Here is a 56263-nt window from a genome sequence, read left to right as displayed (position 1 = left end):
TATGGGCCAGCTCCTTCTCCCCGGACTTGGGGTTGAGCGGCACGGCGGCGGCACCGGCGAGCAGTACGCCGACGACGGCGACCACGGTCGCCATCTCGGGCGTCGCCCACACGGCCACGCGGTCGCCCCGCCGGACCCGCCGCGCCACCGCCCCGGCGGCGTCCGCGAGATCGCCGTACGTCAACGACCGCCCGCCGAACTCCACCGCGGCCCGCTCCCGCGACCCACCGACAAGCCCAGGAAAAAGTGACGACACCCCACGCACCCCTTCACGCTCGCGACCATTCAGCCCCTTCCTACACCAGGATCGACCGGCGGACGACCGTGCCGCCCCCGCGGGCAGCTCCTCAGCGACTGCTTCTGGCGGGCGGGCGGAAGGGGGGGGCTGGCGGGGATGTGGTGGTGGGTGCTGCGGTCCCTGGGGCGCGCCTCCCAGCGGATTGTTTCGGGCGGCGGGGCGGCAAAGAGGGGTGGGCGCCGGGGCCGATGAGGGGGTGTGCAGTCCCTCGTGTCCGGCTTCTCAGCCGACCGAGTCGGGCGGCGGGGTGGCAAAAAGGGGGGGCGGGCGCCGGGTGCCGATGCGGGGGTGCGCGGTTCCCGTGTCCGGCTTCTCAGCCGACCGAGTCGGGCGGCGGGGTGGCAAAAAAGGGGGGCGGGCGCCGGGTGCCGATGCGGGGGGTGCGCGGTTCCCGTGTCCGGCCTCTCAGCCGACCGAGTCGGGCGGGTGGGTGGGCGAAGGGGGCCAGGGGCAGCGCCGAGCGCCGAGCGCCGAGCGCCGAGCGCCGAGCGCCGAGCGCCGAGCGCCGAGCGTCGACGCCGTGACGGCGCCGGCCCCGCGGCCCCTACCCCCTCACCCCGCCGCGACAGACACGTCGGCGACGACGCACGTCACATTGTCCGGCGCGCCCGCCGCCAACGCCGCCGCCACCAGTTCCTCCGGCCCCGACGCCGACGCCAGCAGCTCCCTGATCCGCGCGTCGGACACCGCCTCCGTGAGGCCGTCGGAGCACAACAGGTACCGGTCCCCCGCCAGCGGCTCCTGAAGGCGCAGGTCCGGCACCGGATCCGCGCCACCGGCCAGCGCCTTGGACAGCAGCAGATCCTGGGGCGAGACCCGGTGGTCCTGCGTGATCCGGCACAGCTCCCCGCCCCGCAGCAGATACGCCCGCGAGTCCCCGATGTGCGCGAGCGCCAGCCGGGACCCGGTCCACAGCAGCGCCGTGAGCGTGCTGCCGACCTCGTCCGTACCGCCCCCGAGCTCCGCCACCGCCAGCCCCGCGGCCCGTACCGCGTCCTCCAGCGCCCCGAGCACGCCCAGTTCCCCCAGTTCCCCGTCCACGGGCAGCGTCTCCGCCTCGTCCAGGTACCGCAGCGCCTCCACCGCCGCCGCGCTCGCCGCGAGACCCGCGGGCCCGAACCCGTCGGCGACGGCGAGCAGCCTGCGGCCCGCGTAGAGGGTGTCCTGGTTGGCGGGGCGGACGAGTCCGCGGTCGGTGCGCGCGGAGTGCCTCAGTTCCAGCATCATCATGGGTTCCCTTCCCGATGTGTCGAGCGTGCCGGTCAGCTGGTCGACGAGAAACGCCGCGAGGTCCCGCCGCATCGCGGTCTCCGCCTCGACCCGCGCCCAGTACGCGCCGATCTCCCGCGCGGCCTCGCCCGGTGACAGCGCGCACACGGCGCGTATCTCGGCGAGCGGCATCCCGAGCCGCCGCAGCCAGGCCACGAGCCGTGCCCGCCCCAACTGCCCGACGGCGTAGTACCGGTAGCCGGTCCCGGGGTCGACCCGGGCGGGCCGCAGCAGGTCCAGCTCGTCGTACAGCCGGAGCGCCTTCGGTGACAGCCGGCTCACCCTGGCGAACGCCCCGATCGTCAGCAGTTCCATCGCGTCCCCGTCTCTCGTCGTCCACCACCGATGCTGGGGCTTCACCGAAGGTGAAGGTCAAACCCCCTGTCCCGGTTCCGCGCCGCTTGTTAGCCTCGCGGGTGTTCGAACGCCGTACGACAGGGAGGCACACCGTGCCCCGCATAGCCCTCGCCACCTACGACCCCGGCACCGCCCCGAGCAAGGACGCGGACCTGCCGGTGCTGGTGCGGGCGCTGAACGACGCCGGCGCTCAGGCCGACGCCCCCTACTGGGACGACCCCGGGATCGACTGGGCGGCGTACGACCTCGTCGTCGTCCGCTCCACCTGGGACTACAGCTGGCGCGCCGCGCAGTTCACGGCCTGGCTGGAGCGGGTGGCCCGGGTGACCCGGATCGCCAACCCCGTCGAGGTCATCCGCTGGAACCTCGACAAGCGCTACCTGGGCGAGCTGGCCGCCGCCGGTGTCCCCACCGTCCAGACGAGCTATGTCGCCCCGGGCGAGGACGGCGCCCCGGCCCTGCCCGCGGACCACGACTACGTCATCAAGCCGACCTCCGGCGCGGGCGCCCGCTTCGCCGCCCGCTACACGCCCGCCGAGCACGAGACGGCCGTACGACACCTCGCGCGGATGCACGCCGAGGGCTTCACCGCGATGGTGCAGCCCTACCTGAAGGGCATCGACGTCACCGGCGAACGCGCCCTCCAGTTCTTCGACGGCCGTCTGCTGCACGCGAGCCGCAAGGGCGCCGTCCTTTCCCCCGGCACCCCCTACGACGCCGACAAGGTCGCCCACCCCGATCTGACTGCCTGGCAGCCGACCGACGCCGAACTCGCCGTCGCGGAAAAGGCGTTGGCGGCCGTGCCCGGCTCCGCCGCGCCCCTCCTCTACGCCCGCGTGGACCTCGCCGACGGCCCGGACGGCGCGCCCCGCCTGATGGAACTCGAACTGGTCGAACCGAACCTCTTCCTCTTCCTGCACCCGGACTCCCTGCCCCGGACGGCAGCCGCGATCCTCGCCGAGGCGACGGTCTAGCGCACCGACAGAACGCCGGTACTCAAACACCTCACAACGTGGCCGATCTCCGGGCCCGGCGCCTCATCCGACCCGTGCGGTGCGCTGGAGCAGGCCCCAGGTGAACTCGGCGACCATGTCGCGGGGTACGCCGTCCCGGTCGGGCGCGGTGAAGGCGAGGCCCCAGCGGGTGGGGGCGGTGCCCTCCAGGGGGCGGGCAGGGGGGAAGGCGCGGGCGACCTCGTCCACGGTGCAGGACCAGGGGGTGAGGTCGTCCAGGGTGCGCGGGGTGGCGGGCGCGGCGCCGGGTGCCCGTACGAGCCATTCGTTCCATACGGCGCCGTCGGGCCCGACCAGTACCTCGAAGAGCAGGTCGGGCCAGAGCGGGAGCGCCCAGCGGCGGGCCTCGCACTCCACGTCGCCGAGCCTTCGGGGCACGACGCTCTCCGGTTCCCCGAGGACCGACCGGTACCGCGCCGCCGCGCCCCGCCCCCTCGGCGACCGCACCATCGCCTGCCAGCGCTTGTTGGCCTCCCGCATCTCCCCGAGCGAGACGCCCAGCGTTCTGCGGGCGTCATCGACCAGCCCGGGTTGGTGATCGGCCATACGACGCAGCAGCACCAGCTGAAAATCGAGAGTCACGGATCCATGGTGCCCGGGGGCGGGGACACGCACCGGCGCCGGCCGGGTGCGTCACTCCGGAACGGTGATGCTCGGCGGAGCCGGGGCCGCCGCCGACAGCGCGCGGACCGCCGCCAGGTCCTTCGGGTGCCGCAGCGCCGAGGAGATCGCCGCGATGTCCCGCAGGAGCGCCGTGGGCTCGGCGTCCCCGCGCACCGCCCCGCCGCCGTTCTCGATCGCGTCCAGGACGCCCACCGCCGCCGACACCGCGCGGGCCCGCGACGCCGGATGCCCCACCGCGAGCGCCGCCGCGTACGCCCGCTCCGTCAGGTCCGTGTCCACATGGCGGGCGAGCGGCAGCAGGGCGTCACGGATGTACGTCTCCCGGCGGATCAGCCGGAGCTCTCCCGTGGCCCGCAGCGAGAACGGCGGCCGTGAACCCGTCGCCGACCGCAGCACCCGGTACAGCGGCCCCAGCCGGTGGTACGCCCGCCGGATCCGGCACCGGTCGTGCAGGGCCTGCCCGGCATGCGGAAGGATGAAGCCCGCCGCCAGCAGGATCGCGGAGAGCGAGGCCACCGGCGGCGCCAGATTCGTGCTGAGCCAGTCCGGGTCCCGGCCGGACCACCGCGCGACCACCGCCGTCACCTTGGCCGCGTCGTACAGCAGGCTCAGCGCGTACCCGCCGCCCAGCAGCCGCAGCCCCCAGCGCAGCCACGCGTCCAGCTCCCGGTCCCGTACCCAGTCCCAGATCACCCGGGAACTCAGCGCACAGGCGACGGTGTGGGCCAGCAGATAGAGCAGGATCTCCTCGCGCATGAAGGGCGTACGGGCGTAGTACGTGTCCAGGTCCCGCACCCGCTCCACCGGCACGTCGGCCAGCAGGAACAGCACCCACAGCGCGAGGACCACCAGGGTGTAGCCCGAGACGATCCACCAGATCGCCCGCCGGATGCGCGCCGACCGTCCGGCACGTCCGTTATGTCCGTCGCGCCAGGTGACGATGAACAGCAGCCCCGCCCCGGAGTTCGCGGTGATCAGCGAATAGCACCAGGGCGCCGAGAAGTTGGGCACCCCGGTGAGCACGTTCATCCGGTGGATCACCGACGGCACGCAGAACACGAACACCGTGCAGGCGAACAGGAGCACCCCGCCGACCGCGCGCAGCAGCGGGTCCCGCCACAGCCGGATGATCGTGGGCAGCTTCAGCAGCAGCGCGAGGGTCAGCAGCGCCGCCGGGATCCAGAAGGAGATGTACAGGCGGCCGAGCAGCACCGAGGGATCCAGTGCCAGCGTGCTCACCGCGCCGCTCCGCCCCGCCCGCGATAGCCGAGGGCACGCTGCAAGGGGTCCTGCGGGGTGTCCCCGGACCCGCTGAGCCGGGACCGGAACAGCGTGGCGAGCCGATGGCCGAAGTCGTCCGCCTCGGCCTCGTCCGTCTCCCGGGAGCCGTTGCGCGCGGCCACCGTGAGCGCCGTCTCCGGCCAGCCTGGCGCCTCCGCGAAGGCGCGGGCCGCCGCGTCACCGGCGAGGTGATGGTGCCGGTGCCCGGCGTGCAGATGCCACAACTCATGGCCGAGAATGACCAGTTGCTGCACGTCCTCGGCCCGGTCCTCCACGATGACCAGGTCGAAGTCGGCGAACTCCACCCACAGCCCGGTCACTTCGATCTCGTCCGGGAAGCGCTCGAAGCGCAGCTTCAGCGGCCGTCCGCCGCGCAGCGCGCTCATCTCCTCGCACAGCGCCCGGCACAACCCCCGTACATCGGCGGGTGCTTCGGGCCGGGCGCGGACCGCCGCGGCCAGTTCTCCGGCGAGGGAACGCATGGCGGTGCCGGAGCCGCCGGGGCGTCGCAGTCGTGCGGTCAGCTGTGCCGCCCGCCGGCGCGCGCCCGCGATGCCCATCCGTTCCCTTTCCCGCCGTCCGCCGCTTCCCGCGATCCGCCACGACTGCCTCGCGACTCCTCGCGGTGCCTCGTCGCCGAAGCCCCATCGAGCGTACGCGCCGGGATATGCCCGCGTCACGCGATCCCGGGGGCGTGGTTCAAGACACAACCAACCCTCCGGCGGCCTTCCCCAGCAGCGTCAGACGGACCTCGCCCGGACCCGCCAGCGTGGTGAACTCGGACAGCACCGCCAGCGCGAGCGTGTTCTCGCCGCGCGTCCGCAGCACCCCGTTGGGCAGCGCGAACGTGTGCTGCGGGCCCACGTCGTTGATGTACTGGCCCATGTTCCAGCCGTTGAGGAAGATCTGCGCCCGGTAGGCCCGGTACGGATCGTCCTGGAGCGTCAGCCCGACCGAGGCGTCCACATCGCCGGGCACGGCCAGCCGGAACGTCGTGCGGTACCAGGTCACTCCCTGATACCGCTCGGCGCGCGGGAAGCCCACGGACTCCCAGTCGCCGTCCTCGAACCCCGGCAGATGCCAGCCCGAACGCTCCCCGTGCAGACCGCCGTTGTTCAGCGGCCCGCGCACCGGGTCGGGGCGGCCCTCGCCCTGGATGCGCCAACTCACCTTCGGCGAGGCCCCCTTGAAGACCGCCGCCGTCAGGCCCCGGGCGGCCTTGTGGGTGTCGTCCGACTTTCCGTCCTGGTCGTGCTGCATCCGCCGGACGAGGACGGACAGCACATGCCGGCCGGGGGAGCGCAGCGCGTCGCGCACCGGGAAGGCGGCCGTGTCCGACCAGGTCCCCTTGCGGATCGTGGCGGCGTCCGGCACCGGCATCCGGTGCGTGCCCAGCGGCTCCCCGTCCAGCCATGCCATCAACAGGCCCTGGGTGCCGGTGCTGTAGCCGAGCGCGACCTCGTCGATGCCGCTGGAGTCGTCGAAGACACCCCGGTACCAGACGTCCCCGTAGTGGAACCCGTAGTCGTCGGCGAACAGCACCGGCTGACCCGCCGGGACGGCCGAAGTGCTGTACGAGGTCTTCCTGTCCGCCGCCTTCCACGTCGAGTCGTCGTAGCTCGGGCCCACTTCGGGGTTCTCCCGGCACATCCGCCACTTGCCGAGCGCGGGCAGCCGGACGTCCGGCACGGCGGGCAGCATCTCGGTGGTCATCAGGCTGCCGGACATCGTCACCCGGGTGGCCAGTTCGCGCCCGTTCCACACCAGGGCGGAGATGCCGCGCGGCCCCCACACCTCCACGCTCGTCGGGTCGGTGATGTCACCGGTCAGGTGGACCTCGGAGCCGCGCAGTTCGACATGGCGCAGCAGCTGGGGGCCGTAGACCAGCAGGGACCCGGACGGGGTGTCGTAGGGGAACAGCCGTACGGAGGTGGCGTCGTCGGCGAAGAGGAGGAGCAGCGGGGTGTCGGTGTCGCCCTTCTCCACCAGCACCCGGATCAGTCCGCTCTGCCCGAGGGGCGCGTTCACATGCAGGCCCGAGTCGTCCACGCCCCAGGCGGCCTCCGGGTCCAGCCGCATGACGTCCGGGTCGGTGTCGCACTCCAGCACCAGCTCGGCCATCTCGCCCTTGCGCCCGGTGAACACGGCGACGTCCTGCCGCCCGGCGGTCAGGCACATGGTCGGCTGCACGGTCGCGTACTTCAGCTTCCGCCTGCCCAGCGACAGACCGGTGGTCAGCAGCTTGGCGTCCTTGCCCGGCACGGTGATCCGCAGGTGGCCCTCGGCGGTGGGCAGATCGGCCGCCACCGGCTCGGCGGTGTCGTTGCGCGCGATGTACACATGGGCGCCGGTGTCCGGGTTGGTCAGGTGGTAGACCTTCAGCCCCTTGGCGCGCACCTCCGCCGCGCGGTCCAGCTTGGCGAAGTCGGGGACACGTTGCAGCAGATGCCCGAGCTGGTGCATCGGGGCGATCTTCGCGGTGACGTTGCGGGCCTCGTCGATCGCGGCGCCGTAGTCGTACGACGTGTAGACGACCGGCGCGGGCAGCCAGCCCCACGAGGTGCCGCCGAAGGTCATGTAGACGTTGTGCAGCGTGATGCCGTTGGCGAGGTTGGTCAGGTAGAAGCGGCGCTCGTAGGCGGAGTCCCGGGTGCGGCGGGCCTCGGCGTACCCCTTGCCGTCGTAGAAGGAACCACCCCACGGGTCGAACCAGCCGCCGCCGAACTCGGGCACGAACCCGGGCGTGGCGGGCGAGGCGCTGGCGCCGCCCTTCGCCCCGCCGGGCCCGAACGTCCCCCAGTCCGGCGGGGTCTGGGACGGCGAGGGGTACCCGTCGAAGCCGTACAGCCAACCGCCGCGCTCCCCACCGGTGTCGAAGGAGCCGGGGGTCCAGTACCCGTTGCGCCCCTTGTCGTTGTGGAACAGCGGTACGTCGATGCCGTCGGCGCGCACCTTCTTGTACAGGTGGGACATGTAGGCGCGGCTGTCCGCCGAGTCCACGCGCGCGTCGAACTCGTTCTCGATCTGGTAGAGCAGCACGGTGCCCCTGCCCTGGGTGAACAGGTGCTCGCGGGCGATCCGGTTCACCCGCGTCAGCCACTCGTCCACGTGCCCGAGGTACGTCGGGTCGGCCGAGCGGGCCCGGCCCTTCGTCGCGGTCAGCCAGCCGGGGAAACCGCCGCCGTCCACCTCGGCGTTGATGTACGGGCCCGGGCGCAGGATGACGTAGAGCCCGGTCTCGGCGGCCGTGCGCAGGAACAGGTCCAGGTCGCGGACGCCGGAGAAGTCGTAGCTGCCCGGTGCGGGGGAGTGGTAGTTCCAGGCGACGTAGACGCTCACCGCGTTGTAGCCGTGCGCCCGCATCTTCTGCAGCACGTCCCGCCACAGGGCGGGGCTCGGCAGCCGGAAGGGATGCAGTTCGCCCGACCACACGACCAGCCGTCTGCCGTCCACCAGCAGGGAGTAGCGGTCGTACCCGATGGTGTGGTGCTCGCCGTCCGCGCGCGGCGGGGCGGGCACCGGACCGGTCGGCACGCTGCGGGCCGCGTACGCCGAGGGCGCGCCGGTGCCGCCGCTGCCGCCCAGGGCGAGGCCGAGCGCGGCCGAGCCGGTCAGGGCACTGAAGGTACGTCTGCTGAGCGCCAAGGTGGATCCTCCCGGCGATCTTACGGGGCGCGGGTTCCGGCCATTCTCCACGCGAGGACGTCCCACAATGGATCCATGAGGATCTCGGCACGGGCGGATTACGCGGTACGGGCGGTACTGGAGCTGGCCGTACGGCAGGGTAACGGCCCGGTGAAGGCAGAGGAAATCGCGGCCGAGCAGGGGATCCCGCACAAGTTCCTGGAGGGGATCCTCGGCGATCTGCGGCGCGCCGGGGTCGTGGACAGCCGGCGTGGCGGGGGCGGCGGCTACCGGCTCGCCCGCGAGGCCGCGGCGATCACCGTGGCCGACGTCATCCGGGGCGTGGACGGCCCGATCGTCTCCGTGCGCGGCGAACGCCCGACGGGCCTGACCTACACCGGCACCGCCGAACCCCTGCTCCCGCTGTGGATCGCCCTGCGCGCGGGCGTCCGCCGCATCCTGGAGGGCGTGACGATCGGGGACCTGGCGTCGGGCGAGTTGCCGGACCCGGTCCGGGCGCTGGCGGCGGAACCGGCGGCGTGGGAGAACCCGTAGACCGCCGATCGGTGTACGGAGCCCGGCCGGTCATGTTCCCTTCGAGCCGCGGGACCGCTCACCGCGGCCCGTGCCCTTCGGGCGGGCGTAGGGCCCCGGGGCCGGGGTGAGCCGCCCCCCGGTGATGAGGGAACCGGCCTGTTTCAACCCGCGGACGCGGATGCTCACTTCATAGCCGCCGATGTCCGGGATCGACGCGATCTGCCGGGTCAGGAAGCGGTACAGGTCGTCGGTGTCCCGGCAGATGGCGATGGCCATGATGTTGTGCGGCCCGCTGATGGCACCGGCGAAGGCGATCTGGTCGTGCCCGGCGATCTCCTCGCCGACCGCCTCCAGGCGGTGCGGCGGGACGCGGAGCCAGAGCGTGGCGTGGAGACGCTGCCCGAGCAGTTCGGGGAGCAGGTCCACGTCGTAGGCGAGGGTGCCGGACTCCTCAAGCGCCGCCAGCCTGCGCAGGACCCGGCCCTTGCTCCAGCCCGTCTCGGCGGCAAGCCGGGCATGGGTGGCACGGCCGTCCTCGGCGAGCGCGGCGAGCAGCGGCCGGTCCTCGTCCGTGATCTCCCGGTACGGCCCCGACGGGGGTGCGGCGCCGGCGGTCAGCAGGGCCTGCTGCGCCGCCGTCAGACGGCCGCCGTAGCCGTTCCATTCGGCGGCCAGACCGGTGCCGAAGTCGTGCAGGATCATGTCGATGTGCAGGTTCAGCACGGCCGAGGTGCGGGGCAGCTCCTTCAGGAGAACGGTGTCCCCGGAGTCGCCCGCCGAGGAGCGCAGCAGACAGATGATCTCCGAGCCGCCCGAGGCGAGCCGTACGAACGACACCTCGGGGCGGCGCACCAGGGCCTCGGCCAGCGCGCCCACCCGGTCGGGCCGGCAGGCGATCCGGGCGACCCACTCGACCTGCCCGTACGAGGCGGGCGCGACCCGGCCGTGGACGCGGACCACACCGCTGCGCACCAGCGCCTGGTAGCGCCGGGCGACGGTCTGCTCGGAGGCGCCCACCGCCTCGGCGATCCGGGCGAAGGGGGCGCGCGCCGAGCACTGCAGGGCGCGGATGATCTGTCGGTCCATGGCGTCGGGCATGAGCGGATCGTTCCATGAGCGGGTCGAGTATGGAGGTTTTGGACCGAGGCGTCAGGGTGGTTTGGAGCACGGTCCGGTGGTCGCCGAGGGTGGTGGGCGTACCAATGGAAAGGACGCGTGTTCCCATGCGTAAATGGCTGCCCCTCCTGGCGGTCTGTCTCGGCTCGTTCATGCTGCTGATCGACGTCACCATCGTGAATGTCGCCCTCCCCGACATGTCCCTCGCCCTGCACAGCACGTTCGCCTCGCTGCAATGGGTGATCGACGCCTACGCCCTGGCCCTCGCCGTGGTGCTGCTCGGGGTGGGAGCGCTCGCCGACCTGACCGGGCACCGGCGCGTCTACCTGGGCGGCCTCGTGGCCTTCGCGCTCGCCTCCGCGGTGTGCGGCGCGGCGCCGAACCCGGGCCTGCTGATCGCGGCCCGTGCCGTGCAGGGGCTGGGCGGCGCCGCGATGTTCGCGACCGCGTTCCCGCTCCTGAACGCCTCCTACCAGGGGCGCGACCGGGGCACCGCGTACGGCGTGTGGGGCGCGGTCTCCGGCGCCGCCGCCGCGGTCGGCCCCGTCCTCGGCGGTCTGCTCACCGAGGCCGTCGACTGGCGGTGGATCTTCTACGTCAACATCCCGATCAGCGTGGTCGCGGTCCTGCTGGCGGTGAAGGCCCTGTCCGCGGACCGGCCCACCTCCGGGCGCCGGCCCGACTGGACGGGAACCGCGCTGTTCACCGTGGCCGCCGCGGCCCTCGTCCTCGGGGTGATCCGCGCCCAGGAGCACGGCTGGACCTCCGGCGCGGTCCTGGGCCTGTTCGCCCTCGCCGTCGTCGCCTTCGTGGTGTTCCTGGCCGTCCAGGTCCGCTCGCCGCACGCGATGCTCGACCTGTCCCTGTTCCGCAGCCGCTCGTTCACCGGGATCATGATCGCGTCGCTGACGGTGAACGTCGCGGCGTTCGCGATGCTCGCCTACACGTCGATCTGGCTGCAGTCCCTGCTCGGCCTGACTCCGCTGGAGGCGGGGCTGACCGGACTGCCGCTGTCCGTCGCCTCGTTCTTCACCTCGCTGGTCGTCGGCCGCTTCCTGCACGGCGCCCGCCCGCAGCTGCTGATAGGCGGCGGAATGGTGCTGATCGGCGCCGGTGCCCTGGCCGAGACCCTGCTGATCGGCGCGGGCTCCGACTGGACGGCGCTGATCGTCGGCTACGCGGTGATCGGCGTCGGGGTCGGCGCCACGCTGCCCACGCTGGGCTCCTCGGCGACCGCGGCGGTGGGCTTCCAGCGCGCCGGGATGGCCGCGGGCGCCACCAACAGCGCACGCCAGCTGGGCCACGCCATCGGCATCGCCGTCCTCGGCAGCGTCTTCGCGTCCTCGTCGGCCGCGTGGCTCACCGACCACCATGTGCAGGGCGGCTCCGCCCTCGGCCGGGCCCTCTCCGGGGGCGGCGCGGGACACGTCCTGGCCGCCACCCCGGCCGCCGGCCGCGCCGAGCTGGCCGAGGCCCTGCACGGCGCCGCGGCGCACGCCCTGCGGGCCGGTTTCACCGTCGCCGGAGTCGTGGGCCTGGTCGCCGGGCTCCTGGCCCTGTTCCTGATGCGCCCCCAGCGGGTCGCCCCGGCGGTGGAGCAGCCGCCGGTCCCCGCCCACGCCTGACCGGGCGGCAGCACGCCCTTCGCCCCGCCCCGGACAGGTGAGCCCGGCTCCGCCGCTCACCGGGTCCAGGCGCGGGGCGGCGCCTTTCGAGAATGTTTTCGATCCCGCACCAAACATTCACAGCGGTGCCTAGGAACGTGACGCGCGTCGACCCTAGTCTTCCGGGCGTCATGGACTACTGCCTCCCGTGCCGACGGCACCTCAACGGCGCCCTGGTCTGCCCGGGGTGCGGCACACCGGCCGAGCGAACACCCGCTCCGGCGGCGGTGGGGCCGGAGTCAGGGGAGCCCGAGCCCGGGGAGCCCGCGCAGGGGCCAGGGGACGGGCGCCCGGAAGGGGTGCCCGTAGGGGGCCGGGCGGCACGGCGCAGCCGTCAGGCCGCCACCCACCGGCGGCGGCGTCGCCGTACCGTCCTCCTCGCCGCCGGTTTCCTGCTCGCCGCCGCCTGCCTCGGCTTCGCCGAACTCGGCACCGACGCGCCGCTGCCCTTCACCGGCGGCGGCACGGCCACCGTCAAGGACACCTCGGCCGACGACGGCGACAGCTCCGGCCCCTCGGCTCCCGCGACCGCTCCGCCCCGGGTCACCGACGTCTCGGCGACCTCCGGCGCGACGGCCTCCGCGAGCGGGTCCCCGGCCGCGGGGGCCACCGGCTCCGGTTCCCCCGCCGCCGCCTCCGCCGGCGGTACGACGACGTCGCCACCCCCCGCCACCACCGGCCCCGGCTCTCCCGTCACCGCCCCCACCGCGCCGCCCACGGCGCGGCCGACCGACGCACCCCCCAGCACCGCCCCCGCGACCTCCGCACCGCCCCCGGCGCCGTCCCCGACCCGCACCTGCGACCGCTTCCTGTGGTGGTGCACCTGATCAGGGCCGCCGGAATTGCGCCTCTCCCATGCCATCGGCCGTTCGGGGCATCGATGACACCGAAGGGCCTTCGCGGCGGTTGTGTCGTTACAGGGACAGGTTCTGAAGGAGAACGGATGACACAGGACATCGCCGTGCACGGCACGGTCGCCGAGGGATTCGAGGCGGTACACGAGGAATTCGCCGCGTTAGTCGCGGGCGAACGGGACGACTACGAGGGCCAGGTGTGCGTCTACGCGCACGGGCGATGCGTGGTGGACCTGTGGGCGGGCGGGACCGGGGCCGGTGACGCGCTGTACGGCGTGTTCTCGGCCACCAAGGGCGCGGCCCACCTGGTCACGGCGCTGCTGGTGCAGGACGGCACGCTGGAGCTGGACCGCAAAGTCACGTACTACTGGCCGGAGTTCGGGGCCGAGGGCAAGGGCGAGCTGACCCTGCGGGACCTGCTCGCGCACCGCGCCGGACTGGTCGGCACGGACGCCGGGTTCACCCGCGCGGAGCTGGCGGACGACCGCGCGATCGCCGAACACCTCGCCGACCAGCGGCCGTTCTGGCGCCCGGGCGCCGCGTTCGGCTACCACCCGCTGGTCATCGGCGCGTTGACGGGCGAGGTGGTGCGCCGCGCGACGGGCCGTACGATCCAGGACCTCTATGAGGACCGGGTCCGCGCCCCCTACGGGATCGACTTCCACCTGGGCCTCCCGGCCACCGCCGACCCCCGCTTCCGCGCCGCCCTGCCACCGCTCCCCACCCCCGCGCGGCGGGCCCTCCTCGACGCCTCACCGCGCGGCCCGCACACCCTGGAGGCGATCGCCTTCAACCGGCACGGCGCCGAACCGACCGAGCTGGAGCGGCTGTACGAGGATCCGCTGATCCGCGCCAAGGGCCCCGCCTCGTCGGGCGGGATCGCCTCGGCGCGGGGCCTCGCGCGGATGTACGCGGCGATGATCGGGGAGGTCGACGGCAAGGCGCCGCTGCTGAAGGCGGACACCGTCGCCGAGTTCGGCCGGATCCACTCCGTCGGCTACGACCTGGTGACCCGCGACCACCGGTCCTTCGGCCTCGGCTTCCAGGCCACCGCCGACCTCTGGTACCCCTTCCTGGGCGCCGGTTCCGTGGGCCACAGCGGCGCCAACGGCACCCAGGCGTTCGCCGACCCGCACGCCGGGCTCGCGTACGGGTACGTCCGGCGGCGGTTCACCTTCCCGCACGGGGCGGCGCCGGAGAACGAACGGCTGGTACGGGCGGCGCACCGGGCGGCGACGGCCGTCGGGTGACGGCGCCCGCGGGTGGGGACGCGCCTCCCCACCCAGCGGCCCGGCGCGCGGGGGGCTACGCCTTGACGACCATCTTCCCCGTGTTGTCGCCGCGCAGCAGGCCCAGGAACGCCGCCACGGTGTTCTCGATGCCGTCCACCACGGTCTCGCGGTACTTCAGCCGCCCCGAGGCCACCCACGGCCCGACCTCCCGCACGAACTGCGGCTGGAGATCGCGGTGGTCGTTGACGAGGAAGCCCTCGATCCGGCCCCGGGTCTGGATCAGCCGCGCCAGGTTGCGCGGGCCCGGCGCGGGCTCGGTGTCGTTGTAGACCGAGATCATGCCGCAGACGGCGATCCGGCCGTCCCGGCGCAGGGAGCCGATCGCCGCCTCCAGGTGGTCCCCGCCGACGTTGTCGAAGTACACGTCGATGCCGTCGGGCGCGGCCTCGCGCAGCTGCTTCGACACCGGGCCGTTCTTGTAGTTGAAGGCCGCGTCGAAGCCGTACTCCTCCACCAGCAGCCGCACCTTGTCGTCCGAACCGGCCGAGCCGATCACCCGCGAGGCCCCCTTGAGCTTCGCGATCTGCCCCACCTGGCTGCCGACGGCGCCCGCGGCGCCGGACACGAACACGATGTCGCCCTCCTTGAAGGAGGCGGTGCGCAGCAGGCCCGCGTACGCGGTCAGACCGGTCATGCCGAGCGCGCCGAGGTACGCCGACAGGGGCGCCGCCTCAGGGTCCACCCGCACGGCGTGCCGCGCGTCCATCACGGCGTACTCGCGCCAGCCGAGGAAGTGCAGCACATGGTCGCCGACGGCGATCCCCTCGGCGCGGGACTCGATCACCTCGCCGACCGCGCCGCCCTCCATGACCTCGCCCAGCTCGAACGGGGCGACGTACGACTTCGCGGCACTCATCCGGCCCCGCATGTAGGGGTCCACGGAGAGGTACGTGTTCCGTACCAGGATCTGGCCCTCGCCCGGGGTCGGGACGGGCGTCTCCACGAGCGCGAAGTCCTCGGGCTTCGGCCAGCCGACGGGGCGGCTGAGCAGGTGCCATTCGCGGTTGGTGTGCGTCGTCATCGCGGGGGTGCCTTTCATTTACTTCATTACCTGAAACAATGGTTAGGCTGAATATTTCATGTTGTCAAGTAACGGGGTAGGCTGGGGGGCATGGCACCACCGCATCCCCGCCGTCCGGACCAGCTGACCCTGGACGTCGTCGAACTGATCGCCGAGGTCGTGGCGCGCTATCACGCGGACTACGACGAGGCGGCGGCCGAGCACGCCCTGACCGGCGCGCAGGCCAAGCTCCTCAGCCTGCTGTCCCTCGGGCCGCTGCCCATGCGCAAACTCGCGCAGAAGCTGAAGTGCGAGCCGTCGAACGTGACGGGGATCGTGGACCGCCTGGAGGCCCGGGGCCTGGCCGAGCGCCGCCCGGACCCCGCCGACCGCCGCATCAAGATGGCCGCGGCCACGGAGGAGGGGCTGCGGGTGGCCCGCGATCTGCGGGAGGGGCTGCACTTCGCCCGGGAGCCGCTGGCGGGGCTCTCGGCGGACGAGCGGGGGACCCTGCGGGACCTGCTGCGGCGCATGCTCGACGCGTAAGGTTTCCGCCATGCGTGATCTAGGGGCGGGATTCAAGTACCTGGTCGAGGGCCAGCGGTGGGTGGCCCGGCACGGTCGGCAGTACGGCTTCGCCCTGCTGCCGGGCCTGATAGCCCTGGTCCTCTACGTGGCCGCGCTGGTCGCCCTCGCGATATGGGGCGAGGGCGTGGTGACCTGGGCCACGCCCTTCGCGGACCACTGGTCGAGCCCCTGGGGCACGCTGTTCCGCGGCTTCCTCACGGCGGTAACGTTCGCGCTCGGGCTGCTGCTCGCGGTGCTCACCTTCACCGCGGTGACGCTGGTGATCGGGCAGCCGTTCTACGACAACCTCTCGGAGCGGGTCGACGCCGCCGAGTCGCCCGACGGTACGGCACCCCGCTCCGCGCTCCCCTTCTGGCGGGAGCTGTGGCTGTCGGCCCGCGACAGCGTCCGCGTCCTGATCCGGGCGACGGCGTGGGGCGTCCTGCTCTTCGCGCTCGGCCTGCTGCCGTTCGTCGGCCAGACGGTGATACCGGTGCTGGGCTTCTTCGTGACGGGCTTCTTCCTCGCGGAGGAGCTGACCGCCATCCCCTTGCAGCGCCGTGGCCTCGACCTGCGCACCCGGCTCACCCTGCTGCGCTCGCGCCGCCTGCTGGTCTGGGGCTACGGCACCCCGCTCGGCCTCGCCTTCCTGGTCCCGTTCGTCGCCGTCTTCCTGATGCCGGGAGCGGTGGCCGGCGCGACCCTGCTGGCGCGGGACCTGCTGGGCGAGGAATCCGGCCCGGCGGAACAACCCGAGCCCGCCCCCCGGGAACAGACGACGGACCGCTGATCGCCCCCTCACCCGGCCCGAACCGGCCTGTCCCGTGAGGGACTTCAGGCGGGTGTCGTCCGGAACCGGCGGCGGTATTCCGTCGGGGTGGTGTCGAGCCTGCGGCGGAAGGACCGGACGAGGGTGTCGAGGGTGCCGAACCCGCAGGCGGCGGCGACGCGTTCGAGCGTGGCGTCGGTGGACTCCAGCTGATTGCGGGCGCGTTCGACACGGACCGACTCGATATAGGCGTGCGGGGTCGTGCCCAGCTCGTTCTTGAAGATCCGGGTCAACTGCCGGTCGCTGATGTGGGCATGCTCGGCGAGCTGGGCGACCGTCAGCGGCTCGGCGATATGGCGCAAAATGTAGTGGCGCAGATCCTCGATCCGCCGGGTCGGGGACGCCTGCTCCAGCGGCACGCTGAACTGGCTCTGCCCACTGGGCCGTTTCAGATACATCACCAGCTGCCGGGCGACCCGCAGCGCGACGGCCTCGCCGAGGTCGTCGGCGATCAGCGCGAGCGACAGGTCCAGACAGGCGCTGATACCGGCGCCGGTCCACACATCGCCCTGGCGGATGAAGATCGGGTCGGCGTCGACCTCCACGGCCGGATGGTCGGCGGCGAGCTGCCGCGCGGTCGACCAGTGCGTGGTGGCCCGCTTGCCGTCGAGGAGCCCGGCGGCCGCGAGGATGTGCGCCCCGACGCAGACCGAGGTCGTCCGCCGGGCGCGCGCCGAGAGCTCCCGTACCCGCCGTACGACCAGCGGGTCCACCGTCGGCCGCAGCCGGCCGTCGGCGTCGGCCTCGACCGCCCCCGGCACGATCACGGTGTCGATGCCCCGGGACGCCAGCGCGTCGAAGGTGACATCGGGCAGCACCCGGACCCCGGTGGCCGTGACGACCGGGTCCAGGGTCTCGGCCGCGAGCACGACGTCGTACGCCGCGGCCTCCTCCGTCTCCCGGCGGGCGAGGTGGAAGACCTCCGGCGGCCCCGTGACATCGAGCAGGTCCACCTGGTCGAAGAGGACGATCACGATCAGCTGGTCGACGGTGTGCACAGGCCCCCCGGGCAACGGAATACGACGATGTCGGTTTCTGCATGCTAGACGTCATTGCCGACGTATGGGAACGGGCCATAGCGTCTGGAGCACAGGCCGCCGCACCGGCGCGCCGCCTCCCAACTCCCGACCCCCCCAGGTGGTTTGCCATGCCCAGAACGACTCTGCGTCAGCTCAACGGCTTCGACGAGACGCCCCCGAAGCTCGCCGACTCCACGCTGGTCCTGATCGACTACCAGAACACCTACACCACCGGTGTGATGGAGCTGGACGGCTGGCAGCCCGCCCTGGACGCGGCCGCCCGGCTGCTGGAGCGCGCCCGCCGGGAGGGCACCCGGGTCATCCACGTCGTCAACGACGGCGGCGAGGGCACCCCCTACGACATCCGCGCCGAGATCGGGCAGATCCACCCGAGCGTCGCCCCGGCCGACGGCGAGTCCGTCGTCGTCAAGCAGGCCCCCGACGCCTTCCACGGCACCGGCCTGGGGCGGCTGGTGGACGAGGCCGGCCGCGGTGACCTGGTCATCGCCGGCTTCATGACCCATATGTGCGTCGCCTTCACCGCCCAGGGCGCCTTCCTGCGCGGCAACCGCCCCACCGTGGTCGCCGACGCCTGCGCCACCCGCGCGCTGCCGGTCGCCGGGAAGGAGGTGGACGCCCACGGCGTGCACCTCAGCGCCCTGGCCACCATCGCCGACCTGTACGGGGTCGTCGTAGCCGGTCAGGAGGACATCGGCTGATGAACGCGACACGCCGTACCGCCGCACTCGGCATCGCCGCCCTCCTCACGGCCACGCTCGCCGCCTGCGGCTCCGACTCGGACTCCGCCTCCCCCAAGAAGGAGTCCGCCGCGCCCGCCGCCCGGACGAACGTGGCCAAGGACACCACGACGCTGCGCACGCTCAACGGCCTCGGTGAGACCCCGGCCACGCTCTCCGACGCGACGCTCATCCTCGTCGACTACCAGAACACCTACACCGACGGTGTGATGGAACTCGACGGCTGGAAGCCGGCCCTGGCCAACGCCAAGGCCCTGCTGAACCGGGCCCGCGCGGCGGGCACCCCGGTCATCCACATCGTGGACAAGGGCTACGACCTGAAGTCCAAGGCCGGGCAGATCGTCCCGGAGCTCAAGCCCGCCAAGGGTGAGCCGGTGGTCGAGAAGTCCGTCCCCGACGGCTTCCACGGCACCGACCTCGCCCAGAAGGTGAAGCAGGCCGGGCGCAAGAACGTCATCGTCGCCGGCTTCATGACCAACATGTGCGTCCTGTTCACCACCCAGGGCGCGTTCCTCGCCGGATACCACCCGACCGTCGTCGCCGACGCCTCGGCCACCCGGCCGCTGCCGCTGAAGGGCGACCCGGAGGGCATCCCCGCGCGACAGGTCCACGAAGCCGCCCTCGCCACGGTCCAGGACCTCTACGGGGTCGTCGTACCCACCCAGAAGTCCCTGACCTGACCTGGCCTGAGCTGACCTGACCCGACCCGGGCCGATCCGGCCGACACCCGGCCCGATCCGGTCCGACCCGGTGAGACGTCCGCCGCCGGGGCCGTGGAGACCCCCATGGCCCCGGCGACTCCCCCCTCGCCGGTGCACCACCCCCCGAGAACTCCCCCCACATCTTTCCCCCCACCCCACAGGAGCACGACCACTCATCACGGAAAGACGGGGCATGACCACTCGCAGAGGATTTCTGGGGACCGTTTCCGCAGTAGGCGCAGCCACCCTCCTCATGGAGACCCAGGCGGCCACCGGCGCGTCGGCGGCGACCGGCGCCGCCGGCGCGACCGACGAGAAGGCCGCACGGGACGCGATACGCAATGTCAACGCCGGGATGCGCGCCAACTACGCGTCCCTCAAGTCCGAACTGACCAAGCACCTCAGCCCGGTCGTCGTCGTGCAGAACAACGCCGTCGGCGGGCGCTTCACCCTGATCGACAAGGGGGCGCAGGTCGAGACGGTGGACCCGGTGCCGGAGTACTTCGAACTGGCCAAGTCCATCGCCCATGTCCCCCTCGGCGTCTACTCGGTCATCGCCGCCTACCTCAGCGACAAGGTGCCGAACATCGCCAACTCCGAGCGCATCGACCCGCACGACCTGGACATGGTCGCCTTCAAGCCCGCGGGCGACACCGGCTGGATCACCCCGCTGACCGCCTTCCGGAGCACCCTCGCCACGGCCCGCACCAAGCTGCCGACCGCCAACCTCCCCACCGATCTGGCGGCCTCCAGCAACAAGATCCTCACCGAGGCCATCAAGTTCATCGACACCGCCGTCGGTGCCAAGTCCTTCGACATGGTGGCCTTCAACCAGTTCGCCGCCACCGTGTACCCGTCCATCCGCGTCAACATGACCGCCGCGGCCACCGCCCAGATCACCGGGATCGAAGCGCTGATGAAGCGGTGGCGGGCGCGGATCGGCGAGCAGGCGTGGAGCGACCTGTACGTCATGGTGCTGTCGATCTGGACCACCGCCGAACTCAACCAGGCGTCCATCATCATCCGGCGCACCATGAACCAGGCCAAGGTGAACACCCACCTCATCGACCTGCCGACCGCGGAGACCCCCGCCGACCCGATCGGCGTGGCCCTGGAGAACCTGGCCCGCATCGTCCAGGACAACGTGGCCGCCGAGATGGTCTTCAACGCCGCCCTCGACGTCGCGGACGCGCTCAAGGGCAGGGAGGACCTGCTCTCGAAGGAGATCCTCCAGCAGATCGGCGGCACGGCACCCGCGCACACCGCCGCCTTCGGCGCCGCCGCGGCCGGCACCTGCCCGATCACCGGGCGGACCGCCACGGCGTGAGCACCGGTGTCCCCCGGCCGGCGCCGGCCGGGGGACACCCGCGGGGCGCCGTCAGCGCGCGGAGAAGCCGTACACCGTCTCCGACCGGTACACCTCGCCCGGGCGCAGCACCGTGGACGGGAAGCCCGGCTGGTTCGGGGAGTCCGGGAAGTGCTGGGTCTCCAGGGCGATCCCGGCGCAGGGGGCGAAGGGCGCCGGGAGATGGTCGCCGGTGTAGAGCTGGAGGCCGGGCTCGGTCGTCGAGACGGTGAGGGTGCGGCCGGAGGACGGGTCGTGCAGCTCGGCGACCTGCTCGGGTACCCGGCTCACCCCCTTGTCCAGCACGAAGTTGTGGTCGTACCCCGTGCCCACCTCGCGGGCAACGCGGAAGTCGAAGCGCGATCCGGCCACCTCGCGCAGCTCGCCCGTGGGGATCAGATCCTCGCCGACCGGCGTCAACCGGGAGGCGGCCAGCCGCAGTTCGTGCCCGGCCGCCGAACCCGCCCCGGAACCCGCCAGGTTGAAGTAGCCGTGGCTGGTGAGCGCGACCACCGTCGGCGCGTCCGTCGTCGCCTCGTACGCGATCCGCAGCGCGCCGTCGGCGTCCAGCGTGTACGTCACCGCCACGTCGAGCCGGCCGGGGAAGCCCTCCTCGCCGTGCGGACTCACCCGGGCGAGCCGCACCCCGTGCTCGGTGCCCGTCGCCTCCCACACCCGCTTGTCGAACCCGCGCGCACCTCCGTGCAGCACATGGGGCCCCTCGTTCGGCTCCAGGGCGTACACCACGTCGTCCAGCGGGAACCGCGCCCCCGCGAGCCGGTTGGCGTACCGCCCGATCAACGCGCCCAGATACGGCTCCGGATGCGCGAGATAGCCGTCGAGACCGGCGAACCCGAGCACCACGCCCGCCGTCCGGCCCTCCCGGTCCGGCACCTCGATGGAGCGCACGATCCCGCCGTACGTCAGGACCTCCACCCGCGTCCCGCCCCGCTCCAGCGTCCAGCGGTGGACCTCGGTGCCGTCGGGAAGTGTGCCGAAGAGTTCGCTCATGTCGAAACCCTAGGTGACCGGCGCGGTCCTCTGTAGCGTGCCGTTCATGCGACCCGTCACCGTGTCGACCGAGGTTCCGTACCCGCCCGCGCGGGTCCATGACTTCCTCGAAGTGATGGCCCACCACCAGCGGTTCACCGACCACTATCTGACCGACTGGCGCTACAGCGGCCCGAGCCGCGGCTTCGGCGCCCGTGCCACCGTCACCGCCGCCCTGGGCGGCACCCGGACCGAGGTCGGCATCGAGGTCATCAACTCCGAGCCACCGCACCGCATCGTCGAGCACAACGTCAGCGCCGGCGGCCGCCGCCAGGCCCACGGCATATACACCATCGCCCCGCTCCCGGACGGCGGCAGCCGGGTCTCCTTCACCTACACCTGGCTGTGCGCACCGCTGCCCGAACGCCTGCTGGCCCCCGTCGTGCGCGCCACGATGCGCCGCGCCAACCGCACGGTCATGCGCCGCCTGGCCGCCGAACTGGCCCGGTACGAGGGCGAGAGCGACGGCGAGGCCGACGGCGTCGGGTCGGGCGCTACGCCACCGGACCGGCGGCCGTGACCGTCCGGTAGGCGATCGACGCCAGCCGGGCCTGGCCGTCCCTGCTGGGGTGGAACCAGTCCCAGTGGCTGAGCTGGTCGGTGTCGAAGCGGTAGTCGTACACCGCGTTGCCGTCGAAGCGGCAGCGGCGGTCGGTGGCGCAGACCTCCTTCAGCACCTTGTTGTACGCCACCACCCGGTCCTCGACCTGATCGCGCCGGTGCCCGGCCGCCTCGCCCAGGTCGTCGGCGTCACCCAGCATCGAGGGGCAGATGCCGAGCTTCCAGACCTCCTTGCCCAGCGGATTGCCCCGGCCCTGCTCCCAGAGCCGTTTCAGATTCGGCACGCTCGCGACGTACACCTGCGTCTTCGGGGCGGCCGCGCGCAGGGTGCGCAGGGCCTCCTCGAAGTCCGCGCGGAAGCCGGCCACCGAGGTCATCGCCCGGGTGGAGGAGCGGCAGGCGTCGTTCGCGCCGACCAGCACGGTGACCAGTTCCGGGTCGCGACTCGCCGCGTCGGCCATCTGCTGCGAAAGATCCGCCATTCGGGCGCCCGTCATCGCGTAGTTCCAGCTGTGCGTGGCCGCGCCCGCCGCGCCGAGGAGCCGCATCGCCAGGCTCTCCACCTGGGCGTCGCTGCCCGTCGCCCAGGACACCTCGGGGCAGTCGGACAGCACCGTGCACGCGTCGAAGCCCCGGGTGATGGAGTCGCCGACCGCGGCGATCGAGGCCGGACTGCGGTTCCACACCGGCGCCTTGGCGGCCCGCGCCCCGGTGGCCCGGGCCGTGGGCGAGCCCTGGGCGTCGCACCCGGCGACGCCCAGCACGGTGGCCGCCGCCACGGCCAGGGCGAGCCGCGCCCGGTGGCTTCGCTTCCGCATTCCTGGTGCTCTCCTCGTTCGAAGTCGGGTGCTTTCCCCCATAACAACGTGCGAGGGTTCCCGGCGCCGGGTCCGCTGGAACGAACGGGGCCCGTACAAGCGTCCCCCTGGGTGAATGGTGAAGGATTCCTGGCACCGGGACCGACGGTACGTCACACTCCTTGCCCCGCCGCAAGGTAGCCTCGCCATCAGCGCGGTCGTGGTGCCACAGCCGCCGGCAAGCCAGCAAGATGTCCCGCTCTGCCCGGAGGTTCCGGTGACGACACGTGGAGTTCTGTACGTGCACTCCGCGCCGCGCGCGCTGTGCCCGCACGTCGAGTGGGCCGTCGCCGGGGTGCTCGGCACGCGCGTCAACCTCGACTGGATCCGGCAGCCCGCGGCCCCCGGCACCTGGCGCTCGGAGTTCTCCTGGCAGGGCCGGCCCGGCACCGCCTCCAAGCTGGCCTCCGCGCTGCGCGGCTGGCACCTGCTGCGCTTCGAGGTCACCGCGGAGCCCTGCGCCACCGCCGAGGGCGAGCGCTACAGCTGCACCCCCGACCTGGGCATCTTCCACGCCGTCACCGGTATCCACGGCGACATCCTCATCCCCGAGGACCGGCTGCGCGCGGCGCTCACCCGCTCCCAGCGCGAGGAGACCGACCTGGCGGCCGAGATCGCCAAACTGCTCGGCAAGCCGTGGGACGACGAACTGGAGCCGTTCCGGTACGCCGGGGAGGGCGCGCCGGTGCGGTGGCTGCATCAGGTGGTCTGAGCACGGTCGCGTTCGGTCGCGCGCATTCGTGTGCATCCCGCGTGTGTTCCGCGTACACGAGAAGGGCCCCCACCAGCCGGTGGGGGCCCTTCTCGTCGCGTACTCAGATGGTGCGGAACGCCAGCACCACGTTGTGGCCGCCGAACCCGAACGAGTCGTTCAGCGCGGCGATCCGGCCCTCCGGCAGCTGCCGGGCCTCGCCGACCACGACGTCCGCGTTGACCTCGGGGTCGAGGTCCTTCACGTTGATCGTCGGGGGCGCCGTACGGTTCACCAGCGCCAGGATCGATGCCACCGTCTCGATGCCACCGGCGCCACCGAGCAGGTGACCGGTCATCGACTTGGTGGCGGAGATCGCCATGTGCTCGACGTCGTCGCCGAACACCTTCCACAGCGCCTTGATCTCGGCGACATCACCCTGTGGGGTGGAGGTGGCGTGCGCGTTGACGTGGACGACCTCGGCCGGCTTCAGATCCGTGCTGTCCAGCAGGTTCTGGAGCGCCTGCGCGATGCCGTTGCCCGAGGGCTCCGGCTGCGTGATGTGGTGGCTGTCGGCGGAGATGCCCTGGCCGACCGCCTCCACGTAGATCCGGGCGCCGCGGGCCTTCGCGTGCTCCTCGGACTCCAGGATGACCACACCGGCGCCCTCGCCGAGCACGAAGCCGTCGCGGCCCGTGTCGAAGGGCCGGGACGCGCCCGAGGGGTCGTCGTTGTTCTTGGACATCGCCATCATGTTGCCGAACGCGGCGATGGGCAGCGGGTGGATCGCGGCCTCGGTGCCACCGGCGATGACCACGTCCGCACGCCCGGTGCGGATCATCTCGATCGCGTACCCGATGGCCTCGGCGCCGGAGGCGCAGGCCGACACGGGGGTGTGCACGCCGGCGCGGGCGCCCAGGTCGATACCGACGTTGGCCGCCGGGGAGTTGGGCATGAGCATCGGCACGGTGTGCGGGGAGACGCGGCGTACGCCCTTCTCCCGCAACACGTCGTACTGGTCCAGCAGCGTCGTCACACCGCCGATGCCGGAGGCGATCACCGTGCCGAGGCGGTCGGGGTTGACGGACGTGCCCGACGCGTCAGCGTCTGATGTCACAGCGCCGGCCCGCGCGGTGAAGCCGGCGTCCTGCCACGCCTCACGCGCGGCGATCAGCGCGAACTGCGCGGAGCGGTCGAGCTTGCGGGCCTGCGGCCGGGGGATGATCTCACCCGGCTCGACGGCGATACGAGCGGCGATGCGGACCGGCAGGTCCGCCGCCCACTCCTCTTCCAGAAGACGGACACCGGACTCACCGGCGACCAGGGCCTCCCAGAACGAAGCTACGTCGCCACCCAGCGGTGTGGTTGCGCCGATACCGGTGACGACCACGGTGCGATTGGTCGGGCTCACGGGAATTCTTTCTCCAACGGATGCGGGAATCTACGGCGCCACCGCCGGGTGGCGGGGCCTTGCCGGCCCGACGGCCTCGCGGCCTGACGGGCCGTGGGGCCTCAACGAGTGGCTCAGGCCTGGTGCTTGAGGATGTAGTCGGTCGCGTCGCCGACGGTCTTGAGGTTCTTGACGTCCTCGTCCGGGATCTTCACGTCGAAGCGCTCTTCGGCGGCGACGACGACCTCGACCATGGACAGCGAGTCGACGTCCAGGTCGTCGGTGAAGGACTTGTCCACCTGGACGTCCTCAACCGGGATGCCGGCGATCTCGTTGACGATTTCGGCGAGACCTTCGACGATCTCTTCCTGAGTGGCGGCCATGTCAGGCGCTCCTTCTTCGATATCCAGACGGTTTGTGGCATTTGTCCCCCCGCCGGATCGCATGATCCGGCACGGAGTGCCTAGGGGAGGGTAACGACCGTGGCGGCGTAGACGAGACCCGCCCCGAATCCGATGACGAGCGCGGTGTCACCGCTCTTCGCCTCCCCGGTCGCCAGGAGCCGCTCCATGGCGAGCGGGATCGAGGCGGCCGAGGTGTTGCCGGTGGTGCGGATGTCACGGGCGACCGTGACGTGCTCCGGCAGTTTGAGAGTCTTCACCATCGAGTCGATGATGCGCACATTGGCCTGGTGCGGGATGAAGACGTCCAGGTCGTCCGAGGTGATCCCGGCCGCGTCCAGCGCCTGCTGGGCGACCTTCGCCATCTCGAACACGGCCCAGCGGAACACCGCCTGGCCCTCCTGCGTGATCGCGGGGAACTTGATGTTTCCCTCGCGGTCCAGCGGAAGCTCGTTGACGTCGCCGACGTGGAAGCGGTCCCACGAGACGGTCTGCTTGATGATCGCGGACTTGTCGCCCTCGGAGCCCCACACGGTCGGGCCGATGGCCGGCTCCTTGGAGGGGCCGACGACGACCGCGCCGGCGCCGTCGCCGAACAGGAAGGCCGTGGCCCGGTCCTCCAGGTCGGTCAGGTCGCTGAGCCGCTCCACGCCGATCACCACGACGTACTCGGCGGAGCCCTCCACGACCATGCCCTTGGCCAGGGTGAGGCCGTAGCCGAAGCCCGCGCAGCCGGCCGAGATGTCGAAGGCGGCCGCCTTCTCGGTGCCGAGCTGGTCGGCGATCGAGGTGGCGATGGCCGGGGTCTGGGCGAAGTGCGACACCGTCGACACGACGACCGCGCCGACCTGCGAGGCGTCGATACCGGCGTCGGCGATCGCCTTGCCGGCCGCCTCGACCGACATCGCGGCCACCGTCTCCTCGGGGCCCGCCCAGTGCCGGGTCTCGATGCCGGAACGGGAGCGGATCCACTCGTCGGACGAGTCGATCTTCTCCAGGATCACCTCGTTGGGCACCACACGGGTCGGACGGTAGCCGCCGACACCGAGGATGCGCGCGTACGGGGCGCCCTTGCTGGGCTTGATCTTCGCCATCTACGGCTCCTTGGGCGTCAGGCGTCGACGTGCTCGGTGAGGAGCGCGCGGGCCGCGTCGAGGTCGTCGGGGGTCTTCAGGGCCAGCGTCCTGACGCCGGGCAGCGCCCGCTTGGCCAGTCCGGTGAGCGTGCCGCCGGGGCACACCTCGATGAGCGCGGTGACGCCCAGCTCCTTGAACGTCTCCATACACAGGTCCCAGCGCACCGGGTTGGCCACCTGGCCGACCAGCCGCTCCAGCACCTCGGTGCCGGACGTGACGGACCTGCCGTCCTTGTTGGAGACGTAGGGGATCCCGGGGTCGGCGGGCGCGAGACCGGCGGCGGCCTCGGCCAGCGTCTCGACCGCGGGGGCCATGTGCCGGGTGTGGAAGGCACCGGCCACCTTCAGCGGGACGACCTTGCGCACGCCCTCGGGCTTGTCCTCGCTCAGCGCGGCCAGCTGCGCCAGCGTGCCCGCCGCGACGATCTGCCCCGCGCCGTTGATGTTCGCGGGCGTCAGGCCCAGCTTCTCCAGGTGCGCGAGGGAGGTCTCGGGGTCGCCGCCGAGCAGCGCCGACATGCCGGTCTCGGTGATCGCGGCGGCGTCCGCCATGGCGAGGCCGCGGGTGCGGACCAGCTTGAGGGCCGCGGCGTCCGACAGCACGCCCGCGAAGACGGCCGCGGTGATCTCGCCGACGCTGTGCCCGGCCACCGCGCCCGGCGCGATCTCCGGCATGGCACCGAGTGCCGCGGCGGACAGGATCCCGGCGGCGACCAGCAGCGGCTGGGCCACGGCGGTGTCACGGATCGCGTCGGCGTCGGCCTGGGTTCCGTAGTGCGCCAGATCGAGGCCGATGGCGTCCGACCACGCGGCGACACGGTCGGCGGCACCGGGGAGTTCGAGCCAGGGGGTCAGGAAGCCGGGCGTCTGGGCGCCCTGGCCGGGAGCGACGAGTACGAGCACTCTCACACTCTCTCTTGGGTACGGGCACGGCCGCCCGTGGGGACAGGGACGAAGAACATGAAGGGCTTTTGTTGACCTCCGACAAAACCCTATGCCTGGGGGTCACCGTCGGCCAGGCGCCCCAGGATGAGCGCGATCCGCAGCGTGAACGCGGATCGTACATCCGAAGGCGACCACCCGGTGACGTCTGTCACACGTCGGAGCCGGTAGCGCACGGTGTTCGGGTGAACGAAGAGCATCCGTGCCGCGCCCTCCAGGCTGCTCGCCTGCTCCAGGTAGACACTCAGGGTTTCCAGGAGTGCCGAGCCGGCCTCTCCCAGCGGTCTGTAGATCTCCTCCACCAACTGCTCACGGGCGCTCGGATCGCCCGCGATCGCGCGCTCCGGCAGCAGATCGTCCGCCAGCACGGGCCGCGGCGCGTCCTGCCACGCCGTGCACGCCTTCAGCCCGGCCGCGGCGGCCTGCGCGGACCGGGTGGCGGCCAGCAGGTCGGGTACGACGGGACCGGCGACCACCGGACCCGCCGCGTAGGGCCCGATCAGCGACTTCGCCACCGCCAGCGGGTTGGGGCTGCCGCCCGCGATCACCACGAGGCGATTGCCCAGCACGCCGGTGAGCACCTGGAGCTTGGCATGCCGTGCCGCCCGCCGGATCGCCTCCACGGTCAGCTCGCTGTCCCCGTCCGGGGCGGTGCCGAGGACGACGCACACATGCTCGGGGGAGTTCCAGCCCAGCGCGGCGGCCCGGCTGACGGCGCCCTCGTCGGCCTCGCCGCTGAGCACGGCGTTGACCACCAGCGACTCAAGACGCGCGTCCCAGGCACCGCGTGCCTCGGCGGCCTGGGCGTACACCTGGGCGGTCGCGAAGGCGATCTCCCGCGCGTACACCAGCAGCGCCTCGCGCAGCACGCGCTCGTCGCCCGGGGCGGCCACCTCGTCGATGGCGCTCTCCATGACCTCGATGGTGGTGCGCACCATCTCCACGGTCTGCCGCAGCGTGATCGCCCGGGTCAGCTCGCGCGGCGCGGTCCCGAAGACGTCCGTGGAGATCGCCTGGGGGGTGTCCGGGTGCCGGAACCACTCGGTGAACGCCGCGATGCCCGCCTGGGCGACCAGCCCGATCCAGGACCGGTTCTCCGGGGGCATCGCCCGGTACCACGGCAGGGTCTCGTCCATCCGCGCGATCGCCTGGGCGGCGAGACTCCCGGAGGACTTCTCCAGCCGTTTCAGGGTCGCGGCGTGCGTATGGACGAAGGATGCTGCGGGGTCACCAGGGTGGGATTCGGGTTCGGGCACGGGGACAAGAGTGCCTTATCCGGACGGGAACATGCGTCGCCGGGTCGGTGACCCGGGGCCCGCGCGCACCGGGGACGGGACTACGGTGGGGACGTGATCGACGTACGGCGCGCCGCCGAGCGCTACCCGGGCGGGGACCCGGCGGCCGGGATCGAGACCCGCCACGCCTTCTCCTTCGGCCCGCACTACGACCCCGACAACCTGCGCTTCGGCCCGCTGATCGCCTGCAACGAGGAACGGCTCGCGCCCGGCGCCGGATTCGGCGAACACCCGCACAGCCACACCGAGATCGTCACCTGGGTGATCGAGGGCGAGCTGACCCACCGCGACTCCGCGGGCCATGAGCGGACCGTGCGCGCGGGGGACGTCCAGCACCTGAGCGCGGCGGCGGGCGTACGGCACGTCGAACGCAACGACGGCCAGGGCCCGTTGGCCTTCCTCCAGATGTGGCTGGCCCCGCTGGAGCCGGGCGGCGAGCCGTCGTACGACATCGTCCCGGGCATCGCCGACGCCACCCCGTACGCCGTCCCGGCCGCGGGCGCCATGCTGCATGTGCGCCGCCTCGGCGCGGGGGAGCGGACCGCCGTGCCGGACGCGGCGTTTCTGTACGTCCATGTGGTGCGCGGCGCGGTGCGGCTGGACGGCGCGGAGCTGGGCGCGGGGGACGCGGCCCGGATCACCGGCGCGCAGGGCCTGGCGGCGGACGCGGTGACGCCCGCCGAGCTGCTGGTGTGGGAGCTGTCCGGCTGACGGCCCACCGCTCGGCGTCACCGGGCCGGACCGCCTTGCGCTGATCAGCGCATGCCGCGCGTCTCGTCCAGCACCGCGTCGGTGAAGACCGGCCATGCCTCGATCGCCCAGGGGCCGAAGGGGCGGTCGGTGAGGGCGGCGCAGGCGAGGTTCGCGCCCGGGTCGATCCACAGGAAGGTGCCGGCCTGGCCGAAGTGGCCGAAGGTGCGGGGGGAGGAGGAACCGCCGGTCCAGTGCGGGGACTTGCCGTCGCGGATCTCGAAGCCGAGGCCCCAGTCGTTGGGGTTCTGATGGCCGTAGCCCGGCAACACGCCCTTGGTGCCCGGGAACTGGACGGTCATCGCCGCCGCGACCGTGCGCGGGTCCAGCAGCCGGGGCGCCTGCACCTCCGCCGCGAACAGCAGCAGGTCCGCCACCGTCGAGACGCCGTCCTTCGCCGGGGAGCCCGTGAGCGAGGTGGCCGTCATGCCCAGCGGCTCCAGCACCGCCTGCCGCGCGTAGTGCGCGAACGGGATGTCCGTCGCCTTGGCGATGTGGTCGCCGAGCTGCTCGAACCCGGCGTTGGAGTACAGCCGCCGCTCCCCGGGCGGCGCCATCACCCGGTGCTCGTCGAAGGCGAGGCCGGAGGTGTGCGCCAGCAGGTGCCGCACCGTCGCCCCGGGCGGCCCGGCCGGCTCGTCCAGCTCGATCGCCCCCTCCTCGTAGGCCACCAGCGCGGCGTAGGCGGCCAGCGGCTTGGTGACGGAGGCGAGGGGGAAGCGGTGGGCGAGGGGTCCGTGCGTCCCGAGGACGGTCCCGTCGGCTCGTACGACACCCGCGGCCGCGGTGGGCACGGGCCAGTTCTCGATCGACGCCAGGCTGTTCAACGACATGCCGTCGAGCCTATGCGGCTCACAGCATGAGCCGCATCGACGGGTCCGGATCCCGGGTGAAGCCCAGCGACTCGTACAGCGGCTGGGCGTCCGGCGAGGCGGTGAGCAGGACATGTCCGGCGCCCCGCGCCCGGAGCCAGGCCAGCAGCTCGTCCATGCACGCCCGCGCGTAGCCCCGGCGCCGGGCGTCCGGGTCGGTGGCCACGCTGAAGACGTAGCCGACCCGGCCCCGGGGGTTGTGCGGGGTGCCGACGCGGTAGTCCACGGTGCCCGCCGCCAGCGCGGCCAGCCCGCCCGGCCGCTCCGGCGACTCGACGACGAACGCCCCGAAGTCACCGTCGGCGTCCCCCTCGCCCCCGGCGAGCCGCTTCCGCAGCAGCGGCAGGGACTCGGCGTGCCAGCCCGTCTCCCCGGTGAAACCCGGCCTGCCCAGCGAATCGATCATGACCTGGCGCAGGCGCAGTACTTCGGCGGCGTCCTCGGGCCCGGCCCGGCGTGCGAGACTCATGCCCCGCACGCTATCCAGCCACCCGGCGCCCGGTCCCGCGGATTTCTTACCGGCCCGGCTTGCTTGGAGTGCACTCGAAGGTCATAGCGTTGAGGCATGACGGTGATGCAGACCACGCCTGCGACCCTTGAGGACTCACACCCCGCCGACATCTGCTCCGCCCGGCCCCCGCGCCACCCGCGCCCGGACGGCCAGGACCGCTACACGATCAGCGAGGTCGTCGCCTGCACCGGCCTGACCGCGCACACGCTGCGCTGGTACGAACGGATCGGCCTGATGCCGCACGTCGACCGCTCGCACACGGGCCAGCGCCGGTACACCAACCGCGACCTGGACTGGCTGGACCTGGTGACCAAGCTGCGGCTGACCGGCATGCCGGTGGCGGACATGGTCAGGTACGCGGAGCTGGTGCGCGAGGGCGCCGGGACCTACCGGGAGCGGCAGGAACTGCTGGAGCGGACCCGCCGGGACGTGCTCGGCCGGATCGCGGAGCTGCGGGACACGCTCGCCGTGCTCGACCGCAAGATCGATTTTTACGCCACTGAGGGGAACACACGATGACCGACACCAGGATTCCGACGGCCCGCCTGGGAGCGCAGGGGCCCGAGGTCGGTGTGCAGGGACTCGGCTGCATGGGCATGAGCTTCGGCTACGGCCGCACCGACACCGACCAGGCGCGCGCCGCCCTCGACCGGGCGCTGGAACTGGGCGTGACCCTCTACGACACCGCCGACGCGTACGGCGCCGGGGAGAACGAGCGGTTCCTCGCCCCGTTCTTCCGGGCCCACCGCGACGAGGTGGTGATCGCCACCAAGTTCGCCCTGTCCATCCCGAAGGACGACCCCACCAAGCGGATCATCCGCAACGACTCCCCGTACATCCGCGAGGCCGTCGAGGGCAGCCTCCAGCGGCTCGGCGTGGACGAGATCGACCTCTACTACATGCACCGCCGCGATGTGAACGTGCCCATCGAGGAGACCGTCGGCACGATGGCGGAGCTGGTGCGCGAGGGCAAGGTCAAGCAGCTGGGCCTCAGCGAGGTCACCGCCGAGGAGCTGCGCGCCGCGCACGCCGTGCACCCGATCGCGGCCGTGCAGTCGGAGTGGTCCCTGTTCAGCCGGGACATCGAGGCGCATGTCGTGCCCGCCGCACGGGAGTTGGGCGTCGCGCTGGTGCCGTACTCGCCGCTCGGCCGGGGCTTCCTCACGGGCGCGTTCGCCAACGCGGACAAGGACCTCAGCTCCGACGACTTCCGCCGTCAGCAGCCCCGCTTCACCGGTGACAACGCCGCCGCCAACGCGGCGCTCCTGAAGCCCCTGCACACCATCGCCGCCGCCCATGACGCGAGCGCCGCCCAGATCGCCCTGGCCTGGGTCCAGCAGCGCGCCGCGATCGACTCCCTGACGGTGATCCCGATCCCGGGCACCCGCAAGGCGAGCCGGGTGGCGGAGAACGTGGCCGCGACCCGGATCACGCTGACCGAGGACGAGCTGGCGCTGCTGGAGCCGATCGCGGGCAAGGTGGCGGGCGAGCGGTACGCGGACATGGCGTTCACCTCGGCGGGCCGGGAGTGATCACAGCTCCGCGAGCAGTTCCGCCTTCTTGCCGGTGAACTCCTCGTCGGTCACCAGACCGGCCTGATGCAGCTCACCGAGATGCCTGATCCGCTCGGCGATGTCCGCGGGGTCGCGACGGCACTGCGACACCGCGGGCACCGGCCGCCGCGAACGGACGGCCGCGAGCACCGCGGCGGCGAACGGCAGCGACTCGTGCACCGGCCCGTAACCCAGCCCGAACACCACCGCCGCCGGGTCCTGGTCGGGCTCCGGGACCGCCGCCGCACCCGAGGCGCGCAGCCGCAGGAACCCCTCCAGGGCCTCCGGTGAGCGCCATTCCACCCCGCTGAGGTCGGCGACCGCGTAACTCTGGTCGCCGGCCTTCCACTTGGCCGTGGACGCGCCCGTCCAGGACCAGCGGAACTGCACCGACGTCCCGTCGAACGTCGCCTTGCCGTCGTACGCCTTGAACTGGAGCGGCCCCTCGGGCGCGGCCACCAGATAACGGTCCGCGGGGCCCGACTCCGTCAGCCGCGCCGCCAACTCCTCCGCGCAGGACGCCGCCTGGGTCTCCCGCTCGGCCGGCAGCACCAGCCGGTAGGGGTCGGAACCCTCCTTCAGCTGCCCGTCCGCCGCCTCCATGAGCGGATCCGCGCCCGCCCGGGGCACCAGCCGCAGGACGAGGGTGCCGCGCCGGCCCGGGGCGAGCGTGACCTCCTCCAGCGCGGACAGCGGGATCCGCCGCTCGCCGAGCGCCTGGAACAACTTTGGTGTTCGAATCCCCCGTTCGTAGCGGATGAGCACGGAGTCGGACTCGAACTCCCAGACGGCATGAAAACCCGCCAGTACGTCACCCATGCGGCTCATCGTATGCGGCACGTCCTTTTCCGTCGCCACCTTCGCGGACCGCACTTCCTGCTGTTTCTACGCGCGTTGGGCCGTCGTCGTGGCGCTCAGACCGGCCCGGCACAGGTCACTCTCACCGGCGCACGTCACCGAGTCGTACGCGCCCGTGCCGATGTCGGCGAGGTTGCGCAGGCTGTCCGTGCCCGGGGTGAAGTACCCGGCGTGGCCCTGCGCGTCCCGCGCGGACAGCACCCGGGCGCCGAAGCCCCCGGCGACCGGGTCGGCGCCGTGCCCGAGCCCGCCCAGCTCCAGGTACGGGACGTCCTGGATCCAGTCGGTGGCGTCCCGCATGGCCCACACCCGGGCGGTGGTGTCCAGGTCGGCGGCCCTGGAGACCCGCATCCCGGGGCTGGCGGCCACCGCTATGTCGGCGACCCGGTCGGGCATGTCGTGCGCGGCGACCCCGCACAGCACGGAGCCGTAGCTGTGGCAGAACATCGACACCGGGGCCCGGCCGGGCAGGGCCCGCAGCAGCGCGTTCAGCCGCAGGGAGCCCTCCGCCGCGCGCGCCCCGGTGGCCGCGTCCACGCCGAGGCCGTCGGGGGAGGTGTAGTCGGCCCAGGCGATCACGGCCGTACGCGTCCTCGGGGCGGCGGCGCGCTCCGCCGCGTACAGCGCCTTGGCCATGCCGACCGGGGCGGTGTAGGGGCGGTTGGTCTTCTGGAAGGTGAGCAGGTCGGTGTCGACGCCGGGGACGACGACCGAGATCCGCTGCGCCTTCGCCAGGTTTCCGAACACCTCGGAGAGACGGCCGGTGCCCGCCGGGTCGAAGGAGAGGATCTGGCGGCCGGGGGTCAGCAGCGACTCGTAGCGGTGCATACGACGGCCCGCGTCCTGCTGGCCGGCCGCGCTGAGCCGGCTGTCGTGCATGCGCTCGCGCTCGACCGCGCGCTGCTGCTCCAGGGCGATGTGGTTGGCCCGGTAGCGCAGGGAGACCGGCGCGCCGTTCATGTTGCCCACCGCGAGCGGATAGCGGTGGGCGAGGCGGGAGCGGTCCTGCGCGGAGAGCGAGACGAAGAAGCGGGTGAGCCGCGCCGGGTCGGCCCCCGGGTCCGGCAGCCGCGCTCCGTGCAGGCTGCCGTGCGTCCACTTGTCGCGGGACGCCTGGAGTTCGCCGGACTCCCGGTGGGTGCGCAGGGCGGTCCAACCGGTGGTGGCGAGCATCACGAACACGACGGCCAGCGCCAGCATCGCGCGCCAGACGTTGAGTTGCGGGGAGGAGGTATCGAAGGAAGTCACTGGGAGGACACACTAGGAGAACGAGACGGTCTCGCGGTAACCCAGTGACCGGGATCACGTTTCGGTGGAGATCGAACACGCTGTGAACGATCTTTCGAACCTGTCGCGGTCGATCTGCTGAACACCACATCGGCGGCCCCCGGACGCACTTCCGTCGATCTTTCCGACGTGGTGCCAACGGCCTCAGCTCGCGCGCCAGTTCCCGCGCAGCGCCGAACTCACCTGATCGAGGTAGGAGACGGTGAGTGATCTGACGGCCTCCAGGCTGAAGTCCCGGCCCAGGCACCACTGCCGTTCCGTGACCCGAATCACCCCGCCGAACACCGCCACCGCGAGCCTCGGCCGGGGGTCCGTGTCCACGTTCACGCCCTCCCGCTCGGCCAGCAGCCGCGCGAGGCTCTCCTCGACGGCGGTCGAGCGGCGCAGATGGGCGGCGAGCAGCGCGGGCGTCGACTCGATCGTCCGGTACATGCGCAGATACAGCTCCATCGGCACGGCCGACTCGACGGTCTCGCGGATCGACTCCCAGTCCTGGAGGACGGCCTGCCGCAGCGCCTCCATCGGCGCCTCGTGCGGCGGCCGGGCGCGCAGGGCGGCCAGGAAGTGGGCCTCCGTCATCTCCTGGACCGCGAAGGCGGCGTCCTCCTTGCCCGCGAAGTAGCGGAAGAAGGTGCGCTGCGAGACCTCGCAGGCCGCGGCGATCTCGTCCACCGTCGTGCGCTCGTACCCCTGGGTGGTGAACAGTTCGAGAGCGGCCCGCAGGAGCGACTCCCGGGTACGCCGCTTCTTGCGCTCGCGCAGCGTCTCCATGGCCCCTCGACTGCCCCTTCCCGAACGTTCGACCAGCTCAGCCTATGTGGAAGTCCGTACTGTCAGTTACCGACTTATGGAAATGTTTGTCAACTGTCAGTGGCTGTCACTAGTCTCGAACGCATGACTGGTCAGACCACCATCGACACGACGGGCCCGGGTGACGGAGCCCCGCCGGCCCGGGCGGAGCACGCGCCGGCCACAGGGTTGCGCGGCCACCCGTGGCTCACCCTGATCACCGTCGCCGTAGGGGTCATGATGGTGGCCCTGGACGGCACCATCGTGGCCATCGCCAACCCGGCCATCCGCGACCATCTGCACGCGACCTTCGCCGATGTGCAGTGGATCACCAACGCCTACTTCCTCGCCCTCGCGGTCACCCTGATCACCGCGGGCAAGCTCGGTGACCGCTTCGGGCACCGGCAGACCTTCCTCATCGGTGTGACCGGCTTCGCCGCCGCCTCCGGCGCGATCGGGCTGTCGAACGGCATCGCCGCCGTCGTCACCTTCCGCGTCTTCCAGGGCTTGTTCGGCGCGCTGCTGATGCCGGCCGCGCTCGGCCTGCTGCGGGCCACGTTCCCGGCCGAGAAGCTCAACATGGCCATCGGCATCTGGGGCATGGTGATCGGCGCCTCCACCGCGGGCGGCCCGATCCTCGGCGGCGTGCTCGTGCAGCACGTCAACTGGCAGTCGGTGTTCTTCATCAATGTGCCGGTCGGCGCGATCGCCCTGCTCCTGGGCCTGCTGATCCTGCTCGACCACCGCGCGCGCAACGCGCCGCGCTCCTTCGACGTGCTCGGCATCGCGCTGCTGTCCGGCGCGATGTTCTGCCTCGTCTGGGCCCTCATCAAGGCGCCGAGCTGGGGCTGGGGCGCGGCCGAGACCTGGGGCTTCATCGCCGCCTCGGTCCTGCTGTTCGCGTCCTTCGCGTTCTGGGAGACCAAGGTCGCCGAACCGCTCATCCCGCTCGGCCTGTTCCGCTCCGTGCCGCTGTCGGCCGGTGTGGTCCTGATGGTCCTGATGGCCATCGCCTTCATGGGCGGCCTGTTCTTCGTGACCTTCTACCTTCAGAACGTGCACGGGATGTCCCCGGTCGACGCCGGCCTGCACCTGCTGCCGCTCACCGGCATGATGATCGTCGCCTCGCCGCTCGCCGGAGCCGCGATCACCAAGCTCGGCCCGCGGATCCCGCTGGCCGGCGGCATGGCCGCGACCGCGATCGCCATGTACGGCATGTCCACGCTCAAGGCCGGCACGGGCAGCGGCGTGATGTCCGTCTGGTTCGCCCTCCTCGGCTTCGGCCTCGCGCCGGTCATGGTCGGCGCGACGGAGGTCATCGTCGGCAACGCGCCGATGGAGCTGTCCGGTGTGGCCGGCGGTCTCCAGCAGGCCGCCATGCAGATCGGCGGCAGCCTCGGTACGGCGGTGCTGGGCGCGGTGATGGCCTCCAAGGTCGACAGCGCGCTGCCGGGCAACTGGTCCCACGCGGGGCTGCCGCCGCTGACGCCGACCCAGCTCGACCAGGCGTCGGAGGCGGTGCAGGCCGGGGTGGCACCGGTGCCGAAGGGGATACCGGCCGAGGTCGCCGCCAGGATCACGACCGTGGCGCACGACACGTTCATCTCCGGGATGAGCCTCGCGTGCCTGGTCGCCGCGGGGGTCGCCGTGGTCGCGGTGCTGGTGGCCTTCCTGACCAAGCGGGGCGGGAACGCGGAGGCGGGCGCGGGCGTGGGGCACATCTGACCCCGGTCGCCTATCAGAGTGACTCCGGCCAAGATCCCTGGCGCGGTGCGCTCCGCGCGGGACAGAGTTCCACCGGCAGCCGGGTTTGCAGACGCGCACGGCAGGAGGGGGGCGGTGCGCGTCTGCGGCTGCGGGCTCACCCGACCGCGGGCAGCCGTGCCGCCGGGGGCGCTGGGGGTACCCCCTCCCTCTGGGGGAGGTACCCGGCAAGCGCCCCTACGGCATAGTTACGCGTCGCCTCCCGCCGCCCCCGGGTGCGCCGCCGTCACGTCCAGCACCTGGTACCGGTCGATCGCCTGCTTCAGCACCGAGCGGTCCACCCGCCCCGCCCGCGCCAGCTCCGTGAGCACCGCCACCACGATCGACTGCGCGTCGATGTGGAAGAAGCGCCGCGCCGCCCCCCGGGTGTCCGCGAAGCCGAAGCCGTCCGCGCCGAGGGACTGGTACGCGCCGGGCACCCACCGGGCGATCTGGTCCGGGACCGAGCGCATCCAGTCGGACACGGCCACGAACGGCCCCTCCGAGCCGCTCAGCTTGCGCGTCACGTACGGCACCAGCTGCTCCTCCTCCGGGTGCAGGAGGTTGTGCTGCTCGCAGGCCACCGCCTCCCGCCGCAGTTCGTTCCAGGACGTCGCGGACCACACCGAGGCCCGTACGTTCCAGTCCTCCGCGAGGATCCGCTGCGCCTCCAGGGCCCACGGCACCGCGACGCCCGACGCCATGATCTGCGCCGGGACCGCCCCGCCGGGCCCGTCGGACAGCTTGTGGATGCCCTTGACGATGCCCTCGACGTCCACCCCGGCCGGCTCCGCGGGATGCTGGATGGGCTCGTTGTAGACGGTGAGGTAGTAGAAGACGTCCTCGCCGTGCGGGTGCTCCGCCGAGCCGCCGTACATACGGCGCAGCCCGTCCTGCACGATGTGCGCGATCTCGTAGGCGTACGCCGGATCGTAGGCGACGCACGCCGGGTTCGTGGACGCCAGCAACTGCGAGTGCCCGTCGGCGTGTTGCAGGCCCTCGCCGGTGAGCGTCGTACGGCCCGCCGTCGCCCCGAGGACGAAGCCGCGCGCCAGCTGGTCGGCCATCTGCCAGAACTGGTCGCCGGTGCGCTGGAACCCGAACATCGAGTAGAAGACGTACACCGGGATCAGCGGCTCGCCGTGCGTCGCGTAGGCGGACCCGGCCGCGATCAGCGAGGCCGTGCAGCCCGCCTCGGAGATGCCGTCGTGCAGCATCTGGCCGGTGGGCGACTCCTTGTAGGCGAGGAGCAGTTCACGGTCCACCGACTCGTACTGCTGGCCGAGCGGGTTGTAGATCTTCGCGCTCGGGAAGAAGGAGTCCATGCCGAACGTGCGGTACTCGTCCGGTGCGATCAGTACGAAGCGCCGCCCGATCTCCTTGTCCCGCATGAGGTCCTTGAGCAGCCGTACGAAGGCCATCGTGGTCGCGATGGACTGCTGACCGGTGCCCTTCTTCACGGTCGCGTAGGCCTTGTCGTCCGGCAGCGCGAGCGCCTTGGAGCGCACCACGCGCGTGGGGACGTACCCGCCGAGGCCCTTGCGGCGGTCGTGCATGTACTGGATCTCCTCCGAGTTCCGCCCCGGGTGGTAGTACGGCGGCAGGCCGGACTCCAGCTCCCGGTCGGAGATCGGCAGGTGCAGCCGGTCCCGGAAGCGCTTCAGGTCGTCGACCGTCAGCTTCTTCATCTGGTGCGTGGCGTTGCGGCCCTCGAAGTTCGGGCCCAGTGTCCAGCCCTTGATCGTCTTGGCCAGGATGACCGTGGGCTGGCCCTTGTGCTCATTGGCCGCCTTGAACGCCGCGAAGATCTTGCGGTGGTCGTGGCCGCCGCGGCCCAGGTGCAGGATCTGGTCGTCGCTCAGGTTCTCGACCATCGCGCGCAGCCGGTGGTCGTCGCCGAAGAAGTGCCGGCGGATGTAGGCGCCCGACTCGGTGGCGTACGTCTGGAACTGCCCGTCCGGCGTCATGTTCATCTTGTTGACCAGGACGCCGTCCCGGTCCTGCGCGAGCAGCGGGTCCCAGGAGCGGTCCCAGATCAGCTTGATCACATTCCAGCCGGCGCCCCGGAAGACCGACTCCAGCTCCTGGATGACCTTGCCGTTGCCGCGCACCGGGCCGTCCAGGCGCTGGAGGTTGCAGTTGACCACGAAGGTCAGGTTGTCCAGGCCCTCCCGGGCCGCGAGCGTGAGCTGGCCGAGCGACTCCGGCTCGTCCATCTCGCCGTCGCCCAGGAACGCCCACACATGCGACTTGGAGGTGTCCGCGATCCCGCGCGCCTCCATGTAGCGGTTCATCCGCGCCTGGTAGATCGCGCCCAGCGGGCCGAGGCCCATGGAGACCGTCGGGAACTCCCAGAAGTCCGGCATGGAGCGCGGGTGCGGATAGCTGGACAGGCCGTTCGGGTACGCCGACTTCTCCTGGCGGAAGCCGTCCAGCTGGTTCTCGGTGAGCCGGTCCAGCAGGAAGGCGCGGGCGTAGATGCCGGGGGAGGCGTGGCCCTGGAAGAAGACCTGGTCGCCGCCGTCGCCCTCGTCCTTGCCGCGGAAGAAGTGGTTGAAGCCCACGTCGTACAGGGACGCCGAGGAAGCGAAGGTGGCGATGTGGCCGCCCACGCCGATGCCGGGGCGCTGGGCGCGCGAGACCATCACGGCCGCGTTCCAGCGCGTCGCGTTCAGGATCCTGCGCTCGATCTCCTCGTTGCCCGGGAAGAACGGCTCGCTCTTGGTCGGGATCGTGTTCACGTAGTCCGTGCTGCGCATCTCGGGCACGGCCACGCGCTTCTCGCGGGCCCGCTCGATCAGCCGCAGCATGAGATAGCGCGCCCGCTCCCGGCCGCGCTCGTCCACGACGGCGTCCAGGGAGTCGAGCCACTCCTGGGTCTCTTCGGGATCAAAGTCAGGAACCTGACTCGGAAGGCCGCCAATGATGATCGGGGTGCGATCGGATCCGGAAGCCACGCTGTTCCTTACCTGTCGGAGGGCCGGTTGTCGCTGCTCGTGCCTACTGCTCGTAGACACTGCCGCTCATGCCTACTGCCAGTGCCCGCGCCGTTCCCCATCGTGTACCTCGGGGGGACGTCCGTCATCTCCACCGGCGCCACCCCGCGTACCGCCGGAGCACACCGCCGGTCAAAACGCAACGATACGCCCGGGGTGTGACGCGCTTGGCAAAGTTGTTCGATGGTTCCGGCCGCAGATGATTCCGCTGAACGCAAACCGGGCACATGCGGGTGATGTGGGTGGCGAGGAATCGAGATACGGTGCCAGGAGTTGCCACGACACGGCCGGTATCGTCACCGTTTCGGCGGTCGGGACGGCCGGGTACTTGCGCTATCCGCCCCGCCCGTGTGGACTACGGCCAATGCTTCGCGCACGCGCGTGGCTGAGATATTCACCAGACATGATCAGGAGGCAAACCGTGAGCGCGACCGCGGACCACGCGGAGGAGCGGACGAACCCTGCCGCCAGGCTGGGGTTCCAGCCCGGACAGGTGGTCCAGGAGATCGGCTACGACGACGACGTCGACCAGGAACTCCGCCAGGCCATCGAGGAAGCCGTCGAAGGTGACCTGATGGACGAGGAATACGACGATGTGGCCGACGCCGTCGTGCTCTGGTTCCGGGACGACGACGGCGACCTGACGGATGCGCTGGTGGACGCCACCACGTACATCGAAGAGGGCGGCGCGATTCTGCTCCTCACGCCGAAGACCGGACGTTCGGGATACGTCGAGCCGAGCGACATCTCGGAAGCCGCGACGACGGCCGGCCTGACCGCCGCGAAGAGCGTCAGCGTCGGCAAGGACTGGAGCGGCAGCCGGCTGGCCACGCCGAAGGCGGCCAAGTCGAAGCGGTGACCGCGACCGGACGGGCCGGATCTCGCCCCGGCCCGTCCGGAACCCAGGTGATCGCTGCGTAGGGTGGACCAGAGCGTTTGCTGTGCTCTCACCCGAACAGCCCACCGAAGGGAAGCACGACATGGCGATCCAGGTCGGAGACAAGGCGCCCGACTTCGAGCTCAAGGACAACCACGGCCGCACCGTGCGGCTCGCCGACTTCCGCGGCGAGAAGAACGTGGTCCTGCTCTTCTACCCCTTCGCCTTCACCGGCGTGTGCACCGGCGAGCTGTGCGAGCTGCGTGACAACCTGCCGAAGTTCGCCGACCGCGACACCCAGCTGCTCGCCGTCTCGAACGACTCCATCCACAGCCTGCGTGTCTTCGCCGAGCAGGAGGGTCTGGAGTACCCGCTGCTCAGCGACTTCTGGCCGCATGGCAACGTCTCGCGCGACTACGGCGTCTTCGACGAGGACAAGGGCTGCGCGGTGCGGGGCACCTTCGTCATCGACAAGGACGGCGTCGTGCGCTGGACCGTGGTCAACGGGCTGCCGGACGCGCGCGACCTGAACGAGTACGTGAAGGCGCTCGACACCCTCTAGTCGGCCGGTCGGCCGAACCTGGGAACCTTCGGGTCCAGGGTCTGCGGGGGGCGGGAACTCGTCACTAGGATCGGCTCGTTGATCCCATATCCGAAGCACGACGGGGCTCCCCGCCCCTCGACACCACATGGAGGACTCGTGGGAGTCAGCCTCAGCAAGGGCGGCAACGTCTCGCTGACCAAGGAGGCCCCGGGCCTGACCGCCGTCATCGTCGGACTGGGCTGGGACGTGCGCACCACGACCGGCACCGACTTCGACCTCGACGCGAGCGCGCTGCTGCTGAACAACTCCGGCAAGGTCATCAGCGACCAGCACTTCGTCTTCTTCAACAACCTCAAGAGCCCCGACGGCTCCGTGGAGCACACCGGCGACAACATCACCGGTGAGGGCGAGGGCGACGACGAACAGATCAAGATCAACCTCGCCGGTGTGCCCGCCGACGTGGACAAGATCGTGTTCCCGGTGTCGATCTACGACGCCGAGAACCGCCAGCAGTCCTTCGGCCAGGTGCGCAACGCGTTCATCCGCGTCGTCAACCAGGCCGGCGAGGCCGAGATCGCCCGCTACGACCTCAGCGAGGACGCCTCCACCGAGACCGCCATGGTCTTCGGCGAGCTGTACCGCAACGGCGCGGAGTGGAAGTTCCGCGCCATCGGCCAGGGCTACGCGTCCGGGCTGCGCGGCATCGCCCAGGACTTCGGCGTCAACGTCTGACGTCCGTCAGCTGGGACACCGTCCGGCGCCGCGCCGTTTACGGCCGGCGCCGGACGCGCAGGAAACAGGAAGCACTGTCAGGGGAGGACCAGCAATCATGGGCGTGACGCTCGCCAAGGGAGGCAATGTCTCCCTCTCCAAGGCCGCACCGAACCTCACCAACGTCATGATCGGGCTCGGCTGGGACGCGCGCTCCACCACCGGCGCCCCCTTCGACCTGGACGCCAGCGCGCTGCTGTGCGGTGCCAACAACCGGGTGATGGGCGACGAGTGGTTCGTCTTCTACAACCAGCTCAAGAGCCCGGACGGTTCGGTCGAGCACACCGGCGACAACCTCACGGGTGAGGGCGAGGGCGACGACGAGTCGATCCTGGTGGACCTCCCCAAGGTCCCGCCCCAGTGCGAGAAGATCATCTTCCCGGTCTCCATCCATATGGCCGACGAGCGCGGACAGACCTTCGGACAGGTCTCCAACGCCTTCATCCGGGTCGTCAACCAGTCGGACGGTCAAGAACTCGCCCGGTACGACCTCAGCGAGGACGCCTCCACCGAAACCGCCATGATCTTCGGCGAGCTGTACCGCTACCAGGGCGAATGGAAATTCCGGGCGGTCGGTCAGGGGTACGCGTCGGGGCTGCGCGGCATCGCTCTAGACTTTGGGGTCAACGTTTCGTAAAGCCGTGCGCGGCGCGGGGGAGACCCTCATGGGAGGCACCCCCACAACACGATGGGGTAACCAGTGCTACTGAAAACCTTCGGCTGGTCGCTCGCGGTCACCGCGATCGGCTTGGTCGCCGCCGTCTTCTACGGGGGGTGGGAGGCCTTCGGGGTGGTGGCGATCCTCGCCGTCCTGGAGATCTCGCTCTCCTTCGACAACGCGGTGGTCAACGCCGGGATCCTGAAGAAGATGAATGCCTTCTGGCAGAAGATCTTCCTCACGGTCGGCGTCCTCATCGCCGTCTTCGGCATGCGGCTGGTCTTCCCCGTCGTCATCGTGGCCATCACCGCCAAGCTCAACCCGATCGACGCGGTGCACCTCGCCTTCGCCGACAAGGACCGCTACCAGCAGCTGGTCACCGACGCCCACCCGGCGATCGCGGCCTTCGGCGGCATGTTCCTGCTGATGATCTTCCTGGACTTCATCTTCGAGGACCGGGACATAAAGTGGCTCCAGTGGATCGAGCGGCCGCTGGCCAAGCTCGGCAAGGTCGACATGCTGTCGGTCTGCATCGCCCTGATCATCCTGCTGGTCACCTCCTTCACCTTCGCCACCCACGCCCACCAGCACGGCGGCGCGCACATCGACAAGGCGCAGACGGTCCTGATCTCCGGCATCGCCGGTCTGATCACGTACATGATCGTCGGCGGTCTCTCCGGCTTCTTCGAGGAACGCCTGGAGGAAGAGGAGGAGCGCGAGCACGAGGAGGAGGAAGAGGCCGCCCGCACCGGCAAGAAGAAGTCCGCCGTGCTGCTGGCCGGCCAGGCCGCGTTCTTCATGTTCCTCTACCTGGAGGTCCTGGACGCGTCCTTCTCCTTCGACGGTGTGATCGGCGCCTTCGCCATCACCAACGACATCGTGATGATGGCCCTCGGCCTCGGCATCGGCGCGATGTACGTCCGTTCGCTCACCGTCTACCTGGTCCGCCAGGGCACCCTCGACGACTACGTCTACCTGGAGCACGGCGCCCACTACGCGATCGGCGCCCTGGCCATCATCCTCATGGTCACCATCCAGTACGAGATCAACGAGGTGATCACCGGTCTCGTCGGCGTCGTCCTGATCGCCCTGTCCTTCTGGTCCTCCGTACGGCGGAACCGGGCCCTCGCGGCGGCCGAAGGCGGCAGCGGGGAGAAGGCCGAAGTCTCCTCCGGGGTGTGACACCCTGATCCATGAGGAACGCTCTGTTCGGGGCGGCGGGCACGGCCGGCCGCCCCGAACGCATGCGGACGACGACCTGGGGGCGGGACATGGGCTTCTTCGACGGACTGCTGGGCGCACGCGCGGTCGACTTCGACTCCGGCAACGCCACCAACGCCACCAACGCCATCGAGCTCACCAAGCGGCGCCAGTCGGCGTCCCTCACCAAGCAGGGCGCGGCCACCGGGCATCTGCGCGTCAACCTCACCTGGCGGATGCGCACCTCCGACTTCGGCGCCCAGCGCCCCAGCCTGCTGCGGCACCCCCTCAAGGCCCTCAAGCCGCCGGAGATCCAGGGCCACGGACAGAGCATGGTCGACGTCGACCTCGACCTGGGCTGTCTGTACGAGCTGACGGACGGCACCAAGGGCGTCGTCCAGCCGCTGGGCGACTACCTGGGCGACATCAACGCGGTGCCGTACATCAAGATCAGCGGTGACGACCGGTTCGGCTCGGGCTCCGGCGAGACGATGTACATCAACCTCGACCACCGCGAGTCCATCAAACGGATCCTGGTCTTCGTCTACATCTACGACCAGACCCCGGCGTTCGACCGCACCCACGCCATCGTCACCCTGTACCCCAGCAGCGGCCCCCGCCTGGAGATCAGCCTGGACGAACGCCACCCCCAGGCCCGCTCCTGCGCCGTCCTGCTCATCGAGAACGTCAAGGGTGAGCTGATGGTCCGCCGCGAGGTCAAGTTCGTCTACGGCTTCCAGGCCGAACTGGACCGGCTGTACGGATGGGGACTCCAGTGGGGCCGGGGTTACAAGACAAAGGTCTGATGCCCGCCGCCGGCCGCTACCGCCCGATGAACTGCGGTCCCTGCGGCGGCAGCCGGAAGTTCGGGTCCGGGGCGAGCGGCACGGGCACGGGCTGCGGACAGCCGTACGCCGGGGCCGAGGTCGGCGGGGGAAACCCGTATCCCGGCTGCGGCGGCACCGCCGACGCCGGCTGCTCCGGGGGCAGCGGCTGGGAGACCGTGACCCCCTCGTCCACCGCGGGCTCCGCGGCCGGCGCCTGCTCCTCCGACTCGTCCACCGAGATGCCGAAGTCCGTGGCCAGGCCCTTGAGCCCGTTGGAATATCCCTCGCCCAGCGCCCGGAACTTCCAGCCCTCCCCGCGGCGGTACAGCTCGCCGCAGATCATCGCCGTCTCCGCGCCGGTCTCCGGCTTGATCTCGAACACCGCCCACGGCTCACCGTCGGCGACGGCGGCGTCGTACAGCACGATGCTCAGGTTCGGCACCCGGTCGAAGGTGATCCCGTCCGCGGACGCGACCAGCAGGATCCGCCCGATCTCCGGCTCGACCCCCGTCAGCTCCGCCTGGATCGTGTCGGTCAGCCCCTCGGTGACCCGCTTCTTGCCCAGCCGCCACACCTTCCCCGAGGGATGCCGGGGCTGGTTGTAGAACACGAAGTCCTCGTCCGAGCGCACACGGCCGCCGGGGCCGAGCAGCAGCGCCGAGGCGTCCACGTCCGGGACCGACGTCCCCGGCGTCCAGCGCAGCACGGCGCGCACCGTGGTGGCCTCCAGCGGGACGTTCGACCCCTTCAGCATCGCGTGCGTCATGCCGTCATCCTGCCCTCTCGGTCCTGGCCACGACAATGCGGGGGGTGCCGGTGACCGACACAGTGGAGTTACCGGAAATTCACGCCAGGAGGGAACCTCGGACAGGTCACCCTACGTACTATTACCGGCCACCCTTTACCGAATCCTCAATCTCGGGTTGCGACTCTTGGGGGAGTCCTATGCGTCATTTCGGGCACATCGCCCCCGAGGCCCGGCAGCGCCTCTTCCACCGGGAGCCGTGCGAGTTCACCGCCGGCTCCCCGGCCCGGCTGCTCGCCGCCGCCCTCGGCGCCACGCTGTACAGCCCGGCCACCCGGCCGCGCCTCGCCGACGACATCCTCCGGCAGACGGGCAACGGCGTGGTCTCCATGGTGCTGTGCCTGGAGGATTCCATCGGCGACGCGGATGTGGCGGCCGGTGAGGAGAACCTGGTCCGGCAGTTCGCCGACCTCGACTCCCGGGCGGGCGCCGAGCCGCCGCTGCTGTTCATCCGGGTGCGCACCCCCGAGCAGATCCCCGACCTCGTCCACCGCCTCGGCGCGTCCGTACGGCTGCTGTCCGGATTCGTGCTGCCCAAGTTCACCGGGGAGCGCGGCCTGCCCTTCCTGGAGGCCCTGACCGCTGCCGAGGCCGACGCCGGACACCGGCTCTTCGCCATGCCGGTCCTGGAATCCCCGGAGCTGCTCTACCGCGAGTCGCGGGTGGAGACCCTGGAGGGCATCTTCCGCACCGTCGACAAGTACCGCGACCGCGTCCTCGCGCTGCGCCTCGGCGTCACCGACTTCTGCTCCTCCTACGGCCTGCGCCGCGCCCCCGACATGACCGCGTACGACGTCCAGGTCGTCGCCTCCGTCATCGCCGACGTGGTGAACATGCTGGGCCGCGCCGACGGCACCGGGTTCACGGTCACCGGCCCGGTGTGGGAGTACTTCCGGCTCTCCGAGCGCATGTTCAAGCCCCAGCTGCGGCAGAGCCCCTTCCTTGAGATGCAGGCCGTCGAACTGCGCGCGAAGCTGCTGGAGCACGCCATGGACGGACTGCTGCGCGAGATCTCCCTCGACCAGGCCAACGGCCTGCTCGGCAAGACCTGCATCCACCCCTCCCATGTGCTGCCGGTGCACACGCTGTCCGTGGTCAGCCATGAGGAGTACAGCGACGCCCAGGACATCCTGCGGCCGGAACGCGGCGGCGGAGGCGTCCTCAGATCCGCCTATACGAACAAGATGAACGAGGTGAAACCCCACCGCGCCTGGGCCGAGCGGACCCTGCTGCGCGCGGAGGTGTTCGGCGTCGCGCACGAGGACGTCAGCTTCGTGGAACTGCTCGCCGCCGGAATACCCGACTGACCTCTCCCGCAACCGGGAAACGCATCCAAGGAACGCATGAACAACGCAGTGAACGACGGGGTCTGGTCCGGCAGCTGGGTCGCCGAGCGACTCGGGGTCGGACTCCAGGGCGTGGACGGCCGGGGCGGCGAGGAGCTGCGGGCCATGCTGGGCCTCGCCCTGCGCCGCAACCCCAAGCGGGCCCATCTGCTGGTCTCCCATGTGCTCGGCAAGCACGTACCGCAGACACCTTCGGTGGTGTACGGCCACGGGGTGCGGCTCGGCCGGCGGGTGCACGCGCTGCTCGGCCCGAAGGAGACGGCCCGCGCGGTCGTCCTCGGGTACGCGGAGACCGCGACCGGACTCGGGCACGCGGTGGCCGACGGGCTCGGCACCGCGCCGTATCTGCACTCCACGCGCCGCCCGGTCGCCGGGGTGGCCCCCGCGGGCGGGTTCGAGGAGTCGCACTCCCACGCCACCTCGCATCTGCTGCTGCCCGCGGACCCCGCGCTGCTGGCCGGTAACGGGCCGCTGGTGCTGGTGGACGACGAGTTCTCCACCGGGAACACGGTGCTGAACACGATCCGCGATCTGCACGCCCGGTATCCGCGGCAGCGGTACGTGGTGGTCGCGCTGGTGGACATGCGGTCGGCGGAGGACGTCCGGCGGCTGGAGGCGTTCGCGGCGGAGATCGGGGCGCGGGTGGATCTCGTCGCCGCGGTCTCGGGCACGGTGCTGCTTCCAGAAGGCGTGCTGGAGAAGGGGCAGGAGCTGGTCGCGCGGCACGAGGCCGGACGCGGACCGGACGCGGTCGCGCGCGCCCGCACGATCGCGCCCCGCGCCCCGCGGACCGTGGACCTCGGCTGGCCCGCCGGTCTTCCCGACGGCGGGCGGCACGGATTCACCCCCGGCCACCGCGCCCGTCTCGAAGCCGCCCTCCCCGCGCTGGCCGGCCGCATATCCGACGCCCTCCCCGCCGACGCCCGCAGCGTCCTGATCCTCGGCTTCGAGGAGCTGATGTACGCCCCCCTGCGGCTCGCCGGTGAGCTGGAGCGGACCCTGGACGCCGAGGTGCGGTTCTCCACCACCACGCGCTCGCCCGTGCTCGCGGTCGACGACCCGGGGTACGCGATCCGCAGCCGTATCGTCTTCCCGGCGCACGACGACCCGGCCGACGGGCCGGGCGAGCGGTACGCCTACAACGTGGCGGGCGGCGGATTCGACGCCGTCGTCGCCGTGGTCGACTCGGCCGCCGACACCCCCGCGCTGCACGCGCCGGACGGCCTGCTCACGCGGCTCGCCGAGCAGGTGCCGCACGTGCTGCTCGCGGTCGTCCCCTCCTTCGTCCCCGCGCCCCCGGGCGCTCCCGAAAGGCCGGCCATGCTGCCCGAGCCCCTCCGTGGCCCCGCGTTCTCCTCGTACCCGCCCGAGGAGGTCGGCTGGCTGCTCCAGGACCTCTCCGACGTCACCCTGGAGGCGCCGACCGAGGAGCGGGAGGAGGCCATCCAGAGCGGCGGGGCGCACTACGCCGAGTCGCTGCCCGTGGAGTACCAGCCCAGCGCCCAGTACCAGGAGCTGTTCCACGCGGCCCTCGGCACCTCGGCCGCGCGGATCGCCCGCGCCGTCGGCGTGGTCACCGAGACGGTCCTCGCGGAGCGGTCGCCGCGCCCGGTGCTGGTGTCGCTGGCCCGCGCCGGGACCCCGGTCGGTGTGCTGATGCGCCGCTGGGCGCGCTTCCGGCACGGCCTCGAACTCCCGCACTACGCCGTGTCGATCGTGCGCGGCCGGGGCATCGACACCAACGCACTGCGCTGGCTCGCCGCCCACCACGACCCCAGGGACGTCGTGTTCGTGGACGGCTGGACCGGCAAGGGCGCCATCACCCGTGAACTCGCCCGGGCCGTCGAGGAGTTCGAGAAGGCCGAGGGCGTCAGCGGATTCGACCCGGAGATCGCCGTCCTCGCCGACCCCGGCTCGTGCGTGCGCACCTACGGCACCCGCGAGGACTTCCTCATCCCCTCCGCCTGCCTCAACTCGACCGTCTCCGGGCTCATTTCGCGTACCGTCCTGCGCGCCGACCTGGTCGGTCCCGACGACTTCCACGGCGCGAAGTTCTACCGCGAACTCGCCGCCGCCGATGTCTCCGTGGCCTTCCTCGACGCCGTCGAGGCACGCTTTTTGGAGGTCACCGACGGCGTGGCGGAGGCGGTCAAGGAACTGCTCGCCGCGGACCGCACCCCGACCTGGGCGGGCTGGCGGGCCGTCGAGCGGATCAGCGAGGAGTACGGCATCCACGACGTCAATCTCGTCAAGCCGGGCGTCGGCGAGACCACCCGGGTGCTGCTGCGCCGGGTGCCCTGGAAGATCCTCGCGCACAAGGGCGCGGGCGCCGACCTGGACCATGTCCGGCTGCTCGCCCGGCAGCGCGGGGTGCCGGTCGAGGAGGTGGACGAACTGCCGTACACCTGCGTCGGTTTGATCCACCCCCAGTACACGCGCGGGGCGACCGGCGCCGACGGAAAGGCCGTGAACGTCTGATGCCGGTGCTGGTGGCGAGCGACCTCGACCGCACGCTGATCTACTCCTCGGCGGCCCTCGCGCTGACCATGCCGGACGCTCGCGCGCCCCGGCTGCTGTGCGTGGAGGTGCACGAGAGCAGACCGCTGTCGTACCTGACCGAGACGGCGGCGCGGTTGCTGACCGACCTCGGGGACGCGGCCGTGTTCGTGCCGACCACGACCCGCACCCGCAAGCAGTACCAGCGCATCAATCTGCCGGGCCCGAAGCCCGCGTTCGCGATCTGCGCCAACGGCGGCCATCTGCTGGTCGACGGCGTCACCGACGCCGACTGGCACGCCCGGGTGCTGGCCCGGCTCGCCGACGAGTGCGCGCCGCTGGCCGAGGTCCAGGAGCATCTGACGCGGACGGCCGACCCGGTGTGGCTGCGCAAGCAGCGGGTCGCCGAGGACCTGTTCGCCTACCTCGTGGTGGAGCGTGAGCTGCTGCCCGAGGACTGGGTGAAGGAGCTGGCGGCCTGGGCGGAGGGCCGCGGCTGGACCGTCTCCCTCCAGGGCCGCAAGCTCTACGCCGTGCCCAAGCCGCTCACCAAGAGCGCGGCGGTCCGCGAGGTGGCCCGCCGCACCGGCGCGGAGCTGACGCTGGCCGCCGGTGACTCGCTGCTGGACGCCGACCTCCTGCTCGCCGCGGACCGGGGCTGGCGACCGGGCCACGGCGAACTGGCGGACGCGGGGTGGCTGGCGCCGCGGATCAGCGCGCTGCCGGAGCGGGGGGTCCTGGCGGGGGAGCGGATCCTGAGGGAGTTCCTGGAGGCGACGCGCACGGCCGCCCCCTAGGTGGCCCCGGGCGGGGGTCAGCCGCAGCAGCCCCCGCCGCAGCAGCCGCCGCCACCCGCCGGAGGCACGGGCGCGGAGGCCGACGACGCGGCCGAACCGCCCACCGCGACCGTGGACAGCAGCTTCACCGTGTCCGTGTGTCCGGCGGGGCATTCCGCCGGCGCCGCCGACTCCGACATCGGCCGGCTCAGTTCGAACGTGTCGCCGCAGCTCCGGCAGCGGTACTCATAGCGAGGCATGAGCACAGCGTAACCGCGGGGGCAAACGTGGCGTCTCAATGTTTGATGAGTGTTGGGATACACCCGGTACTCGTGCGGAGGAATCGAAAACTTCGCTGATAACTTGTGAACGCCGTTGCGAGGACGCTCAGCTCACCGCGCGAGCAAGAGCGAGTGCGGAGGGGAGACGCATAGTGACCGATGCGTCGCAAGGGGAGGGCCGTTCCGGCCGGGGCGAGCAGCCGCTCGACGCCGACCGGACCCTGCATCTGAGAGTGGACGCTCTCAGGGCCGACGAGACCATGCAGCTGCGCGTGCCCGCGCCGCCCGAGCCGCCATCCGGCGGCGGACGGGCCGAGCGCAGACGCAGCGCGCGCCCCTCCGCCCGGGAGCGTGCGGGGAGTGTGACGGCCCGAATACTGGGCCTGTCGGCGCCCCTGACGCGCCGGCTCGCGCCGTATCTGCGCCCGCTCGCGCCCTACGCACGGCGCCTCAAGCCCGCCTACCCCCGCCCCGGCCGCAGCGGCTGGCGGCGCTGGATGCCCTCCTGGCGGCAGTGGCTCGGCGGCACCCTGGCCTCCTTCGGCCTGCTCAGCGCCTTCCTGGTGACCGCCTACGCGCTCACCGACATACCGAGCGACCTGAACTCGTACGCCACCCAGCAGGACAACGTCTACTTCTGGTCCGACGGCACCCCGATGGCCCGTACGGGCTGGGTGCAGCGACAGGCCATGCCCCTCAAGGACATCCCCCCGGACGTCCGCTGGGCGGTGCTCGCCGCGGAGAACGAGACCTTCTACTCCGACCCCGGAATTTCCGTGAAGGGCATCAGCCGGGCCCTGTTCCGCACCGTGGGAGAGGGGGACACCCAAGGCGGCTCCACTATTACTCAGCAGTACGTGAAGAACGTCTATCTGAACCAGAACCAGACCGTCAGCCGTAAGTTCACCGAGGCGATGATCTCGCTCAAGCTCGACAACAAGATGAGCAAGGACAAGATCCTCGAGGGCTATCTCAACACCAGCTGGTTCGGCCGCGGCACCTACGGCATCCAGCGCGCCTCCCAGGCCTACTACGGCAAGGACGTCAGCAAGCTCAACGTGTCCGAGGCGGCCATGCTCGCCGGACTGCTCAAGGGCGCCGGCCTGTACGACCCCACCCTGAGCAAGGCCAACCACCAGCGGGCCGAGGAACGCTGGTCCTGGATCCTCGACCGCATGGTCAAGATCCACAAGCTGACGCCGGCCCAGCGCGCCCAGTACAAGACGTTTCCCGAGCCGCTGAAGGCCAACCCGCTGTACAACACCGGCGAGCAGAGCGACTACCTGGTGGAGCTGGCCTCCCAGTACGCCAAGAAGTCCGCACACCTGACCGACCAGCAGTTCGACCTCGGCGGCTACCAGATCTACACCACCTTCGACCGCAAGCGCGAGAAGGCGCTCACCGACGCCGTCACCAAGGCCCGCAAAAAGGCCAAGCGGGACAACCCCGACGCCGCGAAGAACGGCCACTACGGGGCCGCCTCCGTCGCCACCGACGGCCGGATCCTCGCCGTCTACGGCGGCCCCGACCACCGCACCCAGGGCTACAACGAGTCCAACGCGACCACCGTCCCGGCCGGCAGCGCCTTCCTGCCCTTCGTCTACGCCGCCGGGCTCGAACACGGCGTCCACAAGACACGCGGCGGGCCCGTCACCCCCGTCACCCCCGACAGCGTCTACGACGGCGACGACGCCGTGCCCGTCACCACCCCCGAGGGCCCCTACTGGGACCGCAGCGGCAAGAAGGTCTCCGCGCACAACGACGGCAACAAGTCGTACGGCAAGATCACCCTGCGCGAGGCGCTCGCCAAATCGGTCAACACCCCGTTCATGCAGCTCGGCATGGACACCGGCCTCGGGCAGGTCCGCCAGACCGCCCAGGCGTCCGGGCTGCTGTCCGGCAGCATCGGCCCCCAGGTGCCCGCCCTCTCGCTCGGCAGCTCCACCCCCAGCGCCATCCGGATGGCCAGCGGATACGCCACCTTCGCGGCCGACGGCACCCACACGGAGCCGTACTCGGTGCGCCGTATCACCCGCAACGGCGCCCCCGTCGCCCTCGCCACCCCGCGCCCCACCCGCGCGATCGGCCCCGAGGCCGCCAGGGACGTCGACCAGGCGCTCACCGACTCCTTCCACGCCGCCCACCCGGGCGTCACCGCACCGGACGCGGCGGCCAAGGCAGGGACCGCCGACCAGGGCACCACCGACGAGGACGGCACGGGCCAGAACACCGCCGCCTGGTACGCCGGCACGGCCGACTCCGTGTCCACGGCCGTCGTCGTCTACCGCATGGACCTGGCCAAGTCCCTGGAACCGCTACCCCTGAAGGGCCTCGCGGGCACCTCGCCGGACACCGTGCCCTACGCCCTCTGGTCGGCCGCCATGGGCCTGGACTGACCGCCCGGGCCCCGAACCCTCGACCACACGGAGATTGAGCCGCGCATGTCTCGCAAGAAGCAACAGACGGGCCGGGGCCGGCGTCGCGCCCCCGGCCGCCGCCGCGTCCCCGCAGCCACCCGCCCGCAGATCTTCACGCTCGCCGCCTTCCTCGTCGTGGCCTCCCTGGTGGCCGGCTACCTCGCCCTGAGCCGCCCCGACGACACCACACCCACCGCCGCCTCCGGCAAGGGCGCCAGAACGGGCGGCCCCACGCCCTCCCCGACCGCCACCTGGGACGGCAAGACCCACGTCCTCGGCGACGGCTCCACCTCCGACACCGGACCGCAGAAGGGCACCCTGAAGCCCGTACCGCTCAAGCCCGGTGAGAAACCGCCCCAGTTCGTCGTCTTCTCCTGGGACGGCGCCCTGGAGGGCGACGACCATCTCTTCTCGCACTACCGGGAGATGGCCAAGGAGTACAACGCCCACATGACCTTCTTCCTCACCGGCATCTACCTGCTGCCCAAGAGCAAGAAGGACCTCTACCACGGCCCGATGCACCAGCCCGGCGACGCCGCCATCGACTACCCCACCGACGAACACATCCGCACCACCCTGGAACAGCTCCGCCTCGCCTACGAGCAGGGCAACGACATCGGCACCCACTTCAACGGCCACTTCTGCGGCACCAAGGGCGGCGGTGACTGGAGCGTCCAGCAGTGGAAGAGCGAGATCGACCAGTTCTACTCCTTCGTGGAGAACTGGAAGACGAACACCGGATACACCGACATCCCGCCCCTGCCCTTCGACTTCAAGCAGGAGGTCACCGGCGGCCGCGCGCCCTGCCTTGAGGGCCAGCCCAACCTGCTGAAGGCCATCAAGAGCTACGGCTGGCGCTACGACGCCAGTTCCCCGGGCGACTTCCAGATATGGCCCGCCAAGAAGAACGGCGTCTGGGACTTCCCGCTCCAGATGCTCCCGTACGAGAACGGCAAGTTCCAGGGCCTGTCCATGGACTTCAACTTCCTCTACAACCAGTCCAACGGCGAGACCGACGGCGACCCGGCCAAGTACGCGCAGTGGGAACAGCAGACGGTCGACTCCTACATGGCCGGCTTCAACCGCGTCTACTACGGCAGCCGCGCACCGCTGTTCATCGGCAACCACTTCGAGCACTGGAACGGCAGCATCTACATGAAGTCCATCGACCGGATCATCCCGAAGATCTGCACCAAGAAGGGCGTCAAGTGCGTGTCCTTCAAGGAACTCGCCGACTGGATGGACGTCCAGAAGCCCTCGACACTGGCCGCGCTGCGCAGCCTCGACCCCGCCCAGTCCCCGGACTGGTCCACCGTCGTCAAATGACGTAGCCGCAGGCCAGGTTCCACTTGTGCAACCCCCTTCACACGCGCCCCGCACGCCATGCGAAGATGCCCCCTCCCGGTAGGTGTACCGGCATAGAGGGGAACATCATTGAAGTCGAGAAGACTCAGCCGTAAGGGGCGTCGCACCACCATCGTCGGTGCCTCCGCCGCCGCCGTGGTCGCCGGTGTGGCGCTCATACCCAACTGGAGCGCGGGCGCGGCGGTCACCAACGACCCGACCGTGGACGCGGCCACCAAGGCGACCTTCCAGAAGCTCGCCGACGCGGTCTTCACCGACCGCACCCAGGCCCTGGTGGACGGCTCCACCAACGGCCGCACCCAGCACACCAAGGGCTTCCACGGCTCCGTCCGCCTCTCCGGCGGCCAGAGCCACCAGCAGTCCTCCGCCCTCGGCCAGCTGCGCGTCCGCAAGGACCGCCTCGCCAAGCTGGGCGAGAAGTACAGCGCCGGCAGCACCACGGTGACGCTCGACGCCACCGAGGTGCACGGCCACAGCGCCAAGGTCGCCGTCACCGAGACCACCTCGCTGACCTACAAGCCGGGCACCACCTCGGCCAAGGGACCGAAGACCACGGGATTCCAGGCCCACCACGAGCTGACCTTCCAGGCCGGCCGGCACGGGGACTGGCAGCTCACGGGCATCAAGGACACCGACGACGGCTACCTCGCCGTCAACCAGGTCGAGCCGCCCTCCACCGCGCCCAAGGACAACGCCTCGCCGTCGGCGTCGCCGTCCTCCTCGTCCGATGACGGGCCGCCCACCGCGCCCCGCGCGGCCACCAGCTACCCGGCACCGGCGAACCCCAAGAAGCTCACCGGGGGCGCGTACGACTACAAGGCGATGGTCACGTACGCGCAGAAGTACTGGAACCACTACAACACCGACTACCCGAACTACAACGGTGAAGGCGCCGGCGGCGACTGCACCAACTTCGTCAGCCAGGTGCTGAAGGCGGGCGGCTGGAAGCACGTCCCCGGCTACACCGACGACTACACCAAGTGGTTCGGCACCGCCGACATCCAGTCCGACTCCTTCGTCGGCGTCAACGAGTTCTCCTGGTTCGCGCTGTCCTCCAAGCGCGTCACCCCGCTCGCCAACGTGTACCAGGCGGACCTCGGTGACGTGATCCAGATGGACTTCGACCGGGACGGGGCCAAGGACCACACCATGGTCGTCACCTACCGGGACGCCTCCGGCGTGCCCTACGTGACGTACCACTCCACCAACACCTACAACAGGTCGGTGGCCAGCCTGGTCGCGTCCTACCCGACGGCGTACTACTACGCCTACAGGACCTGACCGCGCCGGTCCTGCCGCCCCGGGCCTTCCTGCGGGGAGGACTCGGGGTGGCGGGCCCGCCAGTACGGATTGTCGTGCGGCAGCGCGTGACCGACCCGGCCGTACATCCCGAAGGTCATCAGCAGCAGCCCCACCACAAAGCTGAACAGCACGTTCTGGATCCTGAACGCCAGGAAGTTGTTCGGCGTGTCCAGCAGACCCAGGAACAGGAATCCGTTCAGCAGGAACAGGATGCCCAGCACCATGTTCAGCGTGGACGCGACGTTCCCCCCGATCACCATGCCGACCAGCAGCAGCGCGCCGATGCAGATCGACAGCACACTGAGCGTGCCGTTCGTGTTCAGACCGGCGACCGTCGCACCGCCGATGTCGAAGAACCCGATGTGGTTGATCAGGCCCAGGATGCCGAAGACGACGAGGAACGCGCCGATCAGCCCCGCGCCGATCCGGTACACCAGATTCAGCCGGTGATCGACGGGCAGATGCTGATCGAACCGGATCCGCTGCTTGTCGTGCGAATGCGCTGCGTGCGTGGCCATCTCGGCCTCCCTCGGGGCGCTGGCGGCGGCCGTCCATCCCAGAACATGGCTCTCATCAATATCCGCCCGAACCAGGTCACCCGGCAACATGACGACCCGCCGTCGTCGCCCTCGGCGCGCGACCCCCGCTAGATGAGTGAGTCCGATGTTCTCAGTGGTCGTAGGCGATCAGGGATCGTTTGATCTTGGCGCCGGTGGTCCAGTTGTGCCAGATGCCGGCTGCCAGGGCGAGGAGTCGTTGTCCGGTGCGG

53 protein-coding genes and 1 pseudogene (1 of these 54 cut by a window edge) are annotated in these 56263 nt (G+C 71.3%); 28 read left to right on the top strand and 26 right to left on the bottom strand.

Annotation, left to right across the window (positions count from 1 at the left end; translation table 11 throughout):
* On the bottom strand, positions 1 to 256 hold the start of the coding sequence (locus ACLF5H_RS04835; RefSeq protein WP_421674817.1) for an acyl-CoA synthetase. It extends 1214 nt beyond the left edge of the window; the window shows 256 of its 1470 coding nt (coding positions 1-256); the start codon lies at positions 254 to 256; its stop codon lies off the left edge, out of view.
* A gap of 594 nt (positions 257 to 850) precedes the next feature.
* Positions 851 to 1882, bottom strand: coding sequence for a MerR family transcriptional regulator (locus ACLF5H_RS04830; protein ID WP_421674816.1), 1032 nt, complete (start codon positions 1880 to 1882; stop codon positions 851 to 853).
* A 134-nt stretch (positions 1883 to 2016) separates the two neighbouring features.
* Here ACLF5H_RS04830 and ACLF5H_RS04825 point away from each other — a divergent pair, with 134 nt between their 5' ends.
* The gene (locus ACLF5H_RS04825) at positions 2017 to 2898 is read left to right on the top strand and encodes an ATP-grasp domain-containing protein (RefSeq protein WP_421674815.1); all 882 of its coding nucleotides are present in this window, start codon (positions 2017 to 2019) and stop codon (positions 2896 to 2898) included.
* Between the two features lie 63 nt (positions 2899 to 2961).
* Here the strand turns inward: ACLF5H_RS04825 and ACLF5H_RS04820 are convergent, their stop codons facing one another.
* From ACLF5H_RS04820 to ACLF5H_RS04805, 4 genes are all read right to left on the bottom strand, one after another.
* On the bottom strand, positions 2962 to 3483 hold the full coding sequence (locus tag ACLF5H_RS04820; RefSeq protein ID WP_421674938.1) for a hypothetical protein: 522 nt from the start codon (positions 3481 to 3483) through the stop codon (positions 2962 to 2964).
* Between the two features lie 87 nt (positions 3484 to 3570).
* Positions 3571 to 4800: an MAB_1171c family putative transporter gene (locus ACLF5H_RS04815; RefSeq protein ID WP_421674814.1), complete on the bottom strand. Its 1230-nt coding sequence runs from the start codon at positions 4798 to 4800 to the stop codon at positions 3571 to 3573.
* On the bottom strand, positions 4797 to 5402 hold the full coding sequence (locus ACLF5H_RS04810) for a toxin-antitoxin system, toxin component family protein (RefSeq protein WP_421674813.1): 606 nt from the start codon (positions 5400 to 5402) through the stop codon (positions 4797 to 4799). The genes ACLF5H_RS04815 and ACLF5H_RS04810 overlap by 4 nt, the downstream gene beginning before the upstream one ends.
* Positions 5403 to 5541: 139 nt before the next feature.
* Positions 5542 to 8487 (bottom strand): glycoside hydrolase family 35 protein, encoded by a 2946-nt coding sequence (locus ACLF5H_RS04805; protein WP_421674812.1) that lies wholly within the window; start codon positions 8485 to 8487, stop codon positions 5542 to 5544.
* 75 nt (positions 8488 to 8562) lie between these two features.
* Between ACLF5H_RS04805 and ACLF5H_RS04800 the strand changes: the two genes are divergently transcribed.
* Positions 8563 to 9021 carry an RrF2 family transcriptional regulator gene (locus ACLF5H_RS04800; protein WP_421674811.1) on the top strand — a complete coding sequence of 153 codons (459 nt, stop codon included), beginning with the start codon at positions 8563 to 8565 and terminating at the stop codon, positions 9019 to 9021.
* Between the two features lie 30 nt (positions 9022 to 9051).
* Here the strand turns inward: ACLF5H_RS04800 and ACLF5H_RS04795 are convergent, their stop codons facing one another.
* Positions 9052 to 10101 (bottom strand): Lrp/AsnC family transcriptional regulator, encoded by a 1050-nt coding sequence (locus tag ACLF5H_RS04795; protein WP_421674810.1) that lies wholly within the window; start codon positions 10099 to 10101, stop codon positions 9052 to 9054.
* A 125-nt stretch (positions 10102 to 10226) separates the two neighbouring features.
* On the opposite strand from ACLF5H_RS04795, the gene ACLF5H_RS04790 reads away from it, so the two are divergent.
* The 3 genes from ACLF5H_RS04790 to ACLF5H_RS04780 all read left to right on the top strand — a co-directional run bounded on the left by ACLF5H_RS04790 (position 10227) and on the right by ACLF5H_RS04780 (position 13887).
* Complete coding sequence (locus ACLF5H_RS04790; RefSeq protein WP_421674809.1) at positions 10227 to 11744, top strand: DHA2 family efflux MFS transporter permease subunit; 1518 nt, start codon at positions 10227 to 10229, stop codon at positions 11742 to 11744.
* A gap of 92 nt (positions 11745 to 11836) precedes the next feature.
* Complete coding sequence (locus ACLF5H_RS04785) at positions 11837 to 12610, top strand: SCO2400 family protein (RefSeq protein ID WP_421674808.1); 774 nt, start codon at positions 11837 to 11839, stop codon at positions 12608 to 12610.
* 116 nt (positions 12611 to 12726) lie between these two features.
* Positions 12727 to 13887, top strand: coding sequence for a serine hydrolase domain-containing protein (locus tag ACLF5H_RS04780; RefSeq protein ID WP_421674807.1), 1161 nt, complete (start codon positions 12727 to 12729; stop codon positions 13885 to 13887).
* A 55-nt stretch (positions 13888 to 13942) separates the two neighbouring features.
* Here the strand turns inward: ACLF5H_RS04780 and ACLF5H_RS04775 are convergent, their stop codons facing one another.
* Positions 13943 to 14968: an NADP-dependent oxidoreductase gene (locus tag ACLF5H_RS04775; protein ID WP_421674806.1), complete on the bottom strand. Its 1026-nt coding sequence runs from the start codon at positions 14966 to 14968 to the stop codon at positions 13943 to 13945.
* A gap of 72 nt (positions 14969 to 15040) precedes the next feature.
* On the opposite strand from ACLF5H_RS04775, the gene ACLF5H_RS04770 reads away from it, so the two are divergent.
* A complete protein-coding gene (locus ACLF5H_RS04770) occupies positions 15041 to 15475 on the top strand; it encodes a MarR family winged helix-turn-helix transcriptional regulator (protein WP_162132753.1) in 435 nt (144 codons plus the stop codon).
* Positions 15476 to 15485: 10 nt separating this feature from the next.
* Positions 15486 to 16286 carry an EI24 domain-containing protein gene (locus tag ACLF5H_RS04765; RefSeq protein WP_421674805.1) on the top strand — a complete coding sequence of 267 codons (801 nt, stop codon included), beginning with the start codon at positions 15486 to 15488 and terminating at the stop codon, positions 16284 to 16286.
* 44 nt (positions 16287 to 16330) lie between these two features.
* On the opposite strand, the gene ACLF5H_RS04760 is transcribed toward ACLF5H_RS04765, so the two are convergent.
* Positions 16331 to 17323, bottom strand: a complete 993-nt coding sequence (locus tag ACLF5H_RS04760) for a GlxA family transcriptional regulator (protein ID WP_421674804.1) — start codon at positions 17321 to 17323, stop codon at positions 16331 to 16333.
* A gap of 149 nt (positions 17324 to 17472) precedes the next feature.
* Between ACLF5H_RS04760 and ACLF5H_RS04755 the strand changes: the two genes are divergently transcribed.
* The 3 genes from ACLF5H_RS04755 (at position 17473) to ACLF5H_RS04745 (ending at position 20130) form a co-directional block, all read left to right on the top strand.
* The gene (locus ACLF5H_RS04755) at positions 17473 to 18063 is read left to right on the top strand and encodes a cysteine hydrolase family protein (RefSeq protein WP_421674803.1); all 591 of its coding nucleotides are present in this window, start codon (positions 17473 to 17475) and stop codon (positions 18061 to 18063) included.
* Entirely contained in the window at positions 18063 to 18782 is a 720-nt protein-coding gene (locus ACLF5H_RS04750) for a cysteine hydrolase family protein (RefSeq protein WP_421674802.1), read from the top strand. The genes ACLF5H_RS04755 and ACLF5H_RS04750 overlap by 1 nt, the downstream gene beginning before the upstream one ends.
* A 274-nt stretch (positions 18783 to 19056) precedes the next feature.
* Entirely contained in the window at positions 19057 to 20130 is a 1074-nt protein-coding gene (locus tag ACLF5H_RS04745; RefSeq protein ID WP_421674801.1) for a hypothetical protein, read from the top strand.
* A 51-nt stretch (positions 20131 to 20181) separates the two neighbouring features.
* Here ACLF5H_RS04745 and ACLF5H_RS04740 read toward each other — a convergent pair whose 3' ends face one another.
* On the bottom strand, positions 20182 to 21159 hold the full coding sequence (locus ACLF5H_RS04740; RefSeq protein ID WP_421674800.1) for an aldose epimerase family protein: 978 nt from the start codon (positions 21157 to 21159) through the stop codon (positions 20182 to 20184).
* Positions 21160 to 21205: 46 nt separating this feature from the next.
* Between ACLF5H_RS04740 and ACLF5H_RS04735 the strand changes: the two genes are divergently transcribed.
* Positions 21206 to 21718: an SRPBCC family protein gene (locus tag ACLF5H_RS04735; RefSeq protein ID WP_421674799.1), complete on the top strand. Its 513-nt coding sequence runs from the start codon at positions 21206 to 21208 to the stop codon at positions 21716 to 21718.
* Here the strand turns inward: ACLF5H_RS04735 and ACLF5H_RS04730 are convergent.
* A complete protein-coding gene (locus tag ACLF5H_RS04730; RefSeq protein ID WP_421674798.1) occupies positions 21693 to 22577 on the bottom strand; it encodes an SGNH/GDSL hydrolase family protein in 885 nt (294 codons plus the stop codon). The genes ACLF5H_RS04735 and ACLF5H_RS04730 overlap by 26 nt on opposite strands.
* A 256-nt stretch (positions 22578 to 22833) precedes the next feature.
* Here ACLF5H_RS04730 and ACLF5H_RS04725 point away from each other — a divergent pair, with 256 nt between their 5' ends.
* Positions 22834 to 23328 (top strand): DUF3145 domain-containing protein, encoded by a 495-nt coding sequence (locus ACLF5H_RS04725; protein WP_351874749.1) that lies wholly within the window; start codon positions 22834 to 22836, stop codon positions 23326 to 23328.
* Positions 23329 to 23431: 103 nt separating this feature from the next.
* Here ACLF5H_RS04725 and fabF read toward each other — a convergent pair whose 3' ends face one another.
* From fabF to fasR, 5 genes are all read right to left on the bottom strand, one after another.
* A complete protein-coding gene (fabF, locus tag ACLF5H_RS04720; RefSeq protein WP_421674797.1) occupies positions 23432 to 24718 on the bottom strand; it encodes a beta-ketoacyl-ACP synthase II in 1287 nt (428 codons plus the stop codon).
* Between the two features lie 113 nt (positions 24719 to 24831).
* A complete protein-coding gene (locus ACLF5H_RS04715; protein WP_037661514.1) occupies positions 24832 to 25080 on the bottom strand; it encodes an acyl carrier protein in 249 nt (82 codons plus the stop codon).
* A gap of 80 nt (positions 25081 to 25160) precedes the next feature.
* Positions 25161 to 26192 (bottom strand): ketoacyl-ACP synthase III, encoded by a 1032-nt coding sequence (locus ACLF5H_RS04710; RefSeq protein ID WP_421674796.1) that lies wholly within the window; start codon positions 26190 to 26192, stop codon positions 25161 to 25163.
* A gap of 17 nt (positions 26193 to 26209) precedes the next feature.
* Entirely contained in the window at positions 26210 to 27136 is a 927-nt protein-coding gene (locus ACLF5H_RS04705) for an ACP S-malonyltransferase (RefSeq protein ID WP_421674795.1), read from the bottom strand.
* Between the two features lie 89 nt (positions 27137 to 27225).
* Positions 27226 to 28431: a fatty acid biosynthesis transcriptional regulator FasR gene (fasR, locus tag ACLF5H_RS04700; protein ID WP_145485145.1), complete on the bottom strand. Its 1206-nt coding sequence runs from the start codon at positions 28429 to 28431 to the stop codon at positions 27226 to 27228.
* A gap of 93 nt (positions 28432 to 28524) precedes the next feature.
* Here fasR and ACLF5H_RS04695 point away from each other — a divergent pair, with 93 nt between their 5' ends.
* A complete protein-coding gene (locus tag ACLF5H_RS04695; protein ID WP_421674794.1) occupies positions 28525 to 29181 on the top strand; it encodes a pirin family protein in 657 nt (218 codons plus the stop codon).
* 44 nt (positions 29182 to 29225) lie between these two features.
* Here ACLF5H_RS04695 and ACLF5H_RS04690 read toward each other — a convergent pair whose 3' ends face one another.
* Together ACLF5H_RS04690 and ACLF5H_RS04685 are read right to left on the bottom strand one after the other, a co-directional pair.
* A complete protein-coding gene (locus ACLF5H_RS04690) occupies positions 29226 to 30053 on the bottom strand; it encodes a serine hydrolase domain-containing protein (RefSeq protein WP_421674793.1) in 828 nt (275 codons plus the stop codon).
* Between the two features lie 19 nt (positions 30054 to 30072).
* Complete coding sequence (locus ACLF5H_RS04685) at positions 30073 to 30561, bottom strand: GNAT family N-acetyltransferase (RefSeq protein ID WP_421674792.1); 489 nt, start codon at positions 30559 to 30561, stop codon at positions 30073 to 30075.
* Between the two features lie 96 nt (positions 30562 to 30657).
* On the opposite strand from ACLF5H_RS04685, the gene ACLF5H_RS04680 reads away from it, so the two are divergent.
* The gene (locus ACLF5H_RS04680; protein WP_402106121.1) at positions 30658 to 31122 is read left to right on the top strand and encodes a MerR family transcriptional regulator; all 465 of its coding nucleotides are present in this window, start codon (positions 30658 to 30660) and stop codon (positions 31120 to 31122) included.
* Complete coding sequence (locus ACLF5H_RS04675; protein WP_421674791.1) at positions 31119 to 32135, top strand: aldo/keto reductase; 1017 nt, start codon at positions 31119 to 31121, stop codon at positions 32133 to 32135. The genes ACLF5H_RS04680 and ACLF5H_RS04675 overlap by 4 nt, the downstream gene beginning before the upstream one ends.
* Here ACLF5H_RS04675 and ACLF5H_RS04670 read toward each other — a convergent pair whose 3' ends face one another.
* The 3 genes from ACLF5H_RS04670 to ACLF5H_RS04660 all read right to left on the bottom strand — a co-directional run bounded on the left by ACLF5H_RS04670 (position 32136) and on the right by ACLF5H_RS04660 (position 35072).
* Complete coding sequence (locus tag ACLF5H_RS04670) at positions 32136 to 32975, bottom strand: DUF4429 domain-containing protein (RefSeq protein ID WP_421674790.1); 840 nt, start codon at positions 32973 to 32975, stop codon at positions 32136 to 32138.
* A gap of 66 nt (positions 32976 to 33041) precedes the next feature.
* Positions 33042 to 34262, bottom strand: a complete 1221-nt coding sequence (locus ACLF5H_RS04665) for an alpha/beta hydrolase (RefSeq protein ID WP_421674789.1) — start codon at positions 34260 to 34262, stop codon at positions 33042 to 33044.
* A gap of 183 nt (positions 34263 to 34445) precedes the next feature.
* Positions 34446 to 35072: a TetR family transcriptional regulator gene (locus ACLF5H_RS04660; protein ID WP_421674788.1), complete on the bottom strand. Its 627-nt coding sequence runs from the start codon at positions 35070 to 35072 to the stop codon at positions 34446 to 34448.
* Positions 35073 to 35195: 123 nt separating this feature from the next.
* Here ACLF5H_RS04660 and ACLF5H_RS04655 point away from each other — a divergent pair, with 123 nt between their 5' ends.
* A complete protein-coding gene (locus ACLF5H_RS04655; protein ID WP_421674787.1) occupies positions 35196 to 36815 on the top strand; it encodes an MFS transporter in 1620 nt (539 codons plus the stop codon).
* Positions 36816 to 37042: 227 nt separating this feature from the next.
* Here ACLF5H_RS04655 and aceE read toward each other — a convergent pair whose 3' ends face one another.
* The gene (aceE, locus tag ACLF5H_RS04650) at positions 37043 to 39790 is read right to left on the bottom strand and encodes a pyruvate dehydrogenase (acetyl-transferring), homodimeric type (RefSeq protein WP_421674786.1); all 2748 of its coding nucleotides are present in this window, start codon (positions 39788 to 39790) and stop codon (positions 37043 to 37045) included.
* A gap of 460 nt (positions 39791 to 40250) precedes the next feature.
* Here aceE and ACLF5H_RS04645 point away from each other — a divergent pair, with 460 nt between their 5' ends.
* From ACLF5H_RS04645 to ACLF5H_RS04620, 6 genes are all read left to right on the top strand, one after another.
* The gene (locus tag ACLF5H_RS04645; protein ID WP_037661542.1) at positions 40251 to 40688 is read left to right on the top strand and encodes a DUF3052 domain-containing protein; all 438 of its coding nucleotides are present in this window, start codon (positions 40251 to 40253) and stop codon (positions 40686 to 40688) included.
* A gap of 121 nt (positions 40689 to 40809) precedes the next feature.
* Positions 40810 to 41268: a peroxiredoxin gene (locus ACLF5H_RS04640; protein WP_161251439.1), complete on the top strand. Its 459-nt coding sequence runs from the start codon at positions 40810 to 40812 to the stop codon at positions 41266 to 41268.
* A 138-nt stretch (positions 41269 to 41406) separates the two neighbouring features.
* Positions 41407 to 41982, top strand: coding sequence for a calcium homeostasis/redox stress adaptation protein (locus ACLF5H_RS04635; RefSeq protein ID WP_037661546.1), 576 nt, complete (start codon positions 41407 to 41409; stop codon positions 41980 to 41982).
* A gap of 97 nt (positions 41983 to 42079) precedes the next feature.
* Complete coding sequence (locus ACLF5H_RS04630) at positions 42080 to 42658, top strand: TerD family protein (RefSeq protein ID WP_037661547.1); 579 nt, start codon at positions 42080 to 42082, stop codon at positions 42656 to 42658.
* A gap of 63 nt (positions 42659 to 42721) precedes the next feature.
* A complete protein-coding gene (locus tag ACLF5H_RS04625; RefSeq protein ID WP_421674785.1) occupies positions 42722 to 43861 on the top strand; it encodes a DUF475 domain-containing protein in 1140 nt (379 codons plus the stop codon).
* Positions 43862 to 43950: 89 nt separating this feature from the next.
* Positions 43951 to 44685: a TerD family protein gene (locus tag ACLF5H_RS04620; protein ID WP_421674937.1), complete on the top strand. Its 735-nt coding sequence runs from the start codon at positions 43951 to 43953 to the stop codon at positions 44683 to 44685.
* A 16-nt stretch (positions 44686 to 44701) separates the two neighbouring features.
* Here ACLF5H_RS04620 and ACLF5H_RS04615 read toward each other — a convergent pair whose 3' ends face one another.
* Positions 44702 to 45472, bottom strand: coding sequence for a TerD family protein (locus ACLF5H_RS04615; protein WP_421674784.1), 771 nt, complete (start codon positions 45470 to 45472; stop codon positions 44702 to 44704).
* A 179-nt stretch (positions 45473 to 45651) separates the two neighbouring features.
* On the opposite strand from ACLF5H_RS04615, the gene ACLF5H_RS04610 reads away from it, so the two are divergent.
* The 3 genes from ACLF5H_RS04610 to ACLF5H_RS04600 are packed head-to-tail and all read left to right on the top strand — an operon-like array spanning position 45652 to position 50150.
* Positions 45652 to 46818, top strand: coding sequence for an HpcH/HpaI aldolase/citrate lyase family protein (locus ACLF5H_RS04610; RefSeq protein WP_421674783.1), 1167 nt, complete (start codon positions 45652 to 45654; stop codon positions 46816 to 46818).
* Between the two features lie 36 nt (positions 46819 to 46854).
* The gene (locus ACLF5H_RS04605) at positions 46855 to 49335 is read left to right on the top strand and encodes a phosphoribosyltransferase (RefSeq protein ID WP_421674782.1); all 2481 of its coding nucleotides are present in this window, start codon (positions 46855 to 46857) and stop codon (positions 49333 to 49335) included.
* Positions 49335 to 50150, top strand: coding sequence for an HAD family hydrolase (locus ACLF5H_RS04600; RefSeq protein WP_421674781.1), 816 nt, complete (start codon positions 49335 to 49337; stop codon positions 50148 to 50150). The genes ACLF5H_RS04605 and ACLF5H_RS04600 overlap by 1 nt, the downstream gene beginning before the upstream one ends.
* A 17-nt stretch (positions 50151 to 50167) precedes the next feature.
* Here the strand turns inward: ACLF5H_RS04600 and ACLF5H_RS04595 are convergent, their stop codons facing one another.
* Complete coding sequence (locus ACLF5H_RS04595; protein ID WP_421674780.1) at positions 50168 to 50389, bottom strand: FmdB family zinc ribbon protein; 222 nt, start codon at positions 50387 to 50389, stop codon at positions 50168 to 50170.
* Positions 50390 to 50670: 281 nt separating this feature from the next.
* Here ACLF5H_RS04595 and ACLF5H_RS04590 point away from each other — a divergent pair, with 281 nt between their 5' ends.
* The 3 genes from ACLF5H_RS04590 to ACLF5H_RS04580 all read left to right on the top strand — a co-directional run bounded on the left by ACLF5H_RS04590 (position 50671) and on the right by ACLF5H_RS04580 (position 55473).
* Entirely contained in the window at positions 50671 to 52806 is a 2136-nt protein-coding gene (locus ACLF5H_RS04590; protein WP_421674936.1) for a transglycosylase domain-containing protein, read from the top strand.
* Positions 52807 to 52851: 45 nt separating this feature from the next.
* Positions 52852 to 54153, top strand: coding sequence for a hypothetical protein (locus ACLF5H_RS04585; protein WP_421674779.1), 1302 nt, complete (start codon positions 52852 to 52854; stop codon positions 54151 to 54153).
* 174 nt (positions 54154 to 54327) lie between these two features.
* Positions 54328 to 55473: an amidase domain-containing protein gene (locus ACLF5H_RS04580; RefSeq protein ID WP_421674935.1), complete on the top strand. Its 1146-nt coding sequence runs from the start codon at positions 54328 to 54330 to the stop codon at positions 55471 to 55473.
* Here ACLF5H_RS04580 and ACLF5H_RS04575 read toward each other — a convergent pair.
* Positions 55461 to 56012: a DUF4383 domain-containing protein gene (locus ACLF5H_RS04575; RefSeq protein WP_421674778.1), complete on the bottom strand. Its 552-nt coding sequence runs from the start codon at positions 56010 to 56012 to the stop codon at positions 55461 to 55463. The two genes, ACLF5H_RS04580 and ACLF5H_RS04575, sit on opposite strands and share 13 nt — an antisense overlap.
* Positions 56013 to 56163: 151 nt before the next feature.
* A pseudogene (locus tag ACLF5H_RS04570) lies at positions 56164 to 56263 on the bottom strand (IS982 family transposase); the annotation flags it as partial.

Origin of the sequence: Streptomyces sp. LaBMicrA B280 (assembly GCF_049222185.1) — a bacterium.
GTDB lineage: Bacteria > Actinomycetota > Actinomycetes > Streptomycetales > Streptomycetaceae > Streptomyces > Streptomyces murinus.
This window is presented reverse-complemented; position numbering and strand designations above follow the sequence as displayed.

Coding starts and splice junctions, on each gene's coding strand:
- ACLF5H_RS04830 (WP_421674816.1), bottom strand. CDS start 1,882: ATGGAACTGCTGACGATCGGGGCGTTCGCCAGGGTGAGCCGGCTGTCA.
- ACLF5H_RS04820 (WP_421674938.1), bottom strand. CDS start 3,483: ATGGCCGATCACCAACCCGGGCTGGTCGATGACGCCCGCAGAACGCTG.
- ACLF5H_RS04810 (WP_421674813.1), bottom strand. CDS start 5,402: ATGGGCATCGCGGGCGCGCGCCGGCGGGCGGCACAGCTGACCGCACGA.
- ACLF5H_RS04800 (WP_421674811.1), top strand. CDS start 8,563: ATGAGGATCTCGGCACGGGCGGATTACGCGGTACGGGCGGTACTGGAG.
- ACLF5H_RS04795 (WP_421674810.1), bottom strand. CDS start 10,101: ATGCCCGACGCCATGGACCGACAGATCATCCGCGCCCTGCAGTGCTCG.
- ACLF5H_RS04790 (WP_421674809.1), top strand. CDS start 10,227: ATGCGTAAATGGCTGCCCCTCCTGGCGGTCTGTCTCGGCTCGTTCATG.
- ACLF5H_RS04785 (WP_421674808.1), top strand. CDS start 11,837: ATGTTTTCGATCCCGCACCAAACATTCACAGCGGTGCCTAGGAACGTG.
- ACLF5H_RS04780 (WP_421674807.1), top strand. CDS start 12,727: ATGACACAGGACATCGCCGTGCACGGCACGGTCGCCGAGGGATTCGAG.
- ACLF5H_RS04775 (WP_421674806.1), bottom strand. CDS start 14,968: ATGAAAGGCACCCCCGCGATGACGACGCACACCAACCGCGAATGGCAC.
- ACLF5H_RS04770 (WP_162132753.1), top strand. CDS start 15,041: ATGGCACCACCGCATCCCCGCCGTCCGGACCAGCTGACCCTGGACGTC.
- ACLF5H_RS04765 (WP_421674805.1), top strand. CDS start 15,486: ATGCGTGATCTAGGGGCGGGATTCAAGTACCTGGTCGAGGGCCAGCGG.
- ACLF5H_RS04755 (WP_421674803.1), top strand. CDS start 17,473: ATGCCCAGAACGACTCTGCGTCAGCTCAACGGCTTCGACGAGACGCCC.
- ACLF5H_RS04750 (WP_421674802.1), top strand. CDS start 18,063: ATGAACGCGACACGCCGTACCGCCGCACTCGGCATCGCCGCCCTCCTC.
- ACLF5H_RS04745 (WP_421674801.1), top strand. CDS start 19,057: ATGGAGACCCAGGCGGCCACCGGCGCGTCGGCGGCGACCGGCGCCGCC.
- ACLF5H_RS04740 (WP_421674800.1), bottom strand. CDS start 21,159: ATGAGCGAACTCTTCGGCACACTTCCCGACGGCACCGAGGTCCACCGC.
- ACLF5H_RS04735 (WP_421674799.1), top strand. CDS start 21,206: ATGCGACCCGTCACCGTGTCGACCGAGGTTCCGTACCCGCCCGCGCGG.
- ACLF5H_RS04730 (WP_421674798.1), bottom strand. CDS start 22,577: ATGCGGAAGCGAAGCCACCGGGCGCGGCTCGCCCTGGCCGTGGCGGCG.
- ACLF5H_RS04715 (WP_037661514.1), bottom strand. CDS start 25,080: ATGGCCGCCACTCAGGAAGAGATCGTCGAAGGTCTCGCCGAAATCGTC.
- ACLF5H_RS04710 (WP_421674796.1), bottom strand. CDS start 26,192: ATGGCGAAGATCAAGCCCAGCAAGGGCGCCCCGTACGCGCGCATCCTC.
- ACLF5H_RS04690 (WP_421674793.1), bottom strand. CDS start 30,053: ATGTCGTTGAACAGCCTGGCGTCGATCGAGAACTGGCCCGTGCCCACC.
- ACLF5H_RS04685 (WP_421674792.1), bottom strand. CDS start 30,561: ATGAGTCTCGCACGCCGGGCCGGGCCCGAGGACGCCGCCGAAGTACTG.
- ACLF5H_RS04680 (WP_402106121.1), top strand. CDS start 30,658: ATGACGGTGATGCAGACCACGCCTGCGACCCTTGAGGACTCACACCCC.
- ACLF5H_RS04675 (WP_421674791.1), top strand. CDS start 31,119: ATGACCGACACCAGGATTCCGACGGCCCGCCTGGGAGCGCAGGGGCCC.
- ACLF5H_RS04670 (WP_421674790.1), bottom strand. CDS start 32,975: ATGGGTGACGTACTGGCGGGTTTTCATGCCGTCTGGGAGTTCGAGTCC.
- ACLF5H_RS04660 (WP_421674788.1), bottom strand. CDS start 35,072: ATGGAGACGCTGCGCGAGCGCAAGAAGCGGCGTACCCGGGAGTCGCTC.
- ACLF5H_RS04655 (WP_421674787.1), top strand. CDS start 35,196: ATGACTGGTCAGACCACCATCGACACGACGGGCCCGGGTGACGGAGCC.
- ACLF5H_RS04640 (WP_161251439.1), top strand. CDS start 40,810: ATGGCGATCCAGGTCGGAGACAAGGCGCCCGACTTCGAGCTCAAGGAC.
- ACLF5H_RS04630 (WP_037661547.1), top strand. CDS start 42,080: ATGGGCGTGACGCTCGCCAAGGGAGGCAATGTCTCCCTCTCCAAGGCC.
- ACLF5H_RS04620 (WP_421674937.1), top strand. CDS start 43,951: ATGGGCTTCTTCGACGGACTGCTGGGCGCACGCGCGGTCGACTTCGAC.
- ACLF5H_RS04615 (WP_421674784.1), bottom strand. CDS start 45,472: ATGACGCACGCGATGCTGAAGGGGTCGAACGTCCCGCTGGAGGCCACC.
- ACLF5H_RS04610 (WP_421674783.1), top strand. CDS start 45,652: ATGCGTCATTTCGGGCACATCGCCCCCGAGGCCCGGCAGCGCCTCTTC.
- ACLF5H_RS04605 (WP_421674782.1), top strand. CDS start 46,855: ATGAACAACGCAGTGAACGACGGGGTCTGGTCCGGCAGCTGGGTCGCC.
- ACLF5H_RS04600 (WP_421674781.1), top strand. CDS start 49,335: ATGCCGGTGCTGGTGGCGAGCGACCTCGACCGCACGCTGATCTACTCC.
- ACLF5H_RS04595 (WP_421674780.1), bottom strand. CDS start 50,389: ATGCCTCGCTATGAGTACCGCTGCCGGAGCTGCGGCGACACGTTCGAA.
- ACLF5H_RS04590 (WP_421674936.1), top strand. CDS start 50,671: ATGCAGCTGCGCGTGCCCGCGCCGCCCGAGCCGCCATCCGGCGGCGGA.
- ACLF5H_RS04585 (WP_421674779.1), top strand. CDS start 52,852: ATGTCTCGCAAGAAGCAACAGACGGGCCGGGGCCGGCGTCGCGCCCCC.
- ACLF5H_RS04575 (WP_421674778.1), bottom strand. CDS start 56,012: ATGGCCACGCACGCAGCGCATTCGCACGACAAGCAGCGGATCCGGTTC.